This is a genomic window from Eubacterium sp. AB3007 (assembly GCF_000688015.1).
GTDB lineage: Bacteria > Bacillota > Clostridia > Peptostreptococcales > Anaerovoracaceae > Aminicella.
Genome location: NZ_JIAD01000001.1, coordinates 344,852 through 402,522, shown reverse-complemented (window position 1 = coordinate 402,522; position 57,671 = coordinate 344,852). Strand labels below are relative to the sequence as shown.

The following is a 57,671-nucleotide window of genomic DNA, read 5'->3' as shown; positions in this document are numbered from 1 at the left end:
GGGCGTGGACGAGCTAAAGATGTATGACGTATATGTCCCTCTGGTCAGTATGCCGGAGAGAGACATCACATTCCGCGAGGCGGTGGAACTGGCCAACAAAGGACTAGCCCCGCTTGGCGAGGATTATCTGGCGCAATTCAATCGCGGAATTGAGGATCGCTGGATCGATATCTACGAGAACGAGGGCAAGACGAGCGGCGCCTATAGCTTCGGCTCCTACGACTCTGATCCTTACGTATTGATGAACTTTGATGGAAAGCTGGAGGATCTGTTCACCCTGGTCCACGAGATGGGCCATTCCATGAACTCCTTCTATACCAGGGCCAATCAGCCCTTCTGCTATGGGGATCACTCGATCTTCACAGCGGAGGTAGCCTCCACTGTCAATGAGTCTCTGATGATGCGCTATCTTCTTGAGAACGAGAGGGATCCGGAAATGCACCGGTACATTCTCAACATGTATATCGAGGCATTCCGTACTACCTTGTTCCGACAGACCATGTTCGCTGAATTCGAGAAGCAGACCCATGACTACGTGGAGAACGGCGGCTCCCTGACGGCGGAGTGGATGAACAGTCTCTATAACGATCTGAACAACCGGTATTTCGGTCCTGCCCTGACAGAGGATTCTCTGATCCAGTACGAATGGGCAAGGATCCCTCACTTCTACCGGAGTTTCTACGTGTATCAATACGCTACGGGCTACTCTGCGGCGACCGCTATTGCAGACAGCATCCTGACCAAAGGAGCACCTGCTCGCGATGCTTACCTGGAGTTCCTGAAGTGCGGCACCAACGACTATCCGGTGGAACTTCTTCGCATTGCCGGTGTGGATATGGATACACCGGGACCTGTCGACCAGGCCATGAAAACCTTCACCTCACTCGTCGAAGAACTGAAAGGGCTGTACTGATATGAGAAAGCACTTATGCATCTATACCAATGGTTCCAACTCCTCTCTGAAAACCGAGCGAGTTCTGAAGAGCAAACTGTCCAACTCAGCTTGCCAGGTTCTGGACGGCATCGATCGAAACGCTGACATCATCGTATGCATCGGCGGAGACGGCACCTTCCTGGAGGTACTCCACAAGTACGACTTCCCGGAAATCCCCATGGTGGGAATCAATACCGGGCACCTGGGGTTCTTTCAGGAGATCATGCCGGATCAGCTGGACGACCTGATATTCAATCTGTCTCATGACCGGTACAGTCTCCAGCCTCTCTCCACCGTGCGGATCAATGTGGAATGTGACTCCGGATGCCACGAACATATCGGGCTCAACGAAGTATGTGTCAAGGGAGACAACAGCCACAGCGTCCACCTGAACATGTCCATCGGCGGCAGCTTTATCGAGCGTTTCAGCGGAGACGGCCTGGTGGTGGCCACTCCTGCCGGGAGCACGGCCTACAACTACTCCCTGGGCGGGAGCATCGTTGATCCGCGGCTGACAGTGCTGCAGGTCACTCCCATCGCCCCCATGAACACCATTGCCTATCGTTCCTTCACCTCCAGCGTACTCCTGCCATCTGACCTGGAACTGGGACTGATCCCGGACATCGACACACAGACTGAGATCAGCATCGTCTGTGACGGGTACACCAGCAACTACGCCAAGGTGAAAGAGATGACCATCGGATTCTCTGACAAGAAAGTCAACCTGGTACGTTTTGAGGGCTATGATTTCTGGACAAAGGTTAAGAGCAAATTCCTATAGAGAGGACAGACATGCAGACATTTGAATTCACAGTTGAGAAAGAGGACGAAGGGCTGGGGATACGACGCCTTCTGAAGAAGAGATTAGACTTTTCCTCCAGGCTCCTTGCCAGACTCCGCGCCCAGAAACGCGTCTATCTCAATGGCGAGATCCTGGAAGGCTGGATGAAGCCCAAGGCCGGTGATGTGATCACCGCTCTCCTTCCAGACGAGAAGAGCCATTTTGAACCTGAGGACATTGACACAGACGTACTCTACGAGGATGGTGACATTCTCATCCTCAACAAACAACCTGGGATCACGGTCCACCCCACCTACGGGCATCCTTCCCACACCATCGCCAACGGCCTCATGAAACACATGGAGGAGACCGGAGACTCCTTTAAGATCCGCTTTGTGAACCGGCTGGACATGGATACCTCGGGACTTCTCATCGTAGGCAAGAACTCCCACGCTCAGGACGATATCGTCCGGCAGATGCAGGAGAACCGGGTGGAGAAACGCTACATCGCCATTGTCCGCGGCGAGATCACCGAGAACGCCCTGAAACAACCAGGCGTTACAGTCACAGAGTATGACGAGGATGACAACCCCCGCTTTACCATCGACCTTCCCATCGGCGGGCCTGCAGAAGGCACGGCGAACCGTTTTGTTACCGAGGATGGATATCCTTCTGTCACACATGTAAGGATACTTCAGGTCGCCAGTGGCTACTCCATGATCGAACTGCTTCTGGAAACAGGCCGCACCCATCAGATCCGGGTGCACCTGTCCCACCTTGGATTCCCTATCATCGGCGACGAACTCTATGGCGGCGCGGCACCTTCCCTTATCGACCGACAGGCCCTGCACGCTTACAGTCTTCGCTTCAGCCATCCGCGAAGCGGGAAACCAATGCGATTCGAAGCGGCTGTTCCCGCGGACATGAAACAAGCCTTATACAAGATCATAGCCGCAGGGCAGGAGGAGTAAGCCTATGGAGATCATACGAGCCAAACACAGCGGCTTCTGCTTTGGTGTGAGACAGGCTATTGAGAAGACATACGCCCAGCTGGACCAGGAACATCGAGGCGCCATCTATACTTGCGGCCCCCTGATCCACAACACCTCGGTCACTGACAGCCTGAAAGAAAATGGCGTCGGGATCATTCACGATTTGTCAGAGACAGCCCCCGGAGATACGGTGATCATCCGGTCTCACGGAGAGCCTAAGTCCTTTTATGACCAAGCTGCCACCATGGATCTGGAGATCGTGGACGCCACTTGCCCCTTTGTCGCCCGGATCCATCAGCTTGTGAACAAAGCCTTCCAAGAGGGACGACCTATCATTATCGTAGGCGACCGGACGCACCCAGAAGTCATAGGGATCAACGGCTGGTGCAACGATCAGGCCTTCATCGCTCACTCGTCCGAGGATGCCCGGAGATTTGAGGAATCAGAAGCATTTCTGGTATGCCAGACCACATTGAACGAGAAAGTATTACAGGAAGTCGTCTCCGTCCTGCAGGAGAAAGGCGTCGATCTTGATATCCAGAACACCATCTGCAATGCAACACGAGATCGGCAGAAAGCCGCTGATGAACTCTCCCAAAAAGTGGATATGATGTTGGTGATCGGTGGCCGCAACTCCTCCAACACCCGGAAATTATATGAAATATGTAAAAAAAATCAAAAATACACGTTTTTTGTTGAAAATATTTCAGATTTACCGTTGAAAGAATTGCAAAAATATAATAGAATAGGAATTGCGGCAGGTGCATCGACGCCTGAACGTGTTATTAAGGAGGTTATTTCTACAATGAGTGAAAACATCACCAACGAAAACAACATTTCAATGGCAGATATCATGGATCAGATTGATGCTACCCTGAGACTCCCTCACGCTGGAGACATCGTAGACGGCAAGGTCTATCAGGTTACCGACGACGAAGTCATCGTCACCATGGGCTGCAAGAAGGACGGGATCCTCATGGCAAACGAGGTATCTCTGGAAGAAGGTCAGACACTGAAGGACGTGTTCCATGTCGGCGATGAGATCCAGGCTAAGGTAATCAAGACAGACGACAGCGACGGTGGCATCCTGCTCTCCAAGAAGAGACTGCAGGTCAACGAGCAGTGGAACGAGATCACGGAAGCTTACGAGAACAAGACCAACATCGACGTCAAGGTCGTGAAGGTCGTCAAGGGCGGTGTGATCGCAGCCTACAAGGAAGTCTCCGGTTTCATTCCTCTCTCCCAGCTCTCCAACAAGTATGTGGAGACTGCAGACGGATTCATCGGCGAAGAGCTGACGGTCAAGGTCACAAGAGTTGAGCAGAGAAGAAACAGAGCCGTTTTCTCCCACAAGGCTGTTCTGGTCGAAGAGAGACAGAAGCAGATCGAGGAGATCTGGTCCACATTCCAGGAAGGCATGACCGTACTGGGTACTGTCATGAGATTCACCGATTACGGCGCGTTCGTAGATCTGGGTGGAATCGATGGACTGCTGCACATCTCCGAGATCTCCTGGGGCAAGCTGAAGCATCCTGATGAGGTGCTCCACATCGGACAGGAAATCGAGGTAATGATCCTCTCCATGAACAAGGAGAAAGGCAAGATCTCCCTGGGTCTCAAGCAGACCACTCCGGAGCCATGGTCCGTCATCAACGACAACTACTCTGTTGGCCAGGTGGTCAAGGGCAAGGTCGTTCAGCTGAAGGAGTACGGCGCATTCGTAGAGCTGGAGCCGGGTCTGGATGGACTGGTCCACATCTCCGAGGTTGCCAACAAGCGTGTTGCTAACATCGCTGACGAGCTCTCCGTAGGACAGGAAGTCAACGCCAAGATCCTCGAGATCGACACCGACAGAAAGAGAATCAGCCTCTCCATCAAGGAAGCTGGCGAGATCGCCGAGGAAGAGCCTGAGGCTGAGGAAGCTCCTGCTGAGGAAGTTCCTGTTGAGGAAGCTACGGAAGCCGAGGAAGCTCCTGCTGAAGAGGAATAGTCAGAACATATATTTTGACAAAGTCAAGGGATGTCTCAAAAGACGGATAATATTCCATCTTTTGGGGGCATCCCCTTTTTTATTGGACTTACAATCCTTTAATTCATCATCGTAATACTCCGAAGGCTCTCATGATCACTCCTCCCTCACCTTCCTGTGCAGCAACACGAACCGCTGCCGCATTCTGGTGAGGCTACCGTTCCCCTTGGCAATATACTCGATCCCTTCCCGCAGAAACCTGCCGTCTTCCGCCGGCACCTTGTTTTCCATGTGGCGCAATATACCGATCAGATCCTGAAACAGTGCCACCTGATTGGTGTAGTGCCGTGGAACGAACACCAGCCTTGCTTTCTTCAGGTCCCTGCTTACACAGAGAACACCCACGTCCACCCGGTATTCTCCAATGAACATATACCTTCGCTCTGCCTCGATCATTCCCGTCAGAAGAGAGATCATAATGCTGATTCCCTCTTCCTCACGCAGGTGCTCCAGCGAGAGCATCGGCATATATTCCTCCATTTTTACCATCGCAGAGTCCTGTTCTTCCCCGGTAACAAAGATCTGTTGCAGGAACAGCGGACAAACCTGCATGCTGAGGATATCCTTCTGATATTCTGCAACTTGCCCCTTTCCATACTTGACCTCTAGCTGATCCATGATCACCCTCCTCCGCACTTGCTGCACGCCACATATCCACTTTCTTTGGCCGATCTCCGGCTGATCTTGATATAGTATCGTTTTACGGCCCTGCACCCGGCAAGATGATACGCCTCGCCATATGCCTCAAAACAGAACACAGGCGTTCCGATCTTCGCCTTTCCGGATTTGCAATTGGGACAGGAACGATATTTCTTCCGGATCTCCCCAGTCAGGTAGGTCTGTCTGCAGTTCGCTTTCACATGAGTGCATGTCTTGCTATGGTAGCACCTTCCCTCCTCCGGAAATACGCAGACCAGATCCTGTTCCTGCTTCTGCCCTTTATAATAACTGCCGGTATACGCCCTCCCCATCAGTGCCCCCTGGAACCGGATCTTACTGAAGATTCCGAAGGGGTCCGGTTGAGAGAACCGGCAGGCAAACCGCACACTGATCAGGTCATCCTCGTCTCCTGCCGCATACCGATAACGATATCCGGTCACCAGAAAATGTTCCACTCTGCTGTTTTCTTTATATACCCTTGCGGGAAGGAGTACCGGAAACGCAACCGGATCACGACGAAATGCGGATTTCGCCATCTCCATCCTCATTTCTTCTGCCGCCCCGTAGGTGATGTTCTCACACTTACCGATGACCGGGATCACGTTTACCATCAGAAGCATGGCCAGGATAAACAGTGGGAGCACCAAAGCCGCCTCTACGATATATGCCCCTCTGCAGTCTAAGAACCCCTTACGGCTTTCCCTGATATACCTTTGCGATCTCCTGTTCCTCATCATTCACCCTCAACACACAACGTAATCCCCCATTATAATCCTTCAATCTAAAATCTCCGTAATAGAAACATCTCATGTTGATCTGGATCAGATCCATCAGTCGCAGTATCTTCACATCACTGTCCATCAGATAGCAGAGTAATTCAAGATAATCGCGATACTCCTGTCCGGCTGTATTCCCCGGGTCAACATAAGGGACCTTGCTTTTGAACTTCGGATTCTCCTCTTCCTTCACCTTTCCGCCTGTGATGGATTCCAGATCAATGGCCCAGGAATGCTGTGTTTTAACCATAGGTACCTTTTTCCCGTTCATCAAAAGCTTGTAGTCGTTGTTACTCTCCGCAAGAGCCCAGGCGCTCTGGAGTGCTTTCTGGGTCACCACGGCCGCCGGACCTGGTGTGATCACCTCTGCCACCGCCATGGTCTCTCCATTCATCTTAGGGTCCTTCAGAATATACACCATGTTAGCAGCAAACCGAATGGCCGTGATTCTGGCGCGTACTCCCTTCCGGTTCTCTTCGTCCGTATGTTTTCCACAGAGAATGTATTCCACCTCTCCATCCAGATAAGTATTTCCAAGGTCGTTCTTCTCACCCTCATGACTGAAATACCGAAGGATGTATCTGTTTTCGAAGTAGCGGTCTGTCCCCTCCTTCACCACCTCTCCTGGATCACTGAGCCCTTCCAGGGCAGCCTTGAGCGCAGCAACCGAAAGACCACCACTGCTGCCTTCCGAAGGGAGCTCCGTCCATATCTCTTCTCCGCCCCTGACACAACTGCTTCCGTCCTTCCAGGCATGTATCTCAGGGATCGGTTTCACCAGGTCACCTGCTGCTACATACTTACCCATGGCGACCACCTGCTTACGGACGTTCAGAGGACTCTCCAGGCTATAGTCAAATAACTGTACGGCAGCTCCCTTGTAGTCCACATACTTCTTGCCCCGAAAGGAACACATGGCGTAGCGATCGATCTTCTCCCCGATCTCATCGACCGTCCCATAAAATCCGAAGATCCCGTACCGGCGTTGGAGGTTCAGATCATATTCCCCAAGAACGGACTCACACCACATAAGCCCCATTTCTCTGGTGCATCCCCGTACAGCCAGTGTTTTGGAGGCATGGATGTATGCGGTGATCAGGATTAGAAGTCCTGTCATGAGCATGATCACCGTGATGGCTACCGAACCTCGCTTATTCTTCTGTGAATTTCCTTCCAAGCCGGATCGCCTCCCCTATGTTGATCACGTAGTGTTTTGCGCGATACTCCCGCCTCATCGTTTTCTCCACGATACCTCGCAAAGGCACACTGGTACTGGTCTCTTCTTGTACGATACGGAACATAGCCCGGGAAGAGAGACCATTCTCGATCGCCTTCGTTTGTGTGTGTATCTGAGAATCCAGTGATGCATAAAAGTACAACACCAGAAGGATCGTCGACAAAACACTGAGAAGCAGGAGCGGGAGCACCATCGCCGCCTCCACCATCGTGCTCCCACGTTTTCCTTTCAAAAGATGCCTCCTATCCATTGAGAGCATCAAACGTTTTGTTGACAAAGGCGGTGATCTCCGTCTTGAATATGATCCCCAACGCCACCGCCAGAGCGATCAGGATCGCCACCTGTACCATTTCCATAGGCACGACTGCCCCCATCTTATTGCCAAACCATCTCTTCATCTCATGTTCCTCCTTTTACCTGCAGGATCGCCGGCGCTGCTGTCACCAGGATCAGCACCAGAAGAAGCACGGCCAGCGGCATCGTCAGCTTAGTCTCTGCCATCCGCCCCTTCTCCTCAGCCTGCTTCTTGCGTGCCTCCCACAGTTCTCTGCCGGAGGCCTCCAGTTTGCCGGACAGATCCACACCTCTGTATTGATTTTCTGAAATATATCCTACAATCCTTGTAAATTCTCGGATCCTATACTGATCCGCTTTCTCGTTCAGAATCGTTACCAGACTCCGATTGGTTCTGGCGGCGCACTCCTGACAGTCTACGATAAGTCTCTCAAAGAAACTGTTCTTTGTCGGGTCCGTTCGATATCCCTCAGCGATCCTGTTAAACGCATCTGACAGGATCAGCCCGCAGGATAACAGGATCATAACCTGATCCGTGAACACCGGAAGTGATCTGCGTACACTCTCTGTTCTCATCCTACACACTTCCCTGTCCTTCTTCTGATCCGAGAGATACAGCAAGGGGATGATGCCGACAGGAAACAGCAGAAACATAATTGGCGCTGACTGGTTCGACTTGCTCCACCGTATTCTGGTACCATCTTGCAGGGCGAGAGGGAGTTCGATATACTTTCCCTTTCCTTCTTCTGCCTCACTGATCGCACCCTCCAGCTCTCTGTCGAGCTTGGCTGCCGGATCTGACCTGTCGACAGGCGAACTTTTCTTCTGCCTTTCACCTCGCAGCGTCAACGTCACATCTCGTTCCGCAGTGACACCCTCCCGACACACCTTCACATGCAATGTGAAAACCTCTGTGTCTTTGGCCCGCCTCTTCTCCACGGAGACGATCTCCCCCTTCTCATCCTGCACAAAGCCTTTCGACCTCATGTGTTCTTTCCCTATAGCTACACCACTCAAAAGAACAGATACCGCAACCACCAGCAAGATGATCCGTCGGTTTTTTCCATTTTTCAAGAAGGCTGCTATCCGTTCCCTTCCCTCTCTAAACATCGATATCCGTGATCCTTTCTATCCACAGATAGGCACCGATGATCCCGGCAACAGCCATCGTCATCATCAGTCTTCCTCCAACCGTCGTATACATCACTTCCAGATACTCCGGCGAAATTCCCTTTAGAAACAGGATGATCAGGATCGGCATGACCGTAATGATCCTCCCTTCTGCTTTCTTTTGCTGAACAATGGTTCGGATCTCCTGTTCGATTGTGATCTTTTCTCCGATCACCCTGGCCGTCTTATTCATGGCGAAAACAATATCTCCCCCGGTCTCTCTGCAGGCCTGATAGATGCGGACGAAATCATGGACATCTTCCAGCCCTGACCTCTCCGCAAAATCACGGAGCACAGCCACATCGGGTTCCCCATTGACCTGCATCCGGCGCAGCATATGGTCCAACTCTCGCACGATCATATCCTTTTCGCCGTACATAGAGTTAAGTTCTTGTCGTGCCTCCCCGATTGCCTCCCGCATATGTCTGCCAGAGGCAAAAGAGGCCGAGATGCAGTACAGGAGATCGCGAAATCTGGATCTGAGTTTTTTTCTGTTCTCTGCTGCCAGCATTGTCCCCAGTTTCCTGCTCATTGGACAAAACAACAGGGGCATCAATGCAACAGCCAGCATACTTCCATAGAACAGGTATCCTCCCGCAGCCAGAAACAGGACCAGTCCTGCTCCCAGATACAATTTTTGTTGTCTGGATAGTACATATACCCTATAATCTGTCATTTCTATCCAACCCCCGTGTCATCAGCTTAGTTCTCGACTGAAGACGATTGCCCGTTCTCTGCAGGGTACCCTCTTCCCCATACAGGAACAGGGGATTCAATTGATAGTTGTCTCCCTCGTACCCGCAGAGTTCCTGTACCTCCGTCACCACTCTTCGCCCATCAGCTAACCGGCTCATATGAAGCATGATATCTATACCTTCCACGATCTGTCCACGGATGGCGCCAAGCGGAACCTCCGATGCCATCATATACATATACTCCAGACGACGGAGCATGGCCGTTACGGAATTGCCGTGCCCGGTAGAGATACACCCGTCATGTCCGGTATTCATCGCCTGCAGCATCTCCGCCACCTCACTGCCCCGCACTTCTCCTACGATGATTCGGTCCGGTCTCATGCGGAGGCTGGTACGGATCAGCATGTCCATGGTCACCTGCCCCTTTCCTACGGTATTCGCATTATGGCATTCCATCTGAACGATATTGTCGATCTGACGCAGCATCAGCTCTCTGGAATCCTCGATGACGATGACACGCTCTTCCGCTGGAATGCTGTCCGCCAGCGCATTCAGAAAGGTCGTCTTGCCGCTGGATGTCCCCCCGCTAATGAAGATGTTGTAGCCCCCGGCCACCAGTATCTGCAGCGCCTCAGCACACTCCGCCGTGATCCCTCCACCGCTCCTGATCTGCTCCAGTGTAATATGTTCCTTGGAAAACTTGCGTATGGTGATAGCCGGGCCACCCACCGCGATATTCTTATACACAGCGTTCACTCTGGAACCATCCGATAAACGAGCATCCAGGATGGGATTCATCTCATTGATCTCCCGATGGACTGCTGCCGCGATGTTTCGCATGATCTCCTCGATCTCTTCCACAGAATCGAACCTTTCCGGCGCCTTCTCCATTCCTTTCCCCGTCTCCAGGAATATCTCCGCCTCTCCGTTTACCATGATCTCTTTGATCTCGGGATTCCGGACGTACTTATCCAGAATCCCGAGGTTGCTTCTCGTGCGCGAACGGATCAGTCGTAGCGCCTCCTTGGCTTCTCTGTAAGTGAGATATGGATCACCATTTAACACGATATTCTCCAGCATCGACTCATAGGCTTCCTCGTCCATGGCAGTGTCAGAAAGTGCACGCCTTATCGCTGCCGTCTTCACCTCTATGACAGAATTTTTACTTCCCATTGTCATATTCTCCCAATATCCTCTCACAAAGCATTGCTACCTCCGACCCGTACGACGTGTTCAGGTCGATCTCGATCCGACCGTCCCTCCACACAAAAGCCTGCCTGCAATACCTTATCTGCATTTCATCATCATACGTTTCCTCCTTTCCTCTTACCATGTTCCTCACGCGGATCCCTTTGATCTCGGAGATTCCAAGCGTCCCTATCAGGTGATCAGCTCGTTCCTCCTCCATGTACCGACTTCCGTTTCTCACAAAGACATAGCCATCACTGTTACGAAGAAGATCGATGACCCCACCGGCATACATCGTCCCGATATCGATGAGCACATATTCATATTGTCCCATCCTGTTCACCGTCTCCATCAGAGACGCCAGGACCTGTCCATCGATCTCCGTCAAATAATGGTTCAGCATTGGTACGCGAAGTCTGTCAAGATACCCATCAGAGAGCAGATGTGCCCCCAAAGGGACCTCCTTCCCCGCTTCCAGCTGATAAAACAGCCTTTGCAGATCGCCACCCTCGCTGTATCCAACGTACTGTCCGGAACCATCCAGAGGTGTTAGTGACAGATAGAGACAGTGGCAACCATAGAGGATCGAAAGCATCCTGCCCACCGACAAACATAGCGATGTGACGCCACAGCCTCCTGCCTCCCCCAGAAAACTGATGACTCGAAACGCAGTAGTCCCCCGGTACTCCAGATTCCTCCCCGTAAGCAGATAATACAGATGTGTCAAACGGTTGACGATGCTCCTGCAATCTTCGTAGCGAAAGACCAGATCCACTCTCTCTTCCGCCCTGCTCGGTTCGTTTACCAGATAGAGATATCTGTCTTTCTGATACTCCTGTGGACAAACTTCATCCGTAAGAATGAGATCAGCATACTCCGGCTGCTCCAGAAGGAATGTCATGTTGCGGCACTCTCTGCTAAGTCCTCTCACCAATGCCCCTGCAAACATTTTGTCAGGGAGCATGATTCCGACGCGGATAATCTCCAGTGTTCTCCCCTCCTTTCTACTGTTTTTTCGAATCATAACAACTTCCCCATAGGTTGTCAACCATAAATTGCCATGATTTATATTTTCATACAATACCCTTACAAAAACAAAAAAACTATGGTATTGTCACAACAATACCATAGTGAAAAACTTTGTCCGTATGCCAAACTACCGAAGATCAGCCGAGATCCGAACGAATGAAATGTGTGACCTGCGGCTCTTCCACCGAAGGAAGACCATATTTCTCTTTTCCGAGTTGGATGGATCTCATAAGGAAGGTCATGTTCCTGGCCAGGGTGCGCATCGTCTGCAGTCCTTCTGCATCCAGCGCCGCTTCTCCTGCCGTCGTACCATGAACGCTGTTCCAGTACTGGCTGGATGCCACCGGCATACCGCTGATCAGAAAGTACTTGTTCAGCTCGTCGAATGCAGCAGAGCATCCACCGCGCCTTGCCACCACCACGCTGGCACCGACCTTCATGGTTTTGGAGAAGGATGTGCTGTAGAACAGCCTGTCTGCCACCGCCACCAGGGTTGCATTGGCGGAGCCATAGTAGACGGGAGAAGCCAGGACCAGAGCATCCGCCTCGCGGAACTTCTCCGCAATCTCGTTGACGGGATCGTCATCGAACACACACTTCCCGAGCTCGCCGCAGCGTCCGCAGGCAATACAACCCCGGATTGCCTTGCTTCCAACACGGCAGATCTCAGCCTTCACTCCTTCCTCCAGAAAGACCTTTTCCATTTCCTTTATTGCGATTTCTGTATTGCCTCCGCTTCTGGGGCTTCCACTCAGGATCAATACCTTCATAAGGTGTCTTTTCTTTCCTCCATATCTGTAAGTAACGCACTCTCCTGGGCCTGCTCCTCAGGCCGTCTGAACACCATGTGCTCTGTGATGATCTCGTAGAACACCGTCTCCGCAGTGCTCAGATACAGCATCGCGAAGGCCATCGGGATAGTACCGATGAACGTGGCGATGAAACCCGGAACAGAACTAGTGATGGCCATGGTGGCTGCGGCAACATTGGCTCCGTTGATCATACCTGTCGCGCCCAGGATCCCGCCCAGGACACCGGAGGGGATCGCTGCCAGAATGATCCATCCGATGAAAGACAGGGTCAGGCAGAAAAACTTGGCCTTGTTGCCCTGCATCCTCGCCTTACTCTCGTTGATGCACTGCATGATCCCCTTGCCGGGGTCGTCAGCCAGGATGTAGAACGCCTGGCTGTAGCGCAGAGCCGCAATGATCCCAGGCACGATCAGAAGCAGAGACCAAAGGACGATGAAGATCCCTGTCACGAGCATGAGCCCCAGCGTTTTCAGATAATACTCAAACCCGTTGAACACGTACCCAGGGTTAATGTCTCTCATCCTCACAAAAGAAAGGAAGAAAGAGCAGATCCCGGCTGTAAACACACCATTGAAGAATATCCGGTAGAAGTAAGCGATCACCGAGTAGTTCTGGTTGATCCCAAGCGCCTCGTTATATTGCGTGATCTTCCCGAAAGGAATGCATGCCTCAAAGAACTGCGGAATCATATCCATCATAACAATAGCCAGAAACATCCCCAGAAACACCTTTCCCCAGTTGCCGGAGAGAAGTCGTCTGGATATCTTCCTGATCTCTGCGGATGGCATGGTAACAATTACATGATTCATTCACGAACCTCCTGTTTCTTTATTTTTCCTTTTATTATATAATAGAATCATCAAATTAACAAGAGGTGCAACATGAGCAAGGCAATCATCGTCACGGGCTACCTGGACAGCCCTCATCTACTGAATACGGATCTACCAGAAAAGGCGTTTGTGATCTGCGCAGACAAGGGACTTCTCATCGCCCGAGAACTGGGTCTGAGACCGGACCTTCTCATCGGGGACTACGACTCCATGGCGGAGCCCCAGGATCAGGATGTGATCAAGCTCCCCACCGTCAAGGATATGACCGACACAGAGGCTGCCATCGATCTTGCGATCTCCCGTGGATTCACGGAGCTGACAGTAGTGGGAGGCCTGGGCGGCCGGTTCGATCACACCATGGGCAACATCGGCGTACTGAAAAAGTATCTGGATAAGCCGGTCAGCATTTGCCTGGTGGATGGTCAGAACAAGGTCTGCCTGAAGGCCCCCGGATGCTTTGCGGTCGCTCCAGAGATATATAGATACCTGGGTCTCATCGCCTACGATAGCCCCTGCACAAAGCTTTGTGTCAGCGGTACCAGATACCCGCTCAGAGATCATACCCTGACCAACGACACATCTCTGGGCGTCAGCAACGAGATCACGGAGGAGCAGGCCCATATTTCGTTCACTTCCGGCACCCTTCTGGTCATCCTCTCCCGGGACAGGGGTTGAAAAGCCCGTACGAAAATGGTATATTGATATTGGTATTATTGAAGTAATCAGAAAGGGAGAGTCGATATTATGTACGAGAACATTAAGTACGAAGTCAAGGGTGATCTTGGGTTCATCACCATCAACCGTCCAAAGGCTATGAATGCGCTGAACACAGACGTACTGGCAGAGCTGGCAGAGGCCCTGAAGGAGATCGAGTCGGACGATGCCGTCAAGGCTGTCATCGTCACCGGCGAAGGAAAGGCTTTCGTGGCAGGCGCTGATATCGCGCAGATGAGCAAACTGAACGCAGTAGAAGGTAGAGCTATGATGCAGGCTGGGCACAAGGTCATGAACACCATCGACCAGATGCCGAAGCCATTCATCGCTGCTGTCAACGGGTTCGCTCTCGGTGGCGGATGTGAGCTGGCCATGGCATGCGACATCCGCATCGCTTCCGAGAAGGCGAAGTTCGGACAGCCGGAGGTCGGCCTGGGCATCATCCCCGGATTCTGTGGTACACAGAGACTGCCGAGACTGGTTGGGAAGGGAATGGCCAAGTACCTGATCTACTCTGCTGAGATGATAAATGCTGCAGAAGCTCTGCGCATCGGCCTGGTTGAGAAGGTAGTAGCTCCGGAAGAGCTGATGGCTGAGGCTGAGAAACTGGCGGAGACCATCGCCTCCAAGGCTCCGATCGCCGTTGCACAGGCGAAGATCGCCATCAACAACGGATATGATATGGATCTGAAGAGCGCCAGCCAGCTGGAGGTCGAGGCCTCCACTGTCTGCTTCGGTTCCGAAGATCAGAAGGAAGGCATGGCGGCATTCCTGGAGAAGAGAACCGCAGAGTGGAAAAACAAGTAGATTCACACAGGCATTATGAAAGAGCCGTTGCACAAAGCAACGGCTCTTTTGTTATATACTGATTATCCCCAGCATCAGCATGGTGATAATGGTCCCTGCTGTGCACACCCCCAGAAAAATACTGGGGATCGCAGACTTCAGGCTCATGTCGAGCATAGCGGCGATCAAGGCGCCAGTCCAGGCACCTGTTCCAGGCAGCGGGATCGCCACGAATAGAAATAGACCGAACTTCTCATACTTGAGGACTTTGTCCTTCTTGGCTTCTGCTTTCGCCTCCATCCGATCTACAACCGCGTTGAGGCGCGGACTCTTGCTCCGCATCCATTTGAAGATCTTCCTGATAAAAAGCAGGATGAAGGGAATGGGGATCATATTGCCTACGATAGCCACCAGCATGGTCAACCAGGGGTTGCAGCCGGCAGCAACCCCTACCGGGATCGCGGCACGAAGTTCAAATACAGGAACCATCGATATGAAAAACACTGTGATAATCTTAAGCATGCCGTCTCCGTCCGTTACTTATCGTGTCTCTTATGATTCGTCTTATGCTGTACGATGATCCCCGCAATGAAAAGCACCAGCATTCCGCAGAGAACAGGAAGTGGATGGTCCTGCGCCACACGAACGAACATGGTGCGGTTTACGTTGGTGATGGTCTGGATAGGCGCGGGATCCACACTCTGCGCTATGCGTGGGAACGAAAACAGCATATAGACGCAAGGGACCGCCATCAGAGTCGCCCCTAGCCCGGCTGTCGAGATCATGATGATCATATCGATGGCTTTCACTGTCAGTATGCCGACCAGGATCGTGACGACCACGAGGAACGCCACCTTGGGGATCGCCATCTCCCGAATCTGTGGAAACAGGTCAAACAGTACTGTACCCAGAGAAAGTCCGGCAACCAGTCCCGCCACAAACACTCCGAGCTTCAGAACAAAGCCTGAGAGAAGCGCCCCGACCAGACCGGCCAGAATGGCGATGACAAAGTCCCTGTCATCGGTTCCATTTAGAAGTCCCATGATCCCACTGTACACCATCCAGAATGTGAATACAGCGATCGCAGGACGAAACAGATCCCTTCCCTTGAAACAGAGAAGTGCTCCAATGATAACCAGTATCCCTAAATACCCAAATACTACACCCAATTCGATTCCTCCCTAAACATGAATAACTGCAGCAAGGATCCTCCCTGCTGCAGTCGTATTATCCAATGGTGTTGATCAGCCGAGCAGACCGTTCCCAAACAGCGGTGCAAATACCAGGGATACGATGGTCATCAGCTTGATCAGGATGTTGATGGACGGTCCAGAGGTATCCTTGAACGGATCTCCAACAGTATCGCCGACAACAGCTGCCTTGTGGGCATCTGAGCCCTTCCCACCGTGGTTTCCTCCCTCGATGTACTTCTTGGCGTTGTCCCACGCGCCACCGGCGTTGGCCATCATGATGGCCAGGACTACTCCGGAAGCAAGCGCGCCTGCCAGCAGGCCTCCCAGGGCATTGGATCCGAGGACAAATCCGACCGCGACCGGTACCACGATCGCCATGAGGCCCGGAATGATCATTTCCTTAAGAGCTGCGGATGTGGAGATGGATACGCATCTCTTGTAATCCGGTTTGGAGGTTCCCTCCATGATGCCCTTGTCCTCACGGAACTGTCTTCTGACTTCCTCGATCATCTCATTGGCTGCCTTTCCTACGGAGTTCATGGTCAGAGCCGAGAACAGGAACGGCAGCATGGCGCCGATGAACAGGCCGATGATGACGATCGGGTGCAGCAGATCGATGGTCTCCAGCTTGGCGACCTGCGCAAAGGATACGAACAGGGCCAGTGCTGTCAGTGCCGCGGAGCAGATGGCGAATCCCTTGCCGATCGCAGCAGTGGTGTTGCCGACTGCATCCAGTTTGTCGGTGATGTTCCGGACGCCCTCCGGCAGCTCGGACATCTCCGCGATGCCGCCGGCGTTGTCGGATACCGGACCATACGCGTCTACCGCAACGGTGATACCGGTGATGGACAGCATGCCGACTGCGGACAGCGCGATGCCGTATACACCAGCGAAGGTGTAGGCCACAAAGATCCCGACGATGATGAAGATGATGGGCCACATGGTGGACATCATGCCGACACCCAGTCCGCTGATGATCGTGGTGGCAGACCCCGTCTCAGACTGCTCTGCGATCTTCTTGACGTGTCTGTACTCTTCTGAAGTATATACCTCGGTGATCTTTCCGATGGCTACACCGACGATCAGTCCGGCGATGATAGCGAATGCGTAGTTCATTCCTCCCAGCATGGTCTTGCTCAGGATCAGGCTGGCGACGATCACGATCGCAGCACTGATATAGGTGGCCATATCCAGAGTCTTGGCCGGATTGCTGCTCTTGTCATTGCCTCTGACGATCAGGATCGCAAATACGGATGCCAGCAGTCCGATGGCGGCCAGTACCAGCGGGAACATGGCTGCCGTGACCTCGTCAAACGCACCACTGACCTCTGCCGCCTGAACAGCAACCGCAGACAGTGTGATGGCAGAAATGATGGAACCAACATAGGACTCAAACAGGTCGGATCCCATACCAGCTACATCGCCTACGTTATCGCCTACGTTATCAGCGATGACAGCCGGGTTGCGCGGGTCATCCTCCGGGATGCCTGCCTCGACCTTACCCACCAGGTCAGCGCCTACGTCTGCCGCCTTGGTATAGATACCACCGCCGACACGTCCGAACAGCGCCATAGAAGAAGCACCGAAACCAAAGCCGGTGACACACTCAACGACAGTGGCAAAGTCCAGGGTGACGAAGATCACGCTCAGACCCAGCAGACCCAGGCCGGCTACGCAAAGACCCATGACGGAACCGGAACGGAACGCCACATTCAGTGCCTTCCCCATTCCGTGTTCCTCCGCCGCTGCGGCGGTTCTCACGTTACCCAGAGTAGCAACGTTCATGCCGAAGAAACCGGCCAGAACAGAGAGCAGCGCACCACACAGGTAAAGGATACCGGTGGTCGGGTTGATGGCGAAGGTCAGTGCCAGGAACAGCACGACGATGACGATGGCCATGAACTTGTACTCTCTCTTCAGGAACGCGAACGCACCCTCCCTGATGAACCCTGAGATTTCCCTCATTCTGTCATTCCCTGTGCTCTGCCCCTTGATCCATTTCGCCAGAGCGAACGCTACGATCAAGGCGATCACAGCACAGATAGGAGCAACAAACTTCAACATAGATTTACCTCCTACAGATGCTGATTAAGAGGTACTTGTCAGCACCTCTTGAAAAATAATGAATAAATACCCTATTGAACACTGGTCTTACTTACCCATGGCGACCAGTGCAAGAGACAGTATGATGAACAGGACTGCAGTGACGATGGTGATCTTGTTCAGGATGCCCTGATAACCACGACCTCTCTTCTTTCCAAATAGCTGCTCCGCACCTCCGGCGATGGAACCAGAAAGTCCATCACTGTTCCCCTCCTGTAGAAGAACGCTGAGGATCAGGAACAAACTGACTACTGCAAGTATGATCATTAACGCTGTATACATATCTATAAAATCCCTCCGTTGATATTCATAACTATATAAGAATAACACACGAAAATGTAAAAAGCAAGGATTTATCGGGGTATTGAACAAGTTTTTACTTAAAAATTAATGATTCCCATAAATTTTTCGGGTACGAGGCTGGCTCCCCCTACCAATGCTCCATCTACATCACCGTTTGCCATGATGTCGGTAGCGTTCTCAGGTTTCACGGAACCGCCATACTGGATGATCACCTGGTCGCAGGTATCTTCGTCGTAAAGTGCCTGTACCTTCTCTCTGATCAGAGTGCACATCTCGCCCGCCTGCTCCGGAGTCGCGGTCTTTCCGGTCCCGATAGCCCAGATCGGCTCATAGGCGATCACAAGCTTTGCCACATCCGCTGCGCTGAGCCCGGCCAGATCCGCTTCGATCTGTCCTTCAACGATCTCGGCAGCCTTTCCGGCCTCTCTCTGTTCCAGGTTCTCTCCCACACAGAGGATCGGGGTGATCTCGCTGTCTGCAAAGATCTTCTTCAGTTTCAGGTTGCAGGTCTCGTCCGTCTCGTTGAAGTACTGCCTTCTCTCAGAGTGCCCGATGACGCAATAGTCCACACCGATCTCTTTCAGCATGCCCAGAGAAACCTCTCCGGTGAATGCGCCCTCGTCTTCGTAGTGCACGTTCTGTGCGCCCACGCCGATCGTGGTCCCCGCAAAAGCTTCCTTCAGGGTGTCCAGCTGTGTGAACGGTGCACAGATTGCAGTCCTCACCTCTGTATCCTTGTACAATGCCTTGAATTCCTCCGCAAACGCTTTCGCCTCTGCCTTGGTTTTAAACATCTTCCAGTTTCCTGCGATAAACGGGATTCTCATTGCCATATCTATACCCTCCTATTGTTAGAATCCTATGCGGGGCAACCTGTTGTGCCCCGCACGCTTTTGTACTTACTTATCCTCGATCACGGCGATCCCCGGAAGTTCCTTGCCTTCCAGGAACTCAAGCGAAGCACCACCACCTGTAGAGATGTGAGTCATCTTGTCTGCAAAGCCCATCTGCTCAACAGCTGCAGCCGAATCACCACCGCCGATGATGGTCACCGCATCACTGTCTGCCATATAACTGGCGACTGCCTTGGTGCCTTCTGCAAAGTTGGGGAGCTCGAACACACCCATAGGTCCATTCCAGACAACGGTAGCTGCCTCTGCGATGGCCTTGCCGTAGAGTTCTCTGGTCTTGGGACCGATATCCATGCCCTCTCTGTCCGCCGGGATCTTGTCAAAGTCCACCACGACTCTCTCCGCATCGTTGCTGAACTCAGCGGCTGTCACCACATCGACAGGCAGAAGGATCTCTACTCCATTGTCCTTGGCTTTCTTCAGAAGCTCTGCGGCCAGCCCGATGTTGCCCTCGTCCAGAATGGACTTCCCGATCTCCAGTCCCATGGCCTTGAAGAAAGTATAGGACATTCCGCCTCCGATGATCAGTGTGTCCACCTTGGTGATCAGGTTCTCGATCACAGGGATCTTGTCACCGACCTTGGCACCACCCATGATGGCCAGGAAGGGTCTCTTGGGAGCTTCAACGGCTTCCCCCAGGAACTTGACTTCCTTCTCGATGAGGAAACCTGAGACACAAGGCAGGTACTCTGCGATGCCGGCTGTGGATGCATGGGCTCTGTGAGCTGTACCAAATGCGTCCTGCACAAAGATTTCTGCCAGGGAAGCCAGTTCCTTAGCAAATCCGGGATCATTGTCAGTCTCCTCTTTGCGGAAGCGGACATTCTCAATGAGCAGAACCTCGCCGCTGGCCAGGTTCTCAGCAGCGGCCTTGACAGAATCATCGACCACTACAGGACTGGATACGAACTTCACATCCTTCTTGAGATACTGAGACAGACGTTCAGCCACCGGTGCCAATGTGAACTCCATCTTGGGCTCTCCCTTGGGTCGTCCCATGTGGGACATCAGGATGACTTTGGCTCCCTCAGCGATCAGATACTCAATGGTGGGCAGCGCTGCCTTGATCCTGGTATCATCGGTGATAGCGCCATCGATCATGGGCACGTTGAAATCACATCTTACGATGACTTTCTTGTCTTTGACAATGATATCTTTTACTGTTTTCTTCATTGTATATTCCTCCAATGATCAAATGTAGTAAATTATTAACAATTTTTATCTTTCAGCGCAGGACCTGCGCGAAAAAACGATCAATACCGCCGCCTTCCGGAAGAGGACGGGATTCCCATCTCTTCTCTGTACTTGGCGACCGTTCTGCGGGAAATGTCGATTTCCTTCTCCTTCAGCAACTTCACGATAGCCTGATCACTGAGAGGCTTGCGTGGGTCCTCGTCTCCGATGATATCCTGGATCAGGACCTTTACACTGTTGGACGAAAGCCCCTCCTGTGCTCCCCTGACAGACACACCGCTGGTGAAGAAGTACTTCATCTCGTAGACCCCTCGAGGGGTCTGCATGTACTTCCCATTGATGGCCCGGCTCACGGTGGACTCATGAACCCCCACCTCGTCCGCCAGTTGCTTCAGGGTCAGCGTCTTGATGTAGCGTTCTCCCCGCTCAAAGAAATCTCTCTGGTAGCGCACGATGGCAGAGGCCACGTTGAAGATGGTCTGCTTGCGCTGCTCGATGCTCCGAATCAGCCACATAGCTGAATTGAGTCGTCCTGTCAGATATTCTCCCAGCTCCGGATCGGACTTGGCCTTACCGGACAGCTTCTGGTAATAGGAACTGACCCGAAGACGTGGAACACTGCTGTCGTTACTCGTGACGATGTATTCGTCATCTATCTTCTCCACGTTGACATCCGGTACCACATACTGTGGTCTGTCGCCACTGGAAGCAAACTGCCTGCCTGGCTTGGGTTCCAGGGATCGGATCAGATCGATGTAAGCCTGCGCTTCCACGTTGGTGACCCCCACCTCCCTGGCGATCTTACTCACTTTGTTTTCGGCCACTTCCGGCAGCATCTGCCAGATGATGGAACAAAGCTTGTCGTCCAGTTTTCCCACAGCTGTCAGCTGGATTTCCAAACACTCCGCCAGATTCCGGGCACCTACCCCACAGGGATCCATATCCTGGATCAACCCAAGTGCTTCCTCGAACTGCGCTTCCTCACACCCAAAAAAAGCACACACTTCCTCTGCGCCTGTGGTCAGATATCCGTTGTCGTCGATGGATTCGATCAGAAAACGGCAAATTTCTGCAAGATCCTCCTCCATTCTGGTCAGATTGAACTGATCCAGAAGGTGCTCCTGCAAAGTCTCCTCCACGGTGGCCATGTTCTCCAGTGAGGATCGTCTCTCTTCCGATGGACTCTCCCAGAGACGGTCTCTGCGATCATCGTAGTCGTCCTCCGCAAGATGGTCTCCGAGCTCCAATGCAACCAACTGCTCCTCCCTATCGCGCCGGTTGTCGTCCTCCTCCAAAACAGGATTCTCAATGAGTTCGTCATTCACATACTCGTAGAGGTCCAACGTGTTTAGTTGAAGGATCTTGATGGCCTGTACCATCTCCGGTGTCATAGAGAGTTGCTGTTTCTGTTTGATTGTCAGTTCGTAACCCAATCTCATCCGAACATGCTCCTCCACCGATTCCAATAGTCTTCTGAAAAATTATATCACATATCCACAATGAAATAAACCCGTCATTTCAGCCCGGGAAATCCAACCTGGCGCAACGCTTCAAACAGAATGATGTTGGCAGAGTTGGCCAGATTCAAAGAACGCAGGCGGGTATTGCTGCTCATCGGGATGCGGATCACCTGGTCCCTTCTGGCTTCGATCAGATCTCTGGGAAGTCCTCTGGTCTCCCGTCCGAACAGGAACATGTCCTCATCCATATATTGCTGCTGCGTATAGTAGTGTCCGCCTTTCGTACTGGCCAAAAACATGCGCCTGTCTCTATACTCGTTCAGAAACGCCTCCAGGCTCTCGTGTACGTGAAGATCCACGTACGGCCAGTAATCCAGACCTGCCCGGCGGACGGCTTTGTCCGAGATGGAAAAGCCAAGCGGTTCTACCAGGTGGAGAACGCTATTGGTAGCTGCGCAGGTTCTGGCGATGTTCCCCGTGTTCGGTGGGATCTCCGGTTCCACAAAGACGATATGAAATGCCATAGATAACTCCTTTCTAAACACCATGATACTGCATTTTCGGACAAAATCCAATACCTCCAGTGTATTGTATTTTCCTTGTCCGTATGGTAAGATAAATGCATGTTACGTAAAAGGAGATAGGAATATGAAGAAATACAGAATCGGCATACTCGGCCTTGGCAATGTCGGTCGGGGCACCTACGATGTAATGACAGATAACGCCGATCTCATCAAGCAGAGACTCGGCGCTGACTACGAGATCGTACGCGCGCTGGAGATAAACCCACAGGCGATCGAGCGGACTGGTATCGACCCTGCCAAGGTCACCGACAACGCAGATGATATTATCAAGGCAGAGGACATCGACATCGTGGTGGAATCTCTGGGGGGGATCGAGCCCTCTACGACCTGGATGCTCACCGCCATGGAACACGGAAAGAGTGTCGTCACGCCCAACAAGGCAGCAGTAGCTGCCAACTTCCAGAAGCTAATGGCGACCAGCAAGGAGAACGACGTTCTCTTCCGGTTTGAGGCCTGTGTTGGCGGCGGGATCCCCTGCCTGACCTCTATCCTTGAACCCCTGTCCGGAAACGATTTTCTTCAGGTCAGCGGTATCCTCAACGGGACCACCAACTACATCCTCAGCAAGATGTATGACGAGGGGCTGGACTACGATGTGATCCTGAAGGACGCCCAGGAGAAAGGCTTCGCGGAGGCCGACCCCACTGCCGATGTGGAAGGGATCGACTGTGCCAACAAGCTTTCCATTCTGATTTCCCTTTGCTTTGGCAAGTACATTCCGCCTATGGATATCCCGAGAACGGGAATCACAGGCGTGGATAAGGCGCAGATCGAGGCGGCCCGTGCTGCTGGCAACAAGATCAAACTCCTCTCCTATGCATCTCTGGATGAGAACGGCGAGGTAGACTGCTACGTCAAGCCGGTGGAACTGCCCCTTTCGCACCCCCTGTCCGGTGTGAACAACGAATACAACGCCATTTACATAACAGGAAATATGGTCGACGATGTCATGCTCTATGGCAAGGGTGCAGGTCCGCACCCCACAGGCAGTGCCATTGCCGGCGACATCATCAGTATCATGCGTGAATATAATAGATAATAACGGAGGAATTTGACATGAGTTTATATCAGGATTGGAAAGACTTGCTGGAGAACCAGACAGACGAGACCCTGGAGGCGTTCTGGGGAGAATACAGCGACGCAGAGATGAAGATCTACACCCACCTGCTGAAACATAAGGACGAACATCTGACAGGCAAATTGAGCGAATTGGCCGGTAAGTTCGAATGCCGCCCGGTGATCTTCATGGGCTTCCTGGACGGCGTAGAAACCAGCCTGGCAGAGGGATGCTCCCTCGACCTGGAGGCTTTGTCCGAGGATAGCGATGTGGATGTAGCAGTCGACTACCAGAAACTCTACCTGAACATGTGGAAAGCCGATGCCCCCCACCTCTACACCCTGGAAGCATGGGATAATGTGATCCCCCAGAAGGAACGTGAGAAGATCGGCCGTGACTACAAGAAGTCCAAGGTTTATCACGCACCCAAGAAACCCGGCAGAAATGACCCGTGTCCCTGTGGCAGCGGCAAGAAATACAAGAACTGCTGCGGAAAGAACTAGAATAATCCAAAAAACAATTATGGTAGGGGCTATCCCCTACCATTTTTTTGTTTACTTTCGCTCAAAGGTTTTTCTCACACAGTTCCCGGAGCACACACCGCTCACAATCTGGCTTCCGCGCACTGCAGCAGTTCCGACCGTGAAAGATAATGGTGTGGTGCGCTTCCGTCCAGCGATCCTCCGGAAGCACCTCCATCAATGCCTTCTCCGTCTTCAGCACATCCTTCTCGTGAACCAGTCCGATCCGGTTGCTGACGCGCTGCACGTGCGTGTCCACGGCGATCCTCTGGGCGCCAAACGCCTCTGCCTGGACTACATTCGCTGTCTTGCGGCCAACACCTGGCAGCGACATCAGTTCCTCCCTGCCCCGGGGCACTTCCCCGTCGAACTCCAGCACAAGTTTCTGTGCCATGGCAACGATATTTCGCGACTTGTTCTTGTAGAGTCCAAGCCGTTTGATGTACTCCGCCACATCCTCAGGCGTGGCCTGAGCCAGCGCCTCAGCATTCGGATAAGCCTGGAACAAAGCCGGGGTCACCTGGTTCACGCTTTTATCGGTTGTCTGTGCAGAGAGCGCAACCGCCACCAACAGCTGAAAGGGATCCATGTGATCCAGTGCACATCCCGCTTCCGGGTATTCTTCTCTAAGAAGATCCAATATCTCAATTACTGTATCCTTGTCCATAATAGTCACCTGTTCTCATTATACACATCCAGCTACGTCTTGACAAGGTGAAAGGAATCCCATAGAATAATTGTATACAATCATCAGGGAGAAAGCGATCATGTCCATTATTCAATATCTCGAATCCGACCATCCGACCAATCTGCCGCTATCCAGCGAAATATTTGTGAAACTCCGGGAAGACATCCTCACCGGCAAGCTTTCCAGTGGAGACAAACTGACAGAATCCAGAATATGCAAGGAATACGGACTGTCCCGCACACCGGTCAGAGAAGCCTTCCGGCAATTGGAAGCAGACGGCCTCATCGAAAACATTCCCAACCGGGGTGCTTTTGTGGTCGGACTCAGCAAGCAGGATATCCACGATCTCAAGATCCTCCGCGCCCAGAGCGAGATTCAGGCGGTTCGCTGGGCCGTCGAACGAATCACAGAAGAAGAACTGGAGGAACTCCAGGAAACCTTTGAATTCATGGAGTTCTACACCATGAAAAACGATATTCCCAAGATGTTGAACATCAATACCGCCTTTCATCAGATCATCTACAATGCCACCCACAACCACATGCTGACCCAGCAGTTGATCTCTTACCAGATGTACCTTCGTCACTGCGACCCCAGCAATTATTTTGCTCCGGGCTATCTGCGAGAAGTCCTTTCCGAGCACAGGGAGATCTTTGAAGCGTTGGAGACTGGAGACCCCGATGCCGGCGCTGAGGCCATGCGCACCCATCTACAGAATGCAGAGCACCGAAAGTTTTGATGCTGGATATCCCCCTAACAGGGGATCCCTCTTATCAGATCGGAAACACCAACTGGCTGTCGATCCAGCTCTCCTGTCTGGCATCCTTCACCTGGTCTTCCGGCATCTGATCTCCCACCAGCATCGGGCTGTCGGGATCATGGAGGGCTGCATTCTGAAGTACCGTTCTCCTGTCATAATTCGCATAGCAGTATCTACAGAAATGCCGACAGGTGTTATACGCTCCGATGTCATTGCCCATCAGACAATCACACCCGGGACGCACCAGATTCTGCGCCGGTGCACAGAGACGAACGCCGGAGGCCTTTTCCAGGACCTCCTTTGTCATACAACCAGAGACGTCCACCCCGTAGGGCGCCAGTTCCGTCCCCTCAAAGCAACTTCGCACCACCATTCCATTTTGCTTTCCAATCTCAGCAAAAGCCTCTCCGATCCTTTGCCGATCCTCTTTGCAGACGGGTTTCCCCTGAGGGAAGTTTCTTTTTGTCTTCTCATAAAGATCCAGAAAACTGATGACCACCTGCCCTGTGCTTCCACGAAGCTTCTCTGCCATCTCCCGAAACGCTTCCAGATGGTATTGCAGACTGTATTTCTCTGTGAGCAGGATGGGGTCATAGCGCCAGCTGACAGCCTCCGGACCAACGACCTCCGAAAGTCGACAAAAGTCCTCCATCACCTGGGATCTGTCAGGAACGTTTTTCTCGATGTCTTTCCCATATGGCGTTATGGTGACAAACCAGAACTGCCTGTAACTGGACAGTTCGTCCATATGAGGCAGCATGGGTGCAGGATTCTTGGTGCAGAAGATGAGAAGATCCACAACAGACGGATCCAGTCGATACCTGGTCACATGCGTCGGGTCATAGGGATTGCGAACAAGGACAAAGCCTTCTTGCAGCCGGTTTAAAAACCACCGGCTGTAGAAGGCTGGAATGTCTGTACGTTGTCCTGTATTGATGATCATGCGATCACCGGATCCCCAGAAGCGGCGACCTTCACATCCAATCCGTCCGTTCCCTTATCTACGATCACGCTACATCCCTCGTAGATCTGCCCTTCGATGATCCTGCGGGCAAGTTCTGTTTCCAGGGTGCTCTGCAGGTACCGTTTCACCGGCCGGGCGCCGTAATTTGGATCGTAAGCCTGATCTGCCACATACTCCTTGGCGGCCTCAGTCAATGACAGGGTAATGTCGCGGCCGGAAAGTCTACGGGCCACATCTGATACAGACAGGTCGATGATGCTGACGATCTGCTCCTTTGTGAGCGGACTGAAGACCACCACGTCATCCACACGGTTCAGGAACTCCGGCTTGAAGTAATTCCTGAGCTGCTTTTCCACGCTATCCTTCACTTCCTCGGAGATCGTCCCATCCTCTCGGATGTTATCGATCAGATCGGCACTGCCGATGTTGGAGGTCATGATGATCACTGTGTTCTTGAAGTCCACTGTCCGTCCCTGGTTGTCCGTCAGTCGTCCATCATCCAACAACTGCAGCAGGATGTTGAACACGTCCGGATGCGCCTTCTCGATCTCATCGAACAGGATCACACTGTAAGGCCGACGCCGCACAGCTTCTGTCAACTGACCGCCCTCATCATATCCAACATATCCCGGAGGCGCGCCCACCAGTCTGGACACGGCGTGCTTCTCCATGTACTCCGACATGTCGATACGGATCATATTCTTCTCTGTATCGAACAAAGCTTCCGACAGCGTCTTGGCAAGTTCAGTCTTTCCGACACCTGTGGGTCCCAGGAATATGAAAGAACCAATTGGCCGGTTTTCGTTTTTCAGTCCGGCCCGTGCCCGCAGGATGGCCTCCGATACGATCTTCACGCCCTCATCCTGGCCGATGACACGACGATGCAGGATCTCTGGCAGCTTCAGCAACTTGTCTCTCTCTGTTTCAACCAGCTTAGCCACAGGGATGTTGGTCCATGCAGAAATGACCTCTGCGATTTCCTCCTCGTTGACTTCTTCCTGGAGCAGCCTCTTCTCCTTGGCGGTCTCCGACTTCTCTTTCTCCTCTGCCAGTTTTTTCTCCAGCGCAGGGATGGTTCCGTTCTGCAGTTCGGCCATGCGGCCCAGATCATAGTTGCGTTCCGCCTCTTCCAGAGAACGTCTGGCATCCTCGATCTGTTGTTTGATCTCCTTCACCTTGGAGATGGCCTGTTTCTCTTCCTCCCACTGCGCACGCATGACAGAATTCTCATCATTCAACTCTGCCAGTTCCTTCTCCAGCGCTTCCAACCGTGCCTGCGAAGCCTTGTCATCTTCCTTGGCCAGCGAAGTCTTCTCGATCTCAAGCTGCATGATCTTCCGGCTGATCTCATCAAGCTCGGCCGGCATACTGTCGATCTCTGTCCGAATCCTGGCTGCCGCCTCGTCCATCAGGTCGATGGCTTTGTCGGGCAGAAACCGGTCGGTGATGTAGCGATCCGACAGCGTTGCACAGGCTACCAGCGCACCGTCAGTAATACGGACGCCGTGATAGACCTCAAACTTTTCCTTAAGGCCGCGGAGAATAGAGATCGTATCCTCCACTGAGGGCTGATCCACCAATACCCGCTGGAACCGGCGCTCCAGTGCCGCATCCTTCTCGATGTACTTCCTGTATTCGTCCAGGGTGGTGGCTCCGATGCAGTGAAGCTCCCCTCTGGCAAGTTTCGGTTTCAAGAGGTTGCCGGCATCCATGGATCCTTCCGTCCTGCCAGCACCCACGATATTGTGGAGCTCATCGATGAACAGGATGATTCGTCCATCAGACTTGTCGATCTCGTTCAACACCGCCTTCAAACGCTCCTCGAACTCTCCCCGGAACTTTGCCCCCGCTATAAGAGCACCCATGTCTAAGGCAAATATCGTCTTATCCTTCAGGTTCTCGGGTACATCTCCCTTCAGGATACGCTGGGCCAATCCTTCTACAACGGCGGTTTTACCTACACCAGGCTCGCCGATGAGCACCGGATTGTTCTTGGTCCTTCTTGACAGGATCCGAATAGCATGGCGGATCTCTTCGTCACGGCCAATCACCGGGTCCAGCTTGCCGTCCCTGGCCATCTCCACCAGGTCGCGGCCGTATTTCTCCAGTGCCTCATAGTTCTCTTCCGGATTCTGACTGGTAACCCTCTGATTTCCTCTCACCTTGGACAAAGCCTCCAGGAACCGATTCCTGTCGATCCCATACTTGCCGAAGATCGTCGCAGAAGGTGTCCTCTTCTCATTCAAAAGCGCCAGATACAGGTGCTCCACGCTGACGTAGTCATCCTTAAACTGGTCCGCCTCCTTCTCTGCCTGAATAAAGAGCTCACTAAGCCGTCTGGACGCATATACGTTTCCGGCCGCTCCAGACACCTTCGGCAATTTCTGCATCTCTGCTTCCAGATCTGCGATCACAAGCGAAGGCTCGACTCCCATATACTTCACAAGTTTCGGGATCAAACCATCCTTCTGCATCATCAGCGCCAGGTGCAGATGCTCTCCTGACAGTTCCTGATGACCCTCAGACAAAGCCATATTCTGGCTGTCCATAATCGCATTCTGTGCGTTCTGTGTGTATCTTTCTGCGTTCATTGCTCCACCTCCCCTTTTGAGATTTCTGTATATCCATTGTTTCTTTAACTACCTTATGCAATCATTGTAAACCATGAAATACAAAAAGTAAAGAACTTTTTAGCACTCGACATAAAAGAGTGCTAACAATATCGCATAAAAAAACACGACTCTTATTATGAGCCGTGTGATGAGTCTACATTCCTGACAACAGAATGTTCGTCAAAAGACTCCAGGCGCCGTTCACCAACGGAGTCAGGATCATATCCGTCACATTCAACAGGATCAGTGCCAGAAGAATGAATATGCCATACTGATAGATGGTGCTGTACCAACTGAACCGGCGCAGATCGAAGATCTCTGTCAGGATCCCGAATCCGTCCAATGGCGGAACCGGAATCAGGTTGAACACCATAAGCACCAGATTGATGAATACCACGTTTCTGATGATCTCCAGCACGATGCCACCCACCGACGAAACTGCAAAAGTCGGTGTCAGCGAAAACAGCAGCCGGATCACTAACATGAACAAGATAGCGATCAACAGGTTCATGACCACCCCCGCAAGGGAAACCATGAATTCGTCACGCCGCCTGTGTTTGTAGTATCTGGGATCGATCTCTACCGGGATTCCCCAGCCGAATCCTGCAAAAAACAGGCACAGGAAACCGATGGGATCGATGTGAGCCATTGGGTTCAGTGTAAGTCTGCCCTGCTGCTTAGGTGTCGGGTCTCCCAACTTGTAAGATACGATACCATGGGCAAACTCGTGAAATGAAAGACCGATGATAATACCAGGAAGCAGTAACAGTTCCTGATAGATCCACTGCGGAAAGTTCGAGAAACTGCCATCCAATACGTTCAGGATCACCATCGCCCCGATGACAATGGCGATAGGCATCAGACTGTTTCTGCTCATAGAGTCTCCTTGGACGCAGCAAGTGCATCCAGAGAATCATGGCACTCATCGATGGTCCGCTTGTGTGCGTCGATCCGTTCCAGGATCCCTTTCTCTTCCTCGCCGGGTTCTGCACCCTCCTCCTGCAGTTGATTGAGATAGATCTCCCCAAGTTTCTGCAGTTCTCCGCGAACCGCCTTCTGCTCTGAACGGATCTTCTGCTTAAGTTTGCTCGATTCCATGAAGTCGCTTGCCGCATCGGATGTAGAACGAATACTTTCCTGCAATAACTCGAATAATGCCATATGTTCCCCCTATTTACAGTTCTTCAGTTTGGTTTCCTTGGTCAGGATGAACTCCTTCTTGGTCAGGAAGGAATCCATCTCCAGTTTCGGATCGAAGTGGAAATCCAGATCATCGATGCCTTTCTTCTTGGCTGCTACCCGAATGATCTGCTGGGTCAGCCAGGGGTTGCACACCAGCATAGGTCCCAGGGTATTGGTAAAGATGGAATTCCATTTGATGATTCCCTCTGTGCGATCCTTTCCAAGATTACCGTATCCATAGAGCAGATGTCCAAAGGGTTTTTCGTTGCCAATGTCCAGGTTGCCCATGCGGATCTGATTTCCTATGATCTCCATTTCCGCATCATTATATACACACTTGAAATAGATGTCGTCTCCGTAGACATCCTCCTTCTCTCCGTAGATCGCTCGGAGAAGGCCCAGCCCATACATCTCAGAACCATCTGCCCTCAGCACCTGATGGCAGAAGAGACCAATGGAGGTGCCGGTCACGATCAACGGATGTCCACCGGATACAAATCCGGTCAGCTTATCCTTATAGGGTGTCAGCCAGTCCACCACATCCTGGAAACAGGCAATCTCTCCCGGCGCACAGAACAGAACGTCATAGTTGGCAGGTTCAAACCCTTCCGTAGAAAAGTCGATCTTCTCCACCACAGGAGACAGCCCTGCCAGCTGTGCAAATCTGGCCAACGCCAGCAAATTCCCCCGTTCACCGTGAAGGAACAGGGTGTCTGGGAACAGCCATCCAATCTTGAAATCACTCATATACTGCACCTTCTTCCTTCAGGAATTTCTCCATATGTTCATAGGTGTGAAGCCATGTTATCAGGTAAATATTGTCAGTCTCTGCTTCTTCGATTTCCTGGAAGATCGTATGGATATCTTCTGTGTCGGCGATGGTGATCAACGTCGGATCAACTCCCTCGTAGATTAATCGATTGGCGGTATCGTAGCATACCCGCTCCGAGAAACAGAAGTACTTCTCTACATCTCCCTGCACTAGTTTTGACAGATCACAGTCAAAAGCATAGAAGGAATTAGCATAATGCGGAATCATGTCCACCAGCGGACACAGACCGAGTGCGATCATTTTTCTGTTCGGATCTGCGGCCATCACATTGATACTGGTCTGAAGTGTCTCCGGATTTTCCTGCTTGATACGCATATATTTGATAGTCTTTCCCTTGTAATGCATGATCTCAAACCGGCCGCCCACGTTCTTGAAGCTGGCGAAGGCTCTTGATGCATCTGCAGGTGCAATGCCACCCAGTTCCTGGGCTACCGCAATAGCTGCCGCATAATTGTAGAGCATATATGGCGTGTCATAGGGCATTGGGAAGCTCTCTCCACAGGCGACAAAGCTTCGTTCCCCGAAGTTCACATCCGTGAGCTCATAATCTGCGTGTTCAATACTGGAAAGCCCACAGTTGTCACAGTGGAACCTGCCGATACCGTCTGTGTTATAGTAATCAAAGGAGATCTTGTGGTGGCACCTCGGACATGGCATGGTCACGTAACTGTCGTTCTTGGTAAATGCTTCACTGTGCTGCGCAACACCATATGTGACCACTTCATTTGCCAGATCCGCAAAGGACATGGTCCTGGGCTCTTCGTTGTTCAGGAAAAGCTTGGTGTATTCCCCGCCAAAGGCTTTCCTGACCTTGCGGTAGATGAAATCCGGATCTCCGTTTCTCTGCACCTGATCTTTCTGCAGGTTCGTGATCAGAATATTGGCTGCGGGGATCTGCTTCCTGATCAATGGCATGTAGCGCTCATCTGTCTCAAAGATATAGTAATCTGCGCTGAGCCGCCCGGTCAGACTGCAGGCTTTTATCAACGCGGTCGCTACACCGTAGATCAGATTGGCACCTTCCAGATTGGATACTACGGTCTTCCCGTTTTCACGGAAGATATGGTTGATCAGGTTGTTTGTCGTGGATTTGCCATTGGTACCCGTGATAAACAACACCTTTCCCGGGTCGATTCCCTTGAAATGCAACAGCATGAAGGGATCCACCCTCATGGCTTTCTGACCGGCCAGGTTGGAACCTCTGCTCGGGTCGATCCGCCCGATCAGCCAATTTAGAAACTTACCCAGCCAGAGTGCAATCAAAAATTTCATCTCTGTTCCTGCCTCTCTATCAGTTTTCCTTCCAGACTGAAGGTCTTTCCTCTTGTGATCTCCACATCGACAAACTTTCCTGTGAGCGATGGATCCCCAGCAAAATTCACAAGTTTAAACCCGTCTGTTCGTCCAGCCAACGTGTTGCTGTCACGTTTGCTGGGGCCTTCTACCAGAACACGTTCGATCCTGCCCTCGTACTTTGCGTTCTTCTCTGCACTGATTCTGTCAACCATAGATACAAGACGATTGAACCGTTCGTGTTTGACATCCTCTGGGATCTGCTCCTCATAGGAGGCCGCCGGAGTACCCTTCCGAATCGAATACAGGAAGGTAAAAGCAGAATCGTACCGGACTTCCTCCACCATTCTCAGTGTATCCTGGAATTGCTCCTCGGTCTCTCCCGGAAATCCCACGATGATATCTGTAGAGATGGTGATCTCCGGCACCGCCTCTCGCAGTTTGCGTACGATCTCCAGATAACTCTCTCTGGTATAGTGACGGTTCATCCTCTGCATGATCTCCGTGCTTCCGGATTGCACCGGAAGATGGATGTTCTTACAGAGTTTGTCACAGGTACGGAACACCTCGATCAGTTCATCTGACAGATCCTTCGGGTGGGAAGTCATGAAACGTATCCGCTCGACACCTTCGATCTCGGCGATCTGCCGGATGAGATGAGCGAAAGAGACTTTGTTCCCTGCCTGATCCTCCCCGCGATAGGAGTTCACATTCTGCCCCAGGAGCATAACCTCTCGAACACCGTCTTCCGCAAGACCACGGATCTCCTGAAGTATGTCCTCCGGTCTCCGGCTTCGCTCCCGTCCTCTGGTATAGGGGACGATGCAATAGGTGCAGAAGTTGTTGCAGCCGTACATGATGTTCACCAACGCTTTGCATTGGTACAGACGGCTAGCCGGCAGGCCTTCCACCATCTCTTCTGCCTGGTCCGGCACTTCGATGATCTTGGCGCGCTCCGAGATAACATTCCGCAGGAGCTCAGGAAGTCTGTGAATATTGTGCGTACCAAATACCAGATCTACCCAGGGGTATTTTGCTTTCAATGTATCGATGATATGCTGCTGCTGCATCATGCAGCCGCATACACAGACGATCAGATCGTCCTCCTGTTCTCTCCGATGCTTCAGCTGCCCCAACGTACCAAAGAAGCGCTTGTCTGCGTTCTCTCGAACAGAGCATGTGTTCATGATGAGGATATTCGCCTCTCTCCGTTCATCTGCCGGTGTGTACCCCATTTCCTGAAGCATTCCGGCCATGATCTCAGAGTCATGCTCATTCATCTGGCAGCCAAAGGTGGTGATGTGGAATTTTCTGCTCATCGGTTCATTTCGTGCTTTCTGGAACGTCCCATCAGAAGCTCCACAGCTTCCTTGGCATCGATCCGCTCGTTGATGCATTCATAGATGCATTCAGTGATCGGCATCTCCACCCCTACCTTCTCTGCCAGGTCATGGGCTGCTACGGCGGTGAACATTCCCTCTACCACCATGCCGACCTTCTCAACGGCCTCACTGGGCTTGATACCTTCCCCGATCATGATACCGCAACGGCGGTTTCTGGAGTGCATACTGCAGCATGTGACGATCAGATCACCCACACCGGTAAGTCCGGCAAAGGTTTCTTCCTTTGCGCCCAGCTTGACACCAAGACGGCTCATCTCTGTAATACCTCTGGTCATCAGCGCAGCTTTGGCGTTATCGCCGAATCCGATACCATCAGAGATACCTGCTCCCAACGCGATGATGTTCTTCAGGGCACCACCCAGTTCCACACCGCACACATCGTCATTGGTGTAGACGCGGAAGCGATCCGTAATAAACACATCCTGAACGTACTCTGCCAGCTTGCGGTCATCGGAAGCCACGGCCACCGTCGTCGGCATTGCACGTCCTACCTCCTCTGCATGAGAAGGTCCGGAAAGCACTACATACTTCACATCCGGCTTGAGTATCTTCGCGATTTCAGACATGCGCATCAGGGTACCCTTCTCGATCCCCTTTGCCACGTTCACGACAACCATGTTATCCTCCAGGAACGGGATCGCATGTTCAAAAGCGCTGCGGAAATGCTGCGCCGGTGCAGAGAACAGCGCAATATCAGCGCCATCCAGGGCTTCTGCAGAGTCATCCACGATCTTTAGATTCTCCGGAAACGGGATCCCCGGCAAATACCTGACATTCTCCCTATGTGCTTTCATCTCTTCAATATGCGAAGCATCCACGTCGCAGATCCGAACATCATGACCTTTGCCGGCCAGTGTCAGTGCCAATGCAGTTCCCCAGCTACCTGCTCCGATTACGCCAATTGTCTTCATATCATTCCCCTTTCCTGTCTCTCTTATGGAAATTCAATTTATTTTCTTCACCACGGACAAGCCTCATCAGGTTGCTCCGGTGCTTGAAAATCACGATCAGTGCCATCACTACGCCATAAGGCACAAAGCCGGGTTCCAGCCACATACACAGAAACGGACATGCGATGGCTGCCGTCAAGGACCCCAGCGAAACATATCTGGACAGAAGCACTACCACAGCTACGATCAGCAGGCATAGAAGCGCCATCCTCCAGTCGATAGCCAGAAACGCGCCAAACGCGGTGGCTACTCCCTTTCCCCCCTGAAACCTCAGGAGTACCGGGAACACATGTCCCAGCAGTACGGCCAGCGCACAGGCATAAGCCGCAACCGAAGAACAAAGCCATCCGCCCAGCAAAACCGCCAGAACGCCTTTGGCGATATCGATCACAAGTGTGATAACGGCTGCCTTGGCCCCCAACACACGAAACGTATTGGTGGTGCCTGCATTGCCACTGCCTTCCTTCTTGATGTCATGACCTGCCATCTTCGCCTGGATCGTAGAAGGAGATATGTTCCCCAGAAAATAAGCGATGACGACAGACAAAATAAAATATCCATTAACCATCATTGATCCTTCTCTCTCTTCTCTCTGAACACGAACTTGATGGAAGTACCTTCAAACCCGAAGGTATCCCGGATCCTGTTTTCGATATAGCGGGAGTAGGAGAAGTGCATCAGGCTCCGCTTGTTCACCTGGAAGGAGAAGAGCGGTGGCTCGATACCAACCTGTGTTACATAGTATATCTTCAGTCTCTTCCCCTTGTCGGAAGGCGGTTGTTTCATCATCATCGCATCCGCGATCAGGCTGTTCAGCTGTCCTGTCGGAATCCTGGTCTTTCGGATCTGGGCCACCTTGTCAGCGGTCTTCATGACCTCCTGCAACCGAACGTTATCCTTCACCGAGGTGAACACCACTGGTGCATAGGTGGCGAATACGAGTTCAGAAAGCACCTTCTGCCGGAAGTCCCTCATGGTATTGGTTTCCTTCTCGATCAGATCCCACTTGTTGACCACGACTACGATCCCTTTTCCGGCCTCATGGGCGATTCCACAGATCTTCTTGTCCTGCTCTGTCACGCCTTCTGCCGCATCGATCATCAGGATACAAACATCTGAACGCTCGATGGCAGCTACTGCACGGAGCACGCTGTATTTCTCGATATTCTCATACACCTTGCTCTTACGCCGAATGCCAGCCGTATCGATCAGGACGTATTCCTCACCCTGCCAACGGAAAGGTGTGTCGATGGAATCTCTGGTAGTACCGGCGATGTCTGATACGATAACCCTGTTCTCCTTGATGAGTGCGTTGATGAGTGAAGATTTCCCCACGTTTGGCTTTCCGATCACCGCCAGATGTGTCCGGTCATCCTCTCCTTCTCCGGCCCCCTTTGGGAAAGCCGCAACCACCTCATCCAGCACATCTCCGAAATTGAGTTTGTTGGCGGAAGAGACCGGGATCGGTTCGCCGATCCCCAGCTCATAGAAATCATACAGGGTGTCCGGTGGATCGGAGGGCTTGTCGATCTTGTTTACAAGAAGGATGACTTTCTTTCCGGTCTTGCGGAGCATGGCAGCGACTTCCTCGTCTGCAGCTGTCATCCCTTCCTTCCCGTCTACCATGAAGATGATCACATTAGCCATATCCATAGCCACCTGCGCCTGCTCCCGCATCTGGGACAGGATGACGTCCTTGCTATCCGGCTCGATACCACCTGTGTCGATCAGACCGAAGTGTACGCCGTTCCACTCCGCCTCCGCATAGATTCTGTCTCTGGTCACACCGGGGGTGTCCTCCACGATGGAGACTCGGCGTCCCACGATGCTGTTGAAGAACGTGGACTTTCCCACGTTTGGTCTGCCGACCACGGCCACGATTGGCTTACTCATTGAAAATACCTCCGGCAAACTCTTCTGCGTCAAATTCCTGGATGTCTTCGATGCCCTCTCCTGTTCCAATGAACTTGATGGGCATGTCGAACTCGTCTGCGATGGTGATGGCGATCCCACCCTTTGCAGTGCCATCCAGTTTGGTGATCACCACACCGGAGATCTCCGCCACCTCGTTGAACTCTTTAGCTTGAGAGATCGCGTTCTTGCCGTTGGTGGCATCCAGGATCAAAAGGGTTTCTCTGTCTGCCTCAGGATACTCTCGGCTGATCACACGGTTCATCTTCTCAAGCTCTGTCATAAGGTTCTTCTTGGTCTGTAACCTTCCTGCCGTATCACATATCAGCACGTCGATGTGCTTGGCTTTTGCCGACTGGATCGCATCAAACAGGACAGCGCTGGGATCTGCGCCCTCCTGATGCATGACGGTGTTGACACCGATGCGCTTGCCCCAGATGTCAAGCTGCTCCGCTGCCGCGGCGCGAAAGGTATCTGCGGCGGCAAACATGACAGTCTTGCCTTCTCTCTTGAGTTTGTTTCCCAGTTTGGCGATGGTGGTGGTCTTACCACCTCCATTGATGCCGATCATCATGATGACCAGCGGGGTCTTGTCGGATAATTTGTTACGCTCTCCCTTGTCGATCAGTCGGGCTATGATCTGTTTCAGTCCCTTTCTGACGTTCTTGGAAAGGACGATGGCATTATCCTTGATGTACGTGCGCAATTCCTCCATGATGTTCATGGTGGTATCCATGCCGATATCCGAGGTGATGAGGATCTCTTCGATCTCATCCATCATGTCCTCATCGATCTCAACGTGCATATACAAAGCATCATTCAGCCGTTCCGCCAGCTTTCCGAAAAAAGATTTTTTTCTTTCTGATATTCTTTCCATCATGCCTCCTCTATTCTACTCTCGCCGATCAGTTGACATACTCTTTTGGATCGTAATCTCCCATTCTGAGGCTGAGCATCTTGGATACACCGTGTTCCGGCATGGTAATGCCGTACAGCACATCCGCGGTCTCCATGGTAGCCTTCTGGTGAGTGATCAGCGCAAACTGCGTCTCTGAAAACTTCTGCAGATAGTGGGAAAACTTGTAGATGTTCTCGTCGTCCAGCGCTGCCTCCACCTCGTCAAGAATACAGAATGGAGTCGGCTTTGCCTTCAGCACAGCGAACATCAACGCAATGGCCGTCATGGTCTTTTCTCCACCAGAGAGCAGGTTGATATTCTGCAGCCGCTTTCCCGGAGGCTGCGCAACAATATCGATGCCGGATTCCAGAGGATCGGATTCGTTCTCCATTCGAAGTTCAGCATGCCCGCCACCAAACAACTCTGTGAACACACTCTCAAAATTCTCTTCGACCCTGTTGAAGTTTTCCCGGAAGGTTCGGATGATGGTCCTATCAAGATCCGTGATGATGGCAGTGAGTTCCTGCATAGCCTTCACCACATCATCTCGCTGGGAGGTCAGGAACTCGTACCGTTGACTCACCTGACGGAACTCTTCGATAGCGCCTACGTTCACGTCACCGATCTCTCGGAGTTCTTTTCGGATCTCCCTGCTCTCCCTGGTGGCTGCACCAACCGCAAAATCTTCCTGCCGCCGGTCTAACGCCTGGGCATAGGTCACCTCGAACTCTGTCCAGAGCCGCTCCTTCATGTTCTCCATCTGGGTCTCGTTCTTGGCCAGACGGATCTCCATCTGGTATTTCTGATCCCTCAGAGCGTTGATCTTCTGCTCCGTCTCTGCAGTCATCTCCGAGATTTCCCTGGCTCTGGCCAGCAATGTCTCCTTTTCTTTTCCCACTGCGGCTAGTCGGCCGTCCAGTTCTTCTCTTTTCTTTTCCAGCTCTTCCAGTCTCTGATCAGCGTCGTCACTATTTGTATCAAGCTCGCCGACTGCACGCGTGAGCTCCTCCAGTTCCTCTTGCTTGTCTTCGATCTGGAAGGTGATATCTTCGATGGATTCTCTGACTCTGCTCAGAAGTTCCTCGATTCCTTCCGTCTTCTCTTCTGCACGTTCCGCCTCGATCCGTGCCTCAGTGATCTCGTCCCCGGCTTTGTCGACCGCATCTTTGGTTTCGCGGTGCTCCTCAGACAGCATATCCATCTCGTGGGTGATCCTGTCGATCTCAGACTCGGCCTCCTTGGATTCCTGCACCATCTGAGCGATGAGTTTGTCCACGTCACTCAGTTCCTGATCAATGCTTTCGATCTCGGTTTTGTTTTTGGCGATCACGTCTTCGCGATCGTCGATGTCATTGCTGAGAGAAATGATCTGCTCTCTCATAGTCGCCTGCCTGAGCGCATGTTCCTGCGCTTCCTTGCGGAGATCATCCATCTGCTCCTGCAACTGCCGCAGTTGCTCTCTTACCTCGCTGTAGGTGGCAGCGACTGAGGATAATTCCTCGGATTTCTCCGCGAGCTGTGTCTTCATTCTGTCGATCTCGTTCCGACGCTCCAAAAGCCCCGCGGACTTGTTCTTGAAGCGTCCGCCGGTGATGGCTCCGCTGGCGTTGATGACCTCGCCCTCCAGTGTCACGAAACGCACACCGTTCCTCATATACTTGGACATGGCGATGGCAGAATCCAACGTGTCCACCACGGCTACACGTCCCAGCAGATACTCGTATACGTTCCGGTAGCGCTCATCAAACTGCACCAGGTCTACTGCCATACCAATGAAACCTTTGTCCCGCAGCACCCTTTCCTCTGGACGCACGGTGCGCCCCTTGATGGAGGTGACAGGCAGGAAGGTCAGTCGCCCGACCTTGTTGATCTTAAGCACCGTGATAGCGCGCTTGGCACTGTCGTCATCCTCTGAGATGATGTTCTGCATCGCGCCGCCCATGGCGGTCTCAATTGCGGTCTCGTAACCATCCGGTACCTTCATCATCTCACCGGCCACGCCGCAGATGCCCTTCAGTCCCATCCGCATAATGTATTTGACGGCGTTGTTGTAGCCCTCGTGGTTTTGTTCCAGTTCCTCAATGGTACGGCAACGGGACTCCATGCTCCCGCATTCGATCTTCAGTTCCTCGATCTTTCTGCGGAAATCGGCTTCCTTCTCCTGCGCCTTCTGTAACGCATCAGCTGTCTCTTTCCTTCTGGTCGTGAGATCACCACCGGTACTGCGATCTTTCGACTGCGCATCTTCCATCTCGGACAAAGTCCTGCGATCTTCTTTCAGTTCTTCTTCCAATTCCTGGATCTCCTGCAGGATGTTTGTTTTTCTTTCCTGCAAGGTCACCTTGAAATTCTCGTAAGAGCTGGCTTCGCTGCGCTTGGAAGAGGCCTTGCCAGATAGGTCGATGATCTTCTCGTTCCCCTGATCCATCTTCTCGGTGAACCTTGTGGATTCCGAGGTCATCTTCTGATAGACGTCGATCTTCTCGTCCAGGCGCTTCCGGGCTTCGTTAGCCTCGATTCGAGTCTTCAGCCGTTCCTGATTCAGACGTTCTTCCTCGCTCTTCTCGGTGGTCAGTTTCTTCTCCGCCTCTGCGATCTCTGCATGCAGACGCTCTTCCTCTCTGTGATAGTTAGCCAGTGTCTGACGGTTCAGCTCACTCTGGCTGCTGATGGAATTGATCTCCTCAATGACCGCCAGTTTCCCGGTATGTGCTTCCTCGCTGATCTTGTCCAGCGTGGAACTTCTGCTGTTGTTCTCGGCCAGCTCCCTGTCCGTGTCGACCTTGCTTTTCTCAAGGTCTCCGATCGTCTGTCCCAGAGCTGCTGCATCATCGCGGAACTGTAGATCCCGCTTCTCGGCATTCTCTATGTTTCGAAGGGTGATGTTGATCTCCAGATCCTGATAGCGTTCTCGCAGCGTTAGATAGCGCTGAGCCTTCCGGCTATCCTCCTCCAGACCTCCGATCCTGCCTTCGATCTCTCCCACTATATCTTCTATCCTGTCCAGATTGTTTCTGGTACCAGCCAGTTTGCGTTCTGCCTCGGCTTTCCTGGTCTTGTAGGCCACAATGCCGGCGGCCTCCTCAAAGATCTCCCTGCGTGTTTCGGACTTGTTGCTGACGATATCCGCAATCTTTCCCTGTCCGATGATAGAGTATCCATCCACACCGATCCCTGTATCCATGATCAGTTCCCTGATATCCTTCAGCCTGCAGGGATTGTTATTGATCAGATATTCGCTCTCACCCGAGCGGTACATCCTTCTGGTGATGGCGACTTCCTTGTATTCTATATCAAGGATCCCTGCGGAGTTGTCGATGACCAGCGTAACCTCCGCCATACCACGCGGACGCCTGCTCTCGGTTCCGTTGAAGATCACTTCTTCCATCTTGCCTCCACGAAGTGCCTTAGGACTCTGTTCTCCCAAAACCCAGCGCAGCGCATCACTGATGTTGCTCTTTCCACTTCCGTTGGGACCAACGATACAGGTGACCCCCTCGTGAAAATCCATCACGACCGGTTCGGCAAATGACTTGAAGCCATGCATTTCCAGTCTTTTAAAGTACATTAAATAAGTCCTCCGTCTAGTGTATTTCTGGCCGCATTCTGTTCTGCCTCCTTCTTGCTGTGACCGCTGCCCTTTCCCAGGATCCGGTCATTGCAGCAAAGGTGAACGTAGAAGACCTTGTCGTGGTCCGGTCCCTCTGTGCGGTCCAGAACATAACGAATCACAGGTGCGGTGCCGTCCTTCTGCAGGATTTCCTGTACCTGTGTCTTATAGTCGCTGAAAAGCTTTCCTTCCTTCGCTTTTCGGATGGTATCCGAAAACTCCCTGAGCACAAAGCCCTGGACGGCCTCGTAACCGCCGTCCAGGAAGATGGCGCCGATCACCGCCTCCACAGCATCCGCTATGATAGAGGAGCGATGGCGGCCTCCGTTCCGGCTCTCGCCATTCCCCATGAACAGCAACGCGCCGATTCCGAGTCTGTTTCCCAGTTCTGCCAGAGACTGTTCGCATACCACCTGCGCTCTGAGCTTGGTCAGGTTGCCCTCGGCCACCTGTGGCATGTGGCTATATAGGTAGGCACTGACCACAGCATCCAGATAGGCATCTCCCAGAAACTCAAGCCGCTCATTACATCTCCCGTGGGGGATCCCGTGCTCCCGGCAATAGGAACTGTGGGTAAGCGCCGTTTTCAAAAGATCCTTGTTCTGGAACTCATAGTGTAGCTTGTTTTCGATCGTTTCTATTTCCATCTGTCTTAATTCTCTCTGATTGCTTTCTCAATGGTACCTACCACATCCTCGCGGACATAGGGAATCGCTTTCAGGATGGTCATCCTGACAGCCGTCCGGTCGGAAGAACCGTGCATCTTCAGCAAGGCCCCCTTGACACCCAGAATAGGCGCCCCGCCATATTCCACGTAATTGAATTCCTTCTTGATCCCTGTCAGCTGATCCTTCAGAAGCAGTGCTCCCAACTTGGACTTAGTGTTGGTCAGGAATCTCTTCTTCAACTCCCGAAGCACCATCAATCCCATGCCCTCAGTCAGTTTAATAATGGCATTTCCGGTAAACCCGTCTGTGACGATCACGTCACAGACAGCATTCTGCAGTTCTCTTGTCTCGATATTCCCGATAAAATTCAGATCGCTCTCCTTCAGGAGTGTGTACGCTTCCTTGGTGAGCGTCGTTCCCTTGTGGCTTTCTGTCCCGTTATTGACCAGGCCAACGCTGGGGTCTTCCCGATCCAGGACCTTCTCCATGTAGATGCTTCCCATCAGGCCAAACTCCAGCAGGTTCTTCGCCTTGCACTCTGCGTTTGCCCCAGTATCCACCAAAAGGGAGGGCTCATATCCGATCACCGGATACACGGTCGCCAGCGTAGGTCTGTCCACACCCTTGATCCGTCCCAGAATGAGTGTTCCGCCCGCCAGAATCGCTCCGGTGCTCCCGGCAGAGATAAACACATCGCCGATTCCTTCCTTCACCATGTTCAGTCCGATCACGATGGAGGAGTTCTTCTTGCGACGGACTGCCTTGACAGGCGCTTCGTCATTGGTGATCACGTCCTCCGCATGGACGATAGTGATCCGATCTCCCGTATATCCGTTCTTCTCCAGTGTCTGGCGGAGCAGCTCCTCCTGTCCGACGATAGTGATATCATCTTCCGGAGAAAGCTCCTCGATGGCATCAATAGCACCCTGGCAGATCGCTTCCGGCGCGTTGTCACCGCCCATACCGTCCAATATGATCTTCATATTCTCTCCTCATATCTTTCTTCCGACCGCTGTCGGCACTGGCATTTAAGGCGGAGCGAAGTTCCTGACGTGCTCGCACGTCGAGGACGAAGCGACCGCCTGCACCGAGCGTCAGGAGCTTCAGCTCCTCTGAGTTTCAGTGGGGGGATTACGAATCCCCACCGAAACCCGTAAGTGGAACCCGCCGCCTTCAGAGGCGGGCATATCTGGCGCTCGTTATCTCATAATATAACATCTTATTATATCAGATAATCTCCTTGCTTACAAGCAAAAAGAGCGCCGCATAATGCGGCGCCCCGTGGTTCGTCAAAAGTCAGAGACTATTTCTCTTCCTTTGCTTCCTCTTCCTTCTCCTTGATCAGTTCCTTGATGATGACGTCGATTCTTCTGGCAACCTCTCTGAAGTCCTCCGGACCGAATCCTCTGGTGGTCATCGGTGCGGTACCGATACGTACACCACTGGTCTGCATCGGGGAACGAGGATCTCCCGGAACAGCGTTCTTGTTCAGTGTGATGCCATTCTCGTCGCATCTTGCCTGAAGTTCCTTGCCGCTGAAAGCATAGCCTTTCAGGTCCAGCAGGAATACGTGGTTGTCAGTTCCGCCAGTGACGATCTTGTAGCCCAGTTTCAGGAACTCATCAGCAAGTGCCGCGCAGTTCTCTACGACCTTCTTCTGATATTCCTTGAATTCCGGCTTCTGTGCTTCTTCAGCAGCAACTGCCTTACCGGCAATGATGTGCTCCAGCGGACCGCCCTGTGCATATGGGAAGACTGCGCTATCGACCTTCTTGGCCAGCTCAGGCTTGGCGAAGATCAAACCGCCTCTGGGGCCTCTCAGGGTCTTATGTGTAGTTGTCGTAATGATATCCGCATAGCCGAAGGGGGATGGGTGTACGCCTGCGGCAATCAGCCCTGCGATGTGAGCCATGTCTACCATGAAGTAAGCGTCCACTTCCTTGGCGATCTCAGAAAATGCCTTGAAATCGATGATTCTGGAATAGGCACTGGCACCGGTCATGATCAGTTTCGGGTGGAGCTCATGCGCTTTCTTTCTGACGTCTTCCATGTCGATGAATCCCCTCTCATCAACATCGTAGAAGTGCATGTCATACAACTTGCCGCTGAAGTTGACCGGGGATCCGTGGGTCAGATGTCCACCGTTATCCAGGCTAAGGGACAGGATGGTGTCGCCCGGCTCCAGGATTGCCTTGTATCCGGCAAAGTTCGCCTGAGATCCACTATGCGGCTGTACATTTACATGGTAGTCAGTGTTGAAGACCTTCTTCCACTGCTGTACACAGTACTCCTCCAGCTCATCGACGAACTCGGTTCCACCGTAGTAACGGCCCTTGTTACCCATCTCTCTAACATACGGATATCCTTCCGCATACTTCCAGGACAGGCAGCTTCCGCATGCAGCCAGCACTGCCTCAGAGCAGTAGTTCTCCGACGCGATCAGCTCGACGTTGTTCTTCTGTCTGTTGTACTCCTTCTCGATCAGGCCACCGACGATCGGGGAGGTCTTCTTGATGAATTCAAAATTGTCAACGTTGTAGGTGCTGTTATCCTTACCTTCTTTGTTAAACATATGCTACTCTCCTATTACTAATCAGAATATAGAAGCAATATTTTGTTAGAATAAATTATACCAAAAAAGCCCCTGTCCGACAAGGGCTTAATACAATCTCTATACAATAATGCATCAATTTAGAGCACGTCTTTCGCAAAACGTTTCATCCGGCTCACATATTTATTTAACACGGTGACAACTACGAAACCCAGCGCGATCGCAAGCGCGATCACCAGAGCCGTCACTCCGTTCTCCCATGCCATCGCAGAATTCTGACTGACCAGACCAAACATCATGTTGTAGAGATTCCGTCCCGGAATCAAAGGGACTGCCGATGCTATCAGAAAGATCGTAGCGGGGGCTTTGTTCCTGCGGGCACACACCTCGGCATAGAAGGCGATGAAGATCGACGCCACAAAATTGCCCATGAAGTAACTGTCTGCCACCTGGAACGCGATCAGGTAGATTCCCCAGGTCATCAGTCCCCCGACACCGGAGTATGCAATTTGCTTGCCTCGGATCCTCAAGATGATGGCAAACCCTACGGATCCGAAGAAGGCAGCTGTGAGTTGTATCAGTACCTGTATCTCATTCATAGCGTACCTCCCAGGAGCACGATAGATAATGCGAATCCGCAGGCAATGGCCGCCGCTGTCATCAGCGCGTTGAAAAGTCGCAGAAGACCTGTAGCCGTATCGCCGATGAGCATATCCCGGATGGCGTTGGTCATGGCGATCCCGGGGATCAGGAGCATGATCCCGCCCATCATGATGATGTCTGCGTGCTCCCCCATGCCGATATCGACCATGAGGATCGCTGCCACCCCTGCCACAAAGGATACGGAAATATTGTAGACGAAAGAGTTGGTCTCCCTGTCCTGCAGCGCCATCTGCAGGCAGACGATCAGAAGCGCCATAAACGCCGCAGCACCCGCGTCCAGCGGTGTGCCGCCAAAGAACACGGTAAACCCTGATGCCGCAAAGATGTTTCCAACAAACGTCAGCCACAGGGGCTGCTGCTTCCGCTCCATGACCTCCTGTAACTTCTCCTGCATCACCGGCACCTCCGGCGTGTTAGCACAGACGTAGCGAGACAGATCGTTCAGGTAGTCCATCCGATCGAAATTGACGTCGTTACGAACGATCCTGCGGATATGGGTCAGGATCCTACCGTCCGGCGTTTCCACCGTGACCTGCAGGTTGGATACGATGATGAACACGTTCACCCGGTCAAACCCGTAGGCGGCACACATACGTTCCACGCTGTCCTCCACCCGGTGGATCTCCGCGCCGGCCACCACCATCTCTTCGCCGATATCCAGTATAGTTTGCAAGATCTTATCGTAATTCATCGATAATAGCTCCCCGAATGGCACCGATCAGATAGAGAGACCCCGAGAACAGGATCAGGTCGTGCTGCTCCTTCTCTTCCAGCGCGGTCTTCACCGCCGTAAACGGATCGCTGCAGGCCCGGGCCTGAGCTCCTCGCTCTCTGATCCTTGCACAAAGCCTTTCGGCCTCCAGCTTCCGATCATTCACAGGTTCTGTGACAATAAAATTATCTGTAATGGTGAGGAAGTGATCCAGTACATCCTCCACGGCTTTGTCCGCCAGAATGCCGGTGACCATGAGGATATCCCGGCCAGCAAAGTCCTGGCGGATGGTCTCAGCCAACCGACGTGCGCCGTCCTCGTTGTGCGCCCCGTCAATGATCACATAGGGATCACGTCCGAGGATCTCGAACCGTCCGATCTGCCTGGCGCGCCTGAACCCGGTCTTGATCTCTCTGGTGGTGAGCTCCAGCTTGCCCTGCTCAATCAGAAGCGTCAGTCCATAGAGGGCTGCCACCGCATTGCTCACCTGGTGCGCACCGGCCATGGTCAGTTCGACCCCTTTGTAATTATGTTCCAGAATCTCCACATCGAACAGGCTGCCGAACGCATCCTGCCGCTTGACCCGTGGCTGCACCAACGTAGCATCAAACAGCGGTGCATCCAGCTCGTGGGCCCGCTTGCGGAACACAGCAAGCGCCTCCGGCCTCTCTGTATTTACCACCACCGGGCATCCCCGCTTGATGATCCCCGCCTTCTCAAAAGCGATCTCAGGGATGGTCTCCCCCAATCTGTCCATGTGATCCAGGGAAATGGAAGCGATGATGCAGCAGAGCGGATGCTTCACCACATTGGTGGAATCTCCTCTGCCGCCCAGGCCCACCTCCAGCACCACGTAATCGCAACCCTTGCGCGCGAAATACAGAAGTGCCATAGCGGTGACTACCTCGAATTCCGTTGGCGACTCATAGCCTTCGGCCTTCATCTCATCGGCTTTGTCACAGACCAGATTTGCGATCTCCTCCAGATCATCGTCGGCGATGTAGGCGCCGTCATACTCGATCCTCTCGTTGAATACTTCCAGATAAGGGGAAGTGAACAGGCCAACATGGTAGCCTCCCTCCCGCAGCGCCTCGTAGACGTATCTGCATATGGAGCCCTTCCCGTTGGTTCCGGCCACATGTATAACATCAAGACACTCCTCGGGATGTCCGAGTTTCCCGAGGAGCACTTCCATTCTGTCCAGGCCGAGAACCACACCAAACGTAAGATACGAGTGCACTCTCTCCAATGCCTTCATTTACTTATTCACCTTTCCTTCGATCTGTGTAAGCTGCTGAACGACCTTCTCTAACATCTCAGAATACTTGGCCATCTTGGCTTTCTCCTCGTCCACTACCTTCTGGGGTGCCTTGGACACAAATCCCTGGTTGGCCAGTTTCTTCTCTACGCGCTGAACTTCCTTGGTGAGACGATCCTTCTCCTTGGCGAGACGTGCGAGTTCTGCTTCCATATCCACCAGTTCCTCCAGTGGCACAAAGATCTGCGCACCGGCGATGACCTTGGACATGGAATCTTCCGGTGCATCGGTTTTCTGTCCGGTGAATGTGATCTCAGTGATATTGGCCAGATCCTTGATGTAACGTTCACCGGCCTTCAGCTGCTCCATGGTCTCTCCCTCAGAAACGATCACTGCCGTCAGCTTGCGGGAAGGCGCTGCCTCGGCCTCGGCCCGGATGTTACGGACAGCCGTGACGGCCTCCATGGCTTTGTTCAGGATCGCCTCCTCTGCCGGAAAGTTCCTGGACTCACTATAAACAGGCCACGGCGCCCGGATCAGATATCCATTTGCCGGGACATTCTCATCTGTCTCGTGAGGCAGATAACTCCAGATCTCCTCTGTAATGAACGGCATGAAAGGATGCAGCAGTTCCAGCATATTCTTCAGCACCATGACCAGGACGAAACGGGCGACCTTCTTGTCTTCCTCGTCCTCTGACCACAGGCGCTTCTTCACGATCTCGATGTACCAGTCGCAGTACTCGTTCCAGATCAGGTCGTAGACACGCTGTCCCGCCAGCCCCAGATCGAACTTGTCCATCTCCTCGGTGACGTACTTCGCTGCGTCGTTAACACGGCTGATCATCCACTTATCCTCGTCCCGCAGGGCGATACGGCTGAAATCGTTGGTGTCGCAGCAGGCTCTGCCACAGCAATCATCACAGCACTTGGCCAACGGAAGGAAGTTTCCCTCCTCATCCTGAAGATTCATGATGACGAATCTGGATGCGTTCCAGAGCTTGTTGGCGAAGTTACGGGCAGCCAGGATCCTCTCCTCCAGGTAACGCATGTCATTGCCCGGGGTGATGCCGGTCACCAGCATGAACCGCAGCGCATCTGCGCCGAATTTGTCGATCTCCTCCAGCGGATCGATACCGTTGCCAAGAGATTTACTCATCTTGCGGCCCTGCGCGTCTCTCACCAGTCCGTGCACAAAGACGTACTCGAACGGTGGCTCTTCCACCGCCTCACAGGCTGCGAAGACCATGCGAACGATCCAGAAGAAGATGATATCGTATCCGGTCACCAGTACGTTGGTAGGATAGAAATACTCCAGTTCCGGTGTCTTCTCCGGCCATCCCAGCGTAGAGAAAGGCCAGAGTGCGGAGGAGAACCAGGTATCCAACACGTCCTCGTCCTGCTTCAGGTGCTTGCTTCCGCACTTGGGGCAGACGGTGGGGTCTTCCATGTCCACGATCACCTCACCGCAGTCCTGGCAGTACCAGGCAGGGATCCGGTGTCCCCACCACAGCTGACGGGAGATGCACCAGTCGCGGATCTCGTATAGCCAGCGCAGATAGGTCTTCTGGAATCTCTCCGGTACGTGCTTCAGCTTGCCGGATTCCGCCGCCTCGATGGCCGGCTTGGCCAACTCTGCCATGGAAACGAACCACTGATCAGAGAGCATGGGCTCAATGACGGTGTGGCAGCGATAGCACTCGCCCACTGGAATGACCATGTTCTCGGTCTTCACCAGATAGCCGGCTTCCTCCAGGTCCGCGACCCACTGCTTACGGCACTCGTATCTGTCCATGCCTGCATACTTGCCGGCATACTCGTTCATGGTTGCATCCTCGTTGATGCAGGAGATGACCTCCAGATCATGCCGCTGCCCGACCTCAAAGTCGTTGGGGTCATGGGCCGGAGTGATCTTCACGGCACCGGTTCCCTTCTCCGGATCCGGATAGGGGTCGGCGATGATGGGGATCTCCTTGCCCACCAGTGGCAGAATCACCTTCTGTCCGATCATATCGGTATACTTATCGTCTTCCGGGTTCACGGCGATGGCCACATCTCCAAACATGGTCTCCGGACGGGAGGTAGCGACCACCATATCCTTGCCACCTTCTTCTGCAGCAGGATAGCGGAAGTACCAATAGAGACCATCCTTGTCCTCGTGCTCCACCTCTGCGTCAGACAAGGATGTTCCACAGGAGGGACACCAGTTGATGAGACGGTTTCCGCGATAGATCAGCCCCTTCTTGTAGAGCTTCACAAAGAAAGTCCGGACGGCCTTGCTGCAGCCCTCGTCCATGGTGAAACGTTCTCTCTCCCAATCGCAGGAGTCGCCCAGCTTACGGCACTGTCTGGTGATCCGTCCGCCGTACTCTTCCTTCCAGGCCCAGGCGCGCTTCAGGAATTCTTCTCTTCCAAGATCTTCCTTTTCCAGACCCTCTTCCTCACGGATCTTGTCCACCACCTTCACCTCTGTGGCGATGCTGGCATGGTCAGAACCCGGCAGCCACAGAGCGCTGTAGCCCTGCATCCTCTTCCAACGGATGAGCACGTCCTGGAGCGTCTGGTCCAACGCATGCCCCATGTGCAGCTGTCCCGTGATGTTCGGTGGCGGCATGACGATGGTGAAGGGCTTCTTGTCCTTGTCTATTTCGGCACGAAACGCCCCGTTCTCTTCCCACATCTTGTAGATGCGATCCTCAAAATCCTTGGGATCGTAAGTCTTGGCTAAGTTCTTACTCATTCTCTATCCTTTCTTATAAGTGTATTCTCGATGGCGCACAGTCTTTCCTCAAAAAAAGTCCTCTGCACCCAATGTGCAAAGGACGAAATATCTCCGCGGTACCACCTTGCTTCCGGTGCACAAAGCAGTGCGATCCGGCTCTCATTCAACCAACTGAACTCCGAAGCGACCTTCCGCAGTCACTGCCTTCGGCACCTCTCAGCCACGGATGCCACTCTCTGTACAGGGTTCTCTGCGTACTCCTCTTCCTCAACGTTCTATGCAATTACCCTACTATTGTAACACATATTCCAATGTATGCAAGAGGGAAATTGTGATCCCATGGAGCCCAATTTTTTCAAGAATAGTATTGACAAAACATACAGGACAATGTATTATTATTTATGTAATTTTATTCATTGCCCTCTCCGTTTTTCGAAGTATACTGGAGCTTGCTCCAGCCTTCAAAAACTTACGAGGCTGTTGCCTGAAAGTGTATTGATACACCCAGAGCAGCAGCCTTGTTTTTTAGACGTTACAGAAGAAAGGGCAGAAACCACAGAACCAAAAAAAGACTCTGAATCCCAATAGGTAAAAAAAGGGGGGGGCAGACGCACACGCCTTGTGTGTCTGTCCCCTTTTTCTTATTCCGCCGGGTCCTTCGCGCCCTTCAGGTAGAAGAACTCGCTCAGTCTGTTCTTTCCATCGATCAAACCGTTGTACTGAAGCTTCTTGTACTCCTCGATCTTCGGACTGACGGCTGTCTCTTCGTCCGGCTTATACATCTTGCCGGTGCTGTCTTTGTAGCAGATATCGGAGATCACCGGGACATCCTTCCGCAGATCCATCAGGTACTTATCATACCCTGTCATGGGCAGACCGGTCTGCTGCTTCAGGTACGCCTTCAGGTAGTTGGCGCTCATGTCCAGTCCCTCCTCTGCCTTGTAGTCGTAGTTGTGCCAGATGAGGAACGGTACCTGATACTTCTTCTCGATCTCCTCGATGTTCATCTTCTCTTCGCTCTTGCCGTAGAGACTGTTGTAGAAGCTGTTTCCAAGCCGTGGCTGGTGATCGCCGAACCAGATGATAATGGTCGGTTCTTTCACCTTGCTGAAGTAGTCGAACAGTTGCGGCATGGCCTCGTCGGTGATCTTGATCAGGTTCAGATACTGCTCTGCCTGCTCTTCCCGGGCGCTATTGCTGGTGATCTGTACCTTCTTCGGCTGGATCACGCCCTCAGACAGTTTGTAGCCACCGTGATTCTGGATGGTCACGTTGAACATGTAGTAAGGCAGCTTGCTCTTCTTCCGGGTCTCCTCGTAATCCTTCTCCAAAACTTCGAAGTCAAAGGCGTCTGTGGCATAAGCCCGAATAGTGTCATGATCGCCCAGATCCTCCACAGCGATGTGCTTCTCAAAACCCAGATCCGGGTAGACCAGGTTCCGGTGGTAGGAGTTCCGCATGCCCGGATGGAAAGCTGTCAATCCGGAGTAGCCTTCGGACCGCAAATCCCAGGTCATGGACGGGATCGGCTCGTTCTCTTTCATGATGCCGATATACGGCAGTGAGTGGAAGGGCAGGAACTGCATGGTGTGCCCCGTCAGGAACTCAAATTCCGAGTTGGCGGTGGAGCCGCCCAGCACGGACATGTGCAGTGTCCCCCGCACCGTGTTCTTCTTGATACTGTTGAAATACGGCATGTACGGAATGTTCGTCTCCAGTCCCTTGTGGACAGAGAGATCCGAATACGCCTCGTTCATGACCACGATAATGTTGGGCGTTTGCTTTGTGACCGCAGTCACCTTGGTCGCAGGATCGGACTGGTACCTGTCGGCAATCTCCTTCGCCGCCTCCGGCGAATACCCATCCGGCTTCTGGACCACGGAGTTGCGGGCCATGATCATGAAGGACAGATAGTATCCGTATTTCTTGTATTTCTTCTTGGGTTTGAAGTTGGTGAGACGGATGTCATGCTTCTCGATGATGTCGCTCTCAAAGATCACATAATCCACCGCATACACCCACGCGCACGCCAGCAGGATCACAGCGATTCGCTTCTTCCAGGGAAGACCCTTGTAACTCTTCAGGGAAAGGGCCAGGCAGATCCATATCGCCGAGAGCAGGATCCCCCAGAGCATGGCTTTGTTGAAGGTGAGGCTGTAGCTGCCCACCACCTGCAGGCCGGTCTCCCACGCGGTAATATCCGTGGGGATCAGCGGCGAGTTGCGGAACACCAGGAGCATATAGTTGGCCAGACCGAACAAGAAGGTGATCAGCGTCAGGATCACAGACGTGTACTTGGTCCTGTTACAGATCGCATAGACCACGAACCAGATGCATCCGATGATCATCATGTTCAGCAGCCCATCAAATCGGAACAGCAGTCGGAACACGCTGAGAACCGGCCTTCCGGAGATTTTGCAGATGATGTAGAAGGACGCAAACGGACTCAGGAAGAACATGATCCTGGAGAGGAGCACGTTCAGATTCAACGGCTTCTTGCCCTTCGGCTCACGACGTCTGTTCAGACGATCCTCCACCTTGTTCAGCGGGATCAGGATCAGCACACAGGTGAAGATCACCGCCAGGATGAAGAATGTGAACACGGTGTAGGTAAAATGCCTGTAAACGTTAGCCGCGAACAGGTGCTGCCCCGCCAGTTTCTTCCCATCCAGTGTCAGGACGTTCTCATCGTCTACCTTCTCGTTACAGAGGTAGACGTCAAATGGTGCGGTCTCGTTCAGTCCCTTGGTCTGCAGCACGACGTAATAGACGTTACCCACAGTGACCCTGGTACCCTGCTTGTTCTTGTCATTGTTCAGCCAGTTCAGTGTTCCCTTGGCGTTCAGGTCGATGGTGTCTCCGCTGAAGGAGAACCGGGTCACCGCGTTGTGCGCCACCATGTTAGTGGGCAGTTTGGCATCCACTACCTTCTTCCCATTTTCGTCCTGAATGATGACGCTTACCTCGCCGGTGCTCTTGTAACTCAGCGGGTTGTTGAAGACCAGCCGCACTTCGGAAAGTCGCTTGTCCTGAGCCACAAAGCGTTGTTTCAGGGTTTTGGTCCCCTGCATGGACAGCTTGTTCTCCGTCCGGAACTGGTAGCGATACAGATCCTGATCGGACTTCACCTTCCCTGTCGGGTGCCTGTGCTCGTCGTTCACATCCCCCTGATGGATGTAGGCCAGCTTCTCGTCATTCAGATACTGGTCATTCTTCAGGAAGTTTGATTTCTGAGACATGATAAACCCCAGTACCCCGATCAGCACCAGACACAGGATGATCTTCCATATAAAACTTCTCTTGCTCTCGTATATGTTGTCTATTTTCAAACTTTCACCTCGCAACTGCATAATGCGTATATCCAAAGAAACATTATATCAAAAAATGCAAAAAAAGCAAATCCCAATACTGCAGAGAACTGTCTCAGGTGAGACAGTTCTCTGTTCTGACGCATATTGCTTTGTCCTGTCACTACTCCTCAGACATCACCGCGCCCTTGCAGGACGGGCCAACCAGCTTGCTGTATCTGTACAGCCAGCCATGGCGGACCTTCGGCTCCGGTGCAACATAAGCGGCCCGGCGTCTGGCGAACTCCTCATCAGAAACCTGGGCATTCAGCTTACCGGCGGGGATATCGATCTCGATGATGTCTCCCTCCTGCAGCAGACCGATATTGCCGCCGCTGGCTGCCTCTGGGCAGACGTGCCCGATGGAAGCCCCGCGGCTTGCTCCGCTGAAACGTCCGTCGGTGATCAGCGCCACGGTCTTGTCCAGTTTCATGCCTGCCAGGGCGCTGGTAGGATTCAGCATCTCCCGCATGCCGGGACCTCCCTTGGGGCCTTCGTAGCGGATGACCACCACATCGCCGTCCTTGATCTTACCGGCGTAGATGTCCGCAATGGCTTCCTCCTCGCCGTCATACACACGGGCAGGTCCTGTATGGGTCAGCATCTCCGGTGCCACCGCGCTACGCTTGACCACGCTGCCCTCCTGGGCAATGTTCCCCCACATGATGGCGAGACCGCCGGTCTCACTGTAGGGATTGTCCACGGAACGTATGGCATCGGTCTTGACATATGCCTCGGCAATGTTCTCCCCTACGGTCAGCCCGCTGGCCGTGATCAGGGAAGTATCGATCAGACCCTTCTTGTTCAGTTCTGCGATCACCGCCTGAACGCCGCCTGCAGCGTTCAGGTCATGCATGTGGGTGCCGCCGGCCGGTGCCAGATGGCACAGATTCGGGGTCTTTCCACTCATTTCGTTGAAGATCTCCATGTTCAACTCCACACCGGCCTCATTGGCAATGGCCAGAAGGTGCAGCACAGAGTTGGAGGAGCAACCCAGTGCCATGTCACAGGCCAGAGCGTTGCGGATGGACTTCTCGTTGATGATCTGGCGGGCGGTGATACCCTTCTCTACCAGATTCATGATCGCCATGCCAGCGTGCTTAGCCAGCATGATCCTGCCGCTGTGGACAGCCGGAATGGTGCCGTTGCCAGGCAGCGCGATACCGATGGCTTCGCACAGACAGTTCATGCTGTTGGCGGTATACATGCCGGAGCACGATCCACATCCCGGACAGACGTTCTGTTCAAACTCCAGCAGACCTTCGTCATCGATAATATCTGCCTTCCTTGCTCCAACGGCTTCGAACATCTTGGACAAAGACGTCTCTGTACCTGCTACCACGCCGCTGAGCATGGGCCCACCGGAGCATACGACTGCCGGGATATCCAGGCGGCATGCTCCCATTACCATACCTGGCACGATCTTGTCACAGTTAGGGACCAGCACCAGCCCGTCGAACTGGTGGGCGTTGGCCATGGTCTCCACACTGTCAGCGATCAGTTCTCTGCTCGGCAGAGAATATTTCATGCCTATGTGTCCCATGGCAATACCATCGCAGACACCGATGGCCGGTACCATGATGGGGGTGCCGCCGGCCATACGTACACCGGCCTTGACGGCTTCGGTGATCTTGTCCAGATGGATGTGTCCCGGAACGATCTCGCTATGAGCGGACACGACGCCGATCAGTGGACGGTCCAGTTCTTCCTTGGTGTATCCCATGGCGTAGAACAGACTCCGCATAGGAGCACGTTCCACGCCCTTTGTTACGTTATCACTTCTTCTCATGCTATTCTCCTTCTACAAAGCACGGGCGGACAGCGTCCGCCCTCAGACTGTAGACAAAGTCATACTCAACCGGCGGCTGTCCGCCTGGGGAAGTCGGTAGATAGATACTGAACTTACGACTCTCACAACTTCCACACGATGATAATTCCACATACTGCCTTTGGATCCCTGAAGATGTGGAGTAATTCAGCCGAGGAATTCCACAGATTACCCATAGAACCCTGAAAATGTTGAAGAAACAGAGACAATAATTCTACATATCAGCTTTGTACTCCAAAAACGTTGAAAACGTCGGAATAATCATTCCACATATCACCTTACGAATTACTTGACTCCCTCGTAAGCAGGAGATTTGTCTACACGCTGCGGGCGGACAACGTCCGCCCGCAATCATTCTACATATATTGCATCGCTGTGCTCGGGTTAGGTCATCGCGCGGTAGGCCGCGTCCGATCACGCTTCGCTCTGCTTGCGTTCTCGGGCGTCCCTCGCGGCTGACCTACCATCCATTTGCTCCGCAAACTCATCGCGCGGTAGGCCGCATCCGATCACGCTTCGCTCTGCTTGCGTTCTCGGGCGTCCCTCGCGGCTGACCTACCTACGATCCCTGCATCGCTGTGCTCGCAGCGATCGGGTTAGGTCATGCTACTGGAGCCAGCTCATCATCTTGCGGAGTTCTCTGCCCACCTCGTTCACCGGATGCTCAGCCTGGACTCTTCTCATGGCCAGGAAGTTGGCCTTGCCACCAGCGTTGAACTCCTGAATGAACTGAGAAGCAAAGGTGCCGTCCTGGATGTCGGACAGAACTTTCTTCATGTTCTTTCTGGATTCCTCGGTGATGATCTTGGGGCCGGTGACATAGTCGCCGTACTCGGCCGTGTTAGAAATGGAGTATCTCATCATATCGAACCCCTTGGCATAGATCAGGTCAATGATCATCTTCATTTCGTGGATGCACTCAAAATATGCCATCTCTGGAGCATAGCCTGCCTCCACCAGAGTCTCCCAGCCAGCCTTCATCAACTCACAGACACCGCCACACAGTACTGCCTGCTCACCAAACAGATCGGTCTCTGTCTCTTCCTTGAAGGTGGTCTCGATGATGCCGGATCTTCCTGCACCGATGCCGGAAGCATAAGCCAGGGCGATATCCTTTGCCTTGCCACTGGGATCCTGCTGAACAGCGATCAGAGAAGGAACGCCGGAACCCATGGTGTACTGTTCTCTTACGATATGGCCCGGGCCCTTAGGAGCGATCATGATGACGTCCACATCTGCCGGTGGAACGATCTGCTGGAAGTGAATATTGAAACCGTGGGCGAACGCCAGCGCATTCCCCTCATGCAGGTGCGGTGCGACCTTCTCGTTGTAGATAGCAGCGGTCAGCTCGTCCGGTGTCAGCATCATGACTACGTCACCTGCTTCAGCTGCATCCTCTATATCCATGACCTCCAGACCGAAATCCTTGGCTTTCTTCTCGTGGGAGGAGCCCGGTCTCAGGCCGACTACGACGTGTGCGCCACTCTCGGTCAGGTTCATGGCATGGGCATGGCCCTGGCTTCCGAATCCAATGATCGAGATGGTCTTTCCATCCAGTACACTGAAGTTACAATCCGCATCATAATACTTGGTGATCATTTCTGTTTTCTCCTTTTTTGTATTTAATTTAAAATAGTTATCAAAAATAGTTACTGCAGCTTGGTGTTCTGCTCACTGCTCTCAACCGCAGTGACACCGGATCTGGTATAGTCAGCGATGGTATATCCCTGAATGATCTCAAGGAACCCGTCGATCTTCTCCGGATAACCTGTCATCTCGATGACCATGTTGGTGGTAGTCAGATCCACCACATGCCCCTTGTAGACACGGACAATGTTGAGGACCCGGTCTCTCTCCTCCGGCCCCACCCGCAGGTTGACCAGAAGGAGTTCTCTGTAAAGGTTGGTCTCTCTTGTAAGAAGTGTGACCTTCTTGACCACTTCCACCTTTTCCAACTGCTTCATGATCTGTGGAATATACTGTTCCTCCACGTTGAAGACAATGGTGATCCGGGTGATGTCCGGATTGTTGGTCGTCGATACAGTGATGGTGTCAATGTTGAAACCACGCCGCCCCAACACACTGCTGACTCTGGTCATGACGTTCGGTGCGTTTTCCACGAGAACGCTGACGATTCTCTTCTTATATTCTGTTGCCATCGCGTCCTCCTAATCCAAAATGATCTCTTCCACAGTCTTGCCGCCCGGAATCATAGGGAGCACCCTCTCCTCCGGTTCGATCATGACCTCGATCCACACCGGTCCATCGACCTTCATGGCCTCTTCCATGGCTGCCCGGAACTCCTCCAGGCTCTCCGTATGGTATCCCTTGGCACCAAAGCCCTCTGCCAGTTTCACGTAGTCTGTCTTCCTTGCCGGCATGGTACTGGAGTACCTCCGATCATAGAAGATGGTCTGCCACTGATACACCATACCGAGCACTGTATTGTTGAAGATCACAGTGATGATCGGCAGGTTCTGGCTGACCGCCGTGCAGGCCTCGTTCAGGTTCATGTGGAAGGATCCGTCTCCTGTCAGATGCACGACTCTGCAATCCGGCTGTCCGAT

At 52.7% G+C, this 57,671-nt stretch carries 54 protein-coding genes (2 of these 54 running past the window's edge); 9 read left to right on the top strand and 45 right to left on the bottom strand.

Annotation, left to right across the window (positions count from 1 at the left end; all coding sequences use genetic code 11):
• The 4 genes in view from pepF to P156_RS11175 are tightly spaced (at most 11 nt apart) and all read left to right on the top strand, a layout consistent with a single transcriptional unit that may run on beyond the window.
• Positions 1 to 913: the 3' portion of an oligoendopeptidase F gene (pepF, locus tag P156_RS0101985; protein ID WP_027868714.1), read on the top strand. It extends 887 nt beyond the left edge of the window; only the last 913 of its 1,800 coding nucleotides appear in the window; the start codon falls outside the window, past its left edge; it ends in the stop codon at positions 911 to 913.
• A gap of 1 nt (position 914) precedes the next feature.
• Positions 915 to 1,715, top strand: coding sequence for an NAD(+)/NADH kinase (locus P156_RS0101980; RefSeq protein ID WP_027868713.1), 801 nt, complete (start codon positions 915 to 917; stop codon positions 1,713 to 1,715).
• A gap of 11 nt (positions 1,716 to 1,726) precedes the next feature.
• Positions 1,727 to 2,686 (top strand): RluA family pseudouridine synthase, encoded by a 960-nt coding sequence (locus P156_RS0101975; protein WP_027868712.1) that lies wholly within the window; start codon positions 1,727 to 1,729, stop codon positions 2,684 to 2,686.
• A 4-nt stretch (positions 2,687 to 2,690) separates the two neighbouring features.
• Positions 2,691 to 4,697: a bifunctional 4-hydroxy-3-methylbut-2-enyl diphosphate reductase/30S ribosomal protein S1 gene (locus P156_RS11175; RefSeq protein ID WP_034802083.1), complete on the top strand. Its 2,007-nt coding sequence runs from the start codon at positions 2,691 to 2,693 to the stop codon at positions 4,695 to 4,697.
• A gap of 135 nt (positions 4,698 to 4,832) precedes the next feature.
• On the opposite strand, the gene P156_RS0101965 is transcribed toward P156_RS11175, so the two are convergent.
• The 11 genes from P156_RS0101965 to P156_RS11170 form a co-directional block, all read right to left on the bottom strand.
• Positions 4,833 to 5,354, bottom strand: coding sequence for a hypothetical protein (locus P156_RS0101965; protein WP_027868711.1), 522 nt, complete (start codon positions 5,352 to 5,354; stop codon positions 4,833 to 4,835).
• Between the two features lie 2 nt (positions 5,355 to 5,356).
• Positions 5,357 to 6,130 (bottom strand): TadE/TadG family type IV pilus assembly protein, encoded by a 774-nt coding sequence (locus P156_RS0101960; protein ID WP_185752120.1) that lies wholly within the window; start codon positions 6,128 to 6,130, stop codon positions 5,357 to 5,359.
• Positions 6,087 to 7,349 carry a DUF5702 domain-containing protein gene (locus P156_RS0101955; protein WP_027868709.1) on the bottom strand — a complete coding sequence of 421 codons (1,263 nt, stop codon included), beginning with the start codon at positions 7,347 to 7,349 and terminating at the stop codon, positions 6,087 to 6,089. The genes P156_RS0101960 and P156_RS0101955 overlap by 44 nt, the downstream gene beginning before the upstream one ends.
• Entirely contained in the window at positions 7,324 to 7,641 is a 318-nt protein-coding gene (locus P156_RS0101950; RefSeq protein ID WP_027868708.1) for a TadE/TadG family type IV pilus assembly protein, read from the bottom strand. Before P156_RS0101950 ends, P156_RS0101955 begins: the two co-directional genes overlap by 26 nt.
• 10 nt (positions 7,642 to 7,651) lie before the next feature.
• Positions 7,652 to 7,807 (bottom strand): hypothetical protein, encoded by a 156-nt coding sequence (locus tag P156_RS13285; protein WP_185752228.1) that lies wholly within the window; start codon positions 7,805 to 7,807, stop codon positions 7,652 to 7,654.
• A gap of 1 nt (position 7,808) precedes the next feature.
• On the bottom strand, positions 7,809 to 8,690 hold the full coding sequence (locus P156_RS0101940) for a type II secretion system F family protein (RefSeq protein WP_034802077.1): 882 nt from the start codon (positions 8,688 to 8,690) through the stop codon (positions 7,809 to 7,811).
• 115 nt (positions 8,691 to 8,805) lie between these two features.
• On the bottom strand, positions 8,806 to 9,549 hold the full coding sequence (locus P156_RS0101935; protein WP_027868706.1) for a type II secretion system F family protein: 744 nt from the start codon (positions 9,547 to 9,549) through the stop codon (positions 8,806 to 8,808).
• A complete protein-coding gene (locus P156_RS0101930; RefSeq protein ID WP_185752119.1) occupies positions 9,536 to 10,741 on the bottom strand; it encodes a CpaF family protein in 1,206 nt (401 codons plus the stop codon). Before P156_RS0101930 ends, P156_RS0101935 begins: the two co-directional genes overlap by 14 nt.
• Entirely contained in the window at positions 10,731 to 11,780 is a 1,050-nt protein-coding gene (locus tag P156_RS0101925; RefSeq protein ID WP_027868704.1) for a hypothetical protein, read from the bottom strand. Before P156_RS0101925 ends, P156_RS0101930 begins: the two co-directional genes overlap by 11 nt.
• A 142-nt stretch (positions 11,781 to 11,922) precedes the next feature.
• Positions 11,923 to 12,555, bottom strand: coding sequence for a flavodoxin family protein (locus P156_RS0101920; protein ID WP_027868703.1), 633 nt, complete (start codon positions 12,553 to 12,555; stop codon positions 11,923 to 11,925).
• Positions 12,552 to 13,406 (bottom strand): DUF975 family protein, encoded by an 855-nt coding sequence (locus P156_RS11170; RefSeq protein ID WP_051600517.1) that lies wholly within the window; start codon positions 13,404 to 13,406, stop codon positions 12,552 to 12,554. The genes P156_RS0101920 and P156_RS11170 overlap by 4 nt, the downstream gene beginning before the upstream one ends.
• A 72-nt stretch (positions 13,407 to 13,478) precedes the next feature.
• Between P156_RS11170 and P156_RS11165 the strand changes: the two genes are divergently transcribed.
• A complete protein-coding gene (locus P156_RS11165) occupies positions 13,479 to 14,102 on the top strand; it encodes a thiamine diphosphokinase (RefSeq protein WP_051600515.1) in 624 nt (207 codons plus the stop codon).
• Between the two features lie 66 nt (positions 14,103 to 14,168).
• The gene (locus P156_RS0101905; RefSeq protein WP_027868702.1) at positions 14,169 to 14,948 is read left to right on the top strand and encodes an enoyl-CoA hydratase-related protein; all 780 of its coding nucleotides are present in this window, start codon (positions 14,169 to 14,171) and stop codon (positions 14,946 to 14,948) included.
• A gap of 51 nt (positions 14,949 to 14,999) precedes the next feature.
• On the opposite strand, the gene P156_RS11160 is transcribed toward P156_RS0101905, so the two are convergent.
• The 8 genes from P156_RS11160 to trmL all read right to left on the bottom strand — a co-directional run bounded on the left by P156_RS11160 (position 15,000) and on the right by trmL (position 22,615).
• Entirely contained in the window at positions 15,000 to 15,449 is a 450-nt protein-coding gene (locus P156_RS11160; protein ID WP_034802070.1) for a small multi-drug export protein, read from the bottom strand.
• A 14-nt stretch (positions 15,450 to 15,463) separates the two neighbouring features.
• Positions 15,464 to 16,096, bottom strand: coding sequence for a DUF4203 domain-containing protein (locus tag P156_RS0101895; RefSeq protein ID WP_027868701.1), 633 nt, complete (start codon positions 16,094 to 16,096; stop codon positions 15,464 to 15,466).
• Positions 16,097 to 16,171: 75 nt separating this feature from the next.
• A complete protein-coding gene (locus P156_RS0101890; protein ID WP_027868700.1) occupies positions 16,172 to 18,184 on the bottom strand; it encodes a sodium-translocating pyrophosphatase in 2,013 nt (670 codons plus the stop codon).
• Positions 18,185 to 18,271: 87 nt separating this feature from the next.
• Complete coding sequence (secG, locus tag P156_RS0101885) at positions 18,272 to 18,490, bottom strand: preprotein translocase subunit SecG (protein WP_369770372.1); 219 nt, start codon at positions 18,488 to 18,490, stop codon at positions 18,272 to 18,274.
• A gap of 113 nt (positions 18,491 to 18,603) precedes the next feature.
• Entirely contained in the window at positions 18,604 to 19,353 is a 750-nt protein-coding gene (gene tpiA, locus P156_RS0101880; protein ID WP_027868698.1) for a triose-phosphate isomerase, read from the bottom strand.
• 72 nt (positions 19,354 to 19,425) lie between these two features.
• The gene (gene pgk / locus P156_RS0101875; RefSeq protein WP_027868697.1) at positions 19,426 to 20,610 is read right to left on the bottom strand and encodes a phosphoglycerate kinase; all 1,185 of its coding nucleotides are present in this window, start codon (positions 20,608 to 20,610) and stop codon (positions 19,426 to 19,428) included.
• 80 nt (positions 20,611 to 20,690) lie between these two features.
• Positions 20,691 to 22,070: an RNA polymerase factor sigma-54 gene (gene rpoN / locus P156_RS0101870; protein WP_027868696.1), complete on the bottom strand. Its 1,380-nt coding sequence runs from the start codon at positions 22,068 to 22,070 to the stop codon at positions 20,691 to 20,693.
• A 74-nt stretch (positions 22,071 to 22,144) separates the two neighbouring features.
• On the bottom strand, positions 22,145 to 22,615 hold the full coding sequence (gene trmL, locus P156_RS0101865) for a tRNA (uridine(34)/cytosine(34)/5-carboxymethylaminomethyluridine(34)-2'-O)-methyltransferase TrmL (protein ID WP_027868695.1): 471 nt from the start codon (positions 22,613 to 22,615) through the stop codon (positions 22,145 to 22,147).
• A 124-nt stretch (positions 22,616 to 22,739) separates the two neighbouring features.
• Here trmL and P156_RS11155 point away from each other — a divergent pair, with 124 nt between their 5' ends.
• Both P156_RS11155 and P156_RS0101855 read left to right on the top strand, forming a co-directional pair.
• Positions 22,740 to 23,714, top strand: coding sequence for a homoserine dehydrogenase (locus P156_RS11155; protein WP_034802066.1), 975 nt, complete (start codon positions 22,740 to 22,742; stop codon positions 23,712 to 23,714).
• Between the two features lie 17 nt (positions 23,715 to 23,731).
• Positions 23,732 to 24,235 (top strand): SEC-C metal-binding domain-containing protein, encoded by a 504-nt coding sequence (locus tag P156_RS0101855; protein ID WP_027868694.1) that lies wholly within the window; start codon positions 23,732 to 23,734, stop codon positions 24,233 to 24,235.
• Between the two features lie 61 nt (positions 24,236 to 24,296).
• Here the strand turns inward: P156_RS0101855 and nth are convergent, their stop codons facing one another.
• A complete protein-coding gene (gene nth / locus P156_RS0101850; RefSeq protein ID WP_027868693.1) occupies positions 24,297 to 24,920 on the bottom strand; it encodes an endonuclease III in 624 nt (207 codons plus the stop codon).
• Positions 24,921 to 25,020: 100 nt separating this feature from the next.
• Between nth and P156_RS0101845 the strand changes: the two genes are divergently transcribed.
• Complete coding sequence (locus P156_RS0101845) at positions 25,021 to 25,680, top strand: GntR family transcriptional regulator (RefSeq protein ID WP_027868692.1); 660 nt, start codon at positions 25,021 to 25,023, stop codon at positions 25,678 to 25,680.
• 34 nt (positions 25,681 to 25,714) lie between these two features.
• Here P156_RS0101845 and P156_RS0101840 read toward each other — a convergent pair whose 3' ends face one another.
• The 25 genes from P156_RS0101840 to ilvB all read right to left on the bottom strand — a co-directional run.
• Entirely contained in the window at positions 25,715 to 26,644 is a 930-nt protein-coding gene (locus P156_RS0101840; protein ID WP_027868691.1) for a DUF1848 domain-containing protein, read from the bottom strand.
• Positions 26,641 to 29,256: an ATP-dependent chaperone ClpB gene (gene clpB, locus P156_RS0101835; protein ID WP_027868690.1), complete on the bottom strand. Its 2,616-nt coding sequence runs from the start codon at positions 29,254 to 29,256 to the stop codon at positions 26,641 to 26,643. The genes P156_RS0101840 and clpB overlap by 4 nt, the downstream gene beginning before the upstream one ends.
• A 175-nt stretch (positions 29,257 to 29,431) precedes the next feature.
• Positions 29,432 to 30,154 carry a site-2 protease family protein gene (locus P156_RS0101830; RefSeq protein ID WP_051600512.1) on the bottom strand — a complete coding sequence of 241 codons (723 nt, stop codon included), beginning with the start codon at positions 30,152 to 30,154 and terminating at the stop codon, positions 29,432 to 29,434.
• Positions 30,151 to 30,438 (bottom strand): hypothetical protein, encoded by a 288-nt coding sequence (locus P156_RS0101825; protein WP_027868688.1) that lies wholly within the window; start codon positions 30,436 to 30,438, stop codon positions 30,151 to 30,153. The genes P156_RS0101830 and P156_RS0101825 overlap by 4 nt, the downstream gene beginning before the upstream one ends.
• Positions 30,439 to 30,447: 9 nt before the next feature.
• Positions 30,448 to 31,206: a cobalamin biosynthesis protein CobQ gene (locus tag P156_RS0101820; RefSeq protein WP_027868687.1), complete on the bottom strand. Its 759-nt coding sequence runs from the start codon at positions 31,204 to 31,206 to the stop codon at positions 30,448 to 30,450.
• Positions 31,199 to 32,563 carry a Mur ligase family protein gene (locus P156_RS0101815; protein WP_027868686.1) on the bottom strand — a complete coding sequence of 455 codons (1,365 nt, stop codon included), beginning with the start codon at positions 32,561 to 32,563 and terminating at the stop codon, positions 31,199 to 31,201. The genes P156_RS0101820 and P156_RS0101815 overlap by 8 nt, the downstream gene beginning before the upstream one ends.
• Positions 32,560 to 33,903, bottom strand: a complete 1,344-nt coding sequence (miaB, locus tag P156_RS0101810) for a tRNA (N6-isopentenyl adenosine(37)-C2)-methylthiotransferase MiaB (RefSeq protein WP_027868685.1) — start codon at positions 33,901 to 33,903, stop codon at positions 32,560 to 32,562. The genes P156_RS0101815 and miaB overlap by 4 nt, the downstream gene beginning before the upstream one ends.
• Positions 33,900 to 34,898: an NAD(P)H-dependent glycerol-3-phosphate dehydrogenase gene (locus tag P156_RS11150; RefSeq protein WP_034802062.1), complete on the bottom strand. Its 999-nt coding sequence runs from the start codon at positions 34,896 to 34,898 to the stop codon at positions 33,900 to 33,902. Before P156_RS11150 ends, miaB begins: the two co-directional genes overlap by 4 nt.
• A 1-nt stretch (position 34,899) precedes the next feature.
• The gene (gene plsY, locus P156_RS0101800; protein WP_027868684.1) at positions 34,900 to 35,508 is read right to left on the bottom strand and encodes a glycerol-3-phosphate 1-O-acyltransferase PlsY; all 609 of its coding nucleotides are present in this window, start codon (positions 35,506 to 35,508) and stop codon (positions 34,900 to 34,902) included.
• The gene (der, locus tag P156_RS0101795) at positions 35,505 to 36,830 is read right to left on the bottom strand and encodes a ribosome biogenesis GTPase Der (RefSeq protein ID WP_027868683.1); all 1,326 of its coding nucleotides are present in this window, start codon (positions 36,828 to 36,830) and stop codon (positions 35,505 to 35,507) included. Before der ends, plsY begins: the two co-directional genes overlap by 4 nt.
• Positions 36,823 to 37,728, bottom strand: coding sequence for a signal recognition particle-docking protein FtsY (ftsY, locus tag P156_RS0101790; protein ID WP_051600510.1), 906 nt, complete (start codon positions 37,726 to 37,728; stop codon positions 36,823 to 36,825). Before ftsY ends, der begins: the two co-directional genes overlap by 8 nt.
• Positions 37,729 to 37,753: 25 nt before the next feature.
• Positions 37,754 to 41,314, bottom strand: coding sequence for a chromosome segregation protein SMC (gene smc / locus P156_RS0101785; RefSeq protein WP_027868681.1), 3,561 nt, complete (start codon positions 41,312 to 41,314; stop codon positions 37,754 to 37,756).
• Positions 41,314 to 42,003 carry a ribonuclease III gene (gene rnc / locus P156_RS0101780; protein ID WP_034802057.1) on the bottom strand — a complete coding sequence of 230 codons (690 nt, stop codon included), beginning with the start codon at positions 42,001 to 42,003 and terminating at the stop codon, positions 41,314 to 41,316. The genes smc and rnc overlap by 1 nt, the downstream gene beginning before the upstream one ends.
• A gap of 5 nt (positions 42,004 to 42,008) precedes the next feature.
• Positions 42,009 to 43,007 carry a phosphate acyltransferase PlsX gene (plsX, locus tag P156_RS0101775; protein ID WP_027868679.1) on the bottom strand — a complete coding sequence of 333 codons (999 nt, stop codon included), beginning with the start codon at positions 43,005 to 43,007 and terminating at the stop codon, positions 42,009 to 42,011.
• Positions 43,008 to 43,327: 320 nt separating this feature from the next.
• On the bottom strand, positions 43,328 to 44,596 hold the full coding sequence (glyA, locus tag P156_RS0101770; protein WP_027868678.1) for a serine hydroxymethyltransferase: 1,269 nt from the start codon (positions 44,594 to 44,596) through the stop codon (positions 43,328 to 43,330).
• Between the two features lie 119 nt (positions 44,597 to 44,715).
• Positions 44,716 to 45,174 (bottom strand): threonine/serine exporter family protein, encoded by a 459-nt coding sequence (locus P156_RS12625; protein WP_051600508.1) that lies wholly within the window; start codon positions 45,172 to 45,174, stop codon positions 44,716 to 44,718.
• Positions 45,171 to 45,929, bottom strand: a complete 759-nt coding sequence (locus tag P156_RS12620; protein WP_051600505.1) for a threonine/serine exporter family protein — start codon at positions 45,927 to 45,929, stop codon at positions 45,171 to 45,173. Before P156_RS12620 ends, P156_RS12625 begins: the two co-directional genes overlap by 4 nt.
• Positions 45,916 to 47,208, bottom strand: coding sequence for a folylpolyglutamate synthase/dihydrofolate synthase family protein (locus tag P156_RS0101760; RefSeq protein WP_027868677.1), 1,293 nt, complete (start codon positions 47,206 to 47,208; stop codon positions 45,916 to 45,918). The genes P156_RS12620 and P156_RS0101760 overlap by 14 nt, the downstream gene beginning before the upstream one ends.
• Positions 47,209 to 49,947: a valine--tRNA ligase gene (locus P156_RS0101755; protein ID WP_027868676.1), complete on the bottom strand. Its 2,739-nt coding sequence runs from the start codon at positions 49,945 to 49,947 to the stop codon at positions 47,209 to 47,211. It abuts the gene before it with no gap.
• 623 nt (positions 49,948 to 50,570) lie between these two features.
• Entirely contained in the window at positions 50,571 to 53,258 is a 2,688-nt protein-coding gene (locus P156_RS0101750; RefSeq protein WP_034802055.1) for an LTA synthase family protein, read from the bottom strand.
• A gap of 142 nt (positions 53,259 to 53,400) precedes the next feature.
• On the bottom strand, positions 53,401 to 55,065 hold the full coding sequence (gene ilvD / locus P156_RS0101745) for a dihydroxy-acid dehydratase (protein ID WP_027868674.1): 1,665 nt from the start codon (positions 55,063 to 55,065) through the stop codon (positions 53,401 to 53,403).
• A 1-nt stretch (position 55,066) separates the two neighbouring features.
• The gene (locus tag P156_RS13280) at positions 55,067 to 55,216 is read right to left on the bottom strand and encodes a hypothetical protein (RefSeq protein ID WP_185752118.1); all 150 of its coding nucleotides are present in this window, start codon (positions 55,214 to 55,216) and stop codon (positions 55,067 to 55,069) included.
• Between the two features lie 494 nt (positions 55,217 to 55,710).
• The gene (gene ilvC / locus P156_RS0101740) at positions 55,711 to 56,703 is read right to left on the bottom strand and encodes a ketol-acid reductoisomerase (protein ID WP_027868673.1); all 993 of its coding nucleotides are present in this window, start codon (positions 56,701 to 56,703) and stop codon (positions 55,711 to 55,713) included.
• Positions 56,704 to 56,753: 50 nt separating this feature from the next.
• On the bottom strand, positions 56,754 to 57,263 hold the full coding sequence (ilvN, locus tag P156_RS11140) for an acetolactate synthase small subunit (protein ID WP_034802053.1): 510 nt from the start codon (positions 57,261 to 57,263) through the stop codon (positions 56,754 to 56,756).
• Positions 57,264 to 57,272: 9 nt separating this feature from the next.
• On the bottom strand, positions 57,273 to 57,671 hold the 3' end of the coding sequence (gene ilvB / locus P156_RS0101730; RefSeq protein ID WP_027868672.1) for a biosynthetic-type acetolactate synthase large subunit. Its footprint extends 1,260 nt past the window's final position; only the last 399 of its 1,659 coding nucleotides appear in the window; its start codon lies beyond the right edge, outside the window; its stop codon occupies positions 57,273 to 57,275.

Excerpts from the sequence above, each read along its gene's own strand:
- rpoN (WP_027868696.1), bottom strand. The coding sequence starts at position 22,070 with ATGAGATTGGGTTACGAACTGACAATCAAACAGAAACAGCAACTCTCT.
- miaB (WP_027868685.1), bottom strand. The coding sequence starts at position 33,903 with ATGAGCAGAAAATTCCACATCACCACCTTTGGCTGCCAGATGAATGAG.
- ilvN (WP_034802053.1), bottom strand. The coding sequence starts at position 57,263 with ATGGCAACAGAATATAAGAAGAGAATCGTCAGCGTTCTCGTGGAAAAC.
- P156_RS0101920 (WP_027868703.1), bottom strand. The coding sequence starts at position 12,555 with ATGAAGGTATTGATCCTGAGTGGAAGCCCCAGAAGCGGAGGCAATACA.
- plsX (WP_027868679.1), bottom strand. The coding sequence starts at position 43,007 with ATGAAGATCATATTGGACGGTATGGGCGGTGACAACGCGCCGGAAGCG.
- trmL (WP_027868695.1), bottom strand. The coding sequence starts at position 22,615 with ATGGCATTTCATATCGTCTTTGTGGAACCGGAGATCCCACCGAACACG.
- rnc (WP_034802057.1), bottom strand. The coding sequence starts at position 42,003 with ATGGAAATAGAAACGATCGAAAACAAGCTACACTATGAGTTCCAGAAC.
- clpB (WP_027868690.1), bottom strand. The coding sequence starts at position 29,256 with ATGAACGCAGAAAGATACACACAGAACGCACAGAATGCGATTATGGAC.
- P156_RS0101975 (WP_027868712.1), top strand. The coding sequence starts at position 1,727 with ATGCAGACATTTGAATTCACAGTTGAGAAAGAGGACGAAGGGCTGGGG.
- P156_RS0101825 (WP_027868688.1), bottom strand. The coding sequence starts at position 30,438 with ATGGCATTATTCGAGTTATTGCAGGAAAGTATTCGTTCTACATCCGAT.
- P156_RS0101925 (WP_027868704.1), bottom strand. The coding sequence starts at position 11,780 with ATGATTCGAAAAAACAGTAGAAAGGAGGGGAGAACACTGGAGATTATC.
- plsY (WP_027868684.1), bottom strand. The coding sequence starts at position 35,508 with ATGATGGTTAATGGATATTTTATTTTGTCTGTCGTCATCGCTTATTTT.
- P156_RS0101755 (WP_027868676.1), bottom strand. The coding sequence starts at position 49,947 with ATGAGTAAGAACTTAGCCAAGACTTACGATCCCAAGGATTTTGAGGAT.
- P156_RS0101855 (WP_027868694.1), top strand. The coding sequence starts at position 23,732 with ATGAGTTTATATCAGGATTGGAAAGACTTGCTGGAGAACCAGACAGAC.
- P156_RS11155 (WP_034802066.1), top strand. The coding sequence starts at position 22,740 with ATGAAGAAATACAGAATCGGCATACTCGGCCTTGGCAATGTCGGTCGG.
- secG (WP_369770372.1), bottom strand. The coding sequence starts at position 18,490 with ATGATCATACTTGCAGTAGTCAGTTTGTTCCTGATCCTCAGCGTTCTT.
- P156_RS0101965 (WP_027868711.1), bottom strand. The coding sequence starts at position 5,354 with ATGGATCAGCTAGAGGTCAAGTATGGAAAGGGGCAAGTTGCAGAATAT.
- P156_RS0101840 (WP_027868691.1), bottom strand. The coding sequence starts at position 26,644 with ATGATCATCAATACAGGACAACGTACAGACATTCCAGCCTTCTACAGC.
- P156_RS11170 (WP_051600517.1), bottom strand. The coding sequence starts at position 13,406 with ATGAATCATGTAATTGTTACCATGCCATCCGCAGAGATCAGGAAGATA.
- ilvD (WP_027868674.1), bottom strand. The coding sequence starts at position 55,065 with ATGAGAAGAAGTGATAACGTAACAAAGGGCGTGGAACGTGCTCCTATG.
- pgk (WP_027868697.1), bottom strand. The coding sequence starts at position 20,610 with ATGAAGAAAACAGTAAAAGATATCATTGTCAAAGACAAGAAAGTCATC.
- P156_RS0101960 (WP_185752120.1), bottom strand. The coding sequence starts at position 6,130 with ATGAGGAACAGGAGATCGCAAAGGTATATCAGGGAAAGCCGTAAGGGG.
- P156_RS0101890 (WP_027868700.1), bottom strand. The coding sequence starts at position 18,184 with ATGTTGAAGTTTGTTGCTCCTATCTGTGCTGTGATCGCCTTGATCGTA.
- P156_RS0101760 (WP_027868677.1), bottom strand. The coding sequence starts at position 47,208 with ATGAAGGCATTGGAGAGAGTGCACTCGTATCTTACGTTTGGTGTGGTT.
- glyA (WP_027868678.1), bottom strand. The coding sequence starts at position 44,596 with ATGTTTAACAAAGAAGGTAAGGATAACAGCACCTACAACGTTGACAAT.
- ftsY (WP_051600510.1), bottom strand. The coding sequence starts at position 37,728 with ATGATGGAAAGAATATCAGAAAGAAAAAAATCTTTTTTCGGAAAGCTG.
- P156_RS0101935 (WP_027868706.1), bottom strand. The coding sequence starts at position 9,549 with ATGACAGATTATAGGGTATATGTACTATCCAGACAACAAAAATTGTAT.
- P156_RS11175 (WP_034802083.1), top strand. The coding sequence starts at position 2,691 with ATGGAGATCATACGAGCCAAACACAGCGGCTTCTGCTTTGGTGTGAGA.
- smc (WP_027868681.1), bottom strand. The coding sequence starts at position 41,314 with ATGTACTTTAAAAGACTGGAAATGCATGGCTTCAAGTCATTTGCCGAA.
- P156_RS0101845 (WP_027868692.1), top strand. The coding sequence starts at position 25,021 with ATGTCCATTATTCAATATCTCGAATCCGACCATCCGACCAATCTGCCG.
- der (WP_027868683.1), bottom strand. The coding sequence starts at position 36,830 with ATGAGTAAGCCAATCGTGGCCGTGGTCGGCAGACCAAACGTGGGAAAG.
- ilvC (WP_027868673.1), bottom strand. The coding sequence starts at position 56,703 with ATGATCACCAAGTATTATGATGCGGATTGTAACTTCAGTGTACTGGAT.
- P156_RS0101830 (WP_051600512.1), bottom strand. The coding sequence starts at position 30,154 with ATGAGCAGAAACAGTCTGATGCCTATCGCCATTGTCATCGGGGCGATG.
- P156_RS0101980 (WP_027868713.1), top strand. The coding sequence starts at position 915 with ATGAGAAAGCACTTATGCATCTATACCAATGGTTCCAACTCCTCTCTG.
- P156_RS13285 (WP_185752228.1), bottom strand. The coding sequence starts at position 7,807 with ATGAAGAGATGGTTTGGCAATAAGATGGGGGCAGTCGTGCCTATGGAA.
- P156_RS0101930 (WP_185752119.1), bottom strand. The coding sequence starts at position 10,741 with ATGGGAAGTAAAAATTCTGTCATAGAGGTGAAGACGGCAGCGATAAGG.
- P156_RS0101820 (WP_027868687.1), bottom strand. The coding sequence starts at position 31,206 with ATGAGTGATTTCAAGATTGGATGGCTGTTCCCAGACACCCTGTTCCTT.
- P156_RS11160 (WP_034802070.1), bottom strand. The coding sequence starts at position 15,449 with ATGCTTAAGATTATCACAGTGTTTTTCATATCGATGGTTCCTGTATTT.
- P156_RS11150 (WP_034802062.1), bottom strand. The coding sequence starts at position 34,898 with ATGAAGACAATTGGCGTAATCGGAGCAGGTAGCTGGGGAACTGCATTG.
- P156_RS12625 (WP_051600508.1), bottom strand. The coding sequence starts at position 45,174 with ATGAATGAGATACAGGTACTGATACAACTCACAGCTGCCTTCTTCGGA.
- nth (WP_027868693.1), bottom strand. The coding sequence starts at position 24,920 with ATGGACAAGGATACAGTAATTGAGATATTGGATCTTCTTAGAGAAGAA.
- P156_RS11165 (WP_051600515.1), top strand. The coding sequence starts at position 13,479 with ATGAGCAAGGCAATCATCGTCACGGGCTACCTGGACAGCCCTCATCTA.
- tpiA (WP_027868698.1), bottom strand. The coding sequence starts at position 19,353 with ATGAGAATCCCGTTTATCGCAGGAAACTGGAAGATGTTTAAAACCAAG.
- P156_RS0101815 (WP_027868686.1), bottom strand. The coding sequence starts at position 32,563 with ATGAAATTTTTGATTGCACTCTGGCTGGGTAAGTTTCTAAATTGGCTG.
- P156_RS0101940 (WP_034802077.1), bottom strand. The coding sequence starts at position 8,690 with ATGAGGTCGAAAGGCTTTGTGCAGGATGAGAAGGGGGAGATCGTCTCC.
- P156_RS12620 (WP_051600505.1), bottom strand. The coding sequence starts at position 45,929 with ATGAATTACGATAAGATCTTGCAAACTATACTGGATATCGGCGAAGAG.